Genomic DNA, 44,490 nt, shown 5'->3' with positions numbered 1-44,490 from the left:
CGCCACCTCGTTGGCTTCAGGTGACAGCAGCATCCACCCAGCGCGGCGCAGATCCTGCGACAGGCGGCTGATGGTCAGGGCTAATCAGGAAAGAAAAAGAGAAATCGAAGAAATCGAAGAAGGTCGTGTAAATAGGCTTTGGAACGAAATTGAAGAAATGGAGATCGGCGCTATTCATGCTCTTGTGAGCTTGCGAAATTCTAAAAAAAATTCGATTAACTGAATTTTGAATTAAATCAAAAGTTTCAGGTGGGCGTTGACGTGGCTAATCCTGGCCGCAGTTATCTTTTCCGCCCTCTGGGAAGTCCTGCGCGGTTACGGTCACGCCACTCGATCACCTCGCCGGCCACCCAGCTGGCCGGCCTCATCGTCAATCTGACCGGAAAGTCCGGCCTGCACGCCACGGTCTCTAGCACAGTGCGCGGCGCGAGTCCGAGCAGTTGGCCGACCGCCTCCGCATTGATGGCCCGTAGTTCCCAGGGCACTGGTGCTGTTGAGTCGTCCATCTGGGCGTCCGCTTTTTGAATTGCCTTGAACGTGCGTCAGAGGAATCTCAAGGGGCGCGACGTTTCTTGTCTCCTGACCCTGGGATATCCAGCTTGTTGGACCTCCACGACGGAGATGCTGGAGCTGGCGCTGCGGTTGGCTCAACTGCAGATCGCAGCACTACCGGCCAGCCATAGGCGTCCAGATAGTGCCGGATCCCGTTCTGGCGCAGGAAGAGCGCCTGCCGTGCCCGCTGGGGACTTCGGCAGAGCGCTCTTACCTCATCTCGTGACAGGCACAGTTCCGACATGACATGTCGCCTCTATCCAGTTGAGGCCGATTACAGCACAGAACGCAGTTTGCATCTGCTTTGCTGGCAGGCGAATCGAGCCCGTGCAGCCATCCCGCAATCGCACCTTCTGCGACAGTGCACCTTACTCTTGAGGTATGAGTGACCACCGCCGAAGAAGCGTCCCCAGCCCGCCCGGCTCCTCGCATGAGCAGTTCGCTGGGTTGATCGATCTGATCGCTGAAGCCGTGGCGGCGAAAGTGGTGGCCCAGCTTGGGCAAAGCCTGTCGGCTGCCCCGCCGGCTATCGAGCGTCCAGTGCATGTGCTGCCTGCATCTGATGGCCGGCCCCGCCTTTTGCGCATCGCACAGGTAAAGGACCGGGTTGGGATGTCTCAGACAACCATTTACGATCGGATCAAGAAGGGCACGTTTCCCAGGCCGGTGCCGCTTGGAACGCTGGTAGCTTGGCTGGAGCCGGAGATTGATGCATGGATCGCTCTGCCTGCGTAGCCAATCGTTCAGGCGTCCAGCCAGGTCACGAGCGCTGAGGTTGCGCCGGCTGATGGCTCACCAGATCGCCAAGTTGCGGGCCGCGACTTAGCAGAAATCCCCCGGGTTGCCCGGAAACCCTTGCGGGACAAGGGGGCTTGCATCCAGGTGCCGGCACCATCTTGCAGACTGTCGCTGATTATTTCCGATCCGCTGCGTTTTTTCGCGACGTGCGGCGTGCGGCGTTTGTCTTGCTTGCCGTGAGCGTTCTGCGCGCGGCAGCACCATGCGCTTCGTCCAGGCGGTGACGTCGCCAGGTCCAGGCTGCGCGCCACCACATTCGAGAGGCGGTGGCGCCGCGTTGCGTTGCTCAGGCCGGCCGGCCCCCCGAGAGCAACTGCAGCGCGGCAGTCCTGGCGTCGGCGTGCGCATCGCTGCGCAGGCGTTCGGCAGCGGCAGCGACGACAAGTGCCAGTGCCTGGCGCAGCACGCTGTCGGCGTCGGCGCTGGCGTCCACCACGTGTTTGCCCGGCAACTGCAGGCCGTTGAAGATCGCGCGGCAGCGTTCCAGGTTGTCCTGGGTTTCGAAATGGTTGGGTGCATCGCCGCGGGCGCGGATACGCGACAGGCCGGTCGGCGGCGGCAGATCGAGCAGCAGCAGGACGTCCGGGCGCGGCGCGAAGGCGTTGCGCTCCAGCAGCGCGTCCAGCGGCAACCCGGCGGCGCCCTGGTAGGCGACCATGGAAGGAAAGTAGCGGTCCAGGATCACGATGTCGCCGCGGGCCAGCGCGGGCGCGATCAGGGTCTCCACGTGTTCGTGGCGATCGCGGATCAGCAGGTCGGCTTCTTCGTCGGCGCTCAGGCGGCCGGTCGCGGCGGATTGGCGCAGCTGCGTGCCCCAGGGGCCGTTGGTCGGTTCCTTGCTCAGCATCACGCGCGCGCCGGCCGTCTGCAAGGTGGTTGCCAGGCTGCGCGCCAGCGTGGTCTTGCCGGCGCCGTCGATGCCTTCGATCGCGATCAATAGCCCGCCGGGCTTCAGTTCGATTGTCATCGCGCTACTTTATCTGATCGGGGCGACAGACCAGTAGCCAGCAGCGCGTCGGCGCCCATGCCGCGATGGCTAGCGGCGGTAGCCATGCCGTGGTCGAGTGCGATGGACTGGGCTTGCCGGCTGTGCGCACCGCAACGGCGAGGTGCGGACACCTGTGCCAGAGCGTCTTGCACCGCGTGCTGCGGGGACCGCGCGCCGGCGCACCGCGGCGCCTGCGCCAGGCACGGGCCAGATGGCAATCAAGTGCAGACCAGGCAGAGGCCGACACCGGCGACACGTAACGTCGTTATTGCCTGACTGATATCACGGGTATGTCTTGTGTGCTGTCGGGATTGTCCCGATGCCGGTGTTTCTGTGCACTGGTCATACTGAATAAGTCAGACGCAGCGCTCATTCGTGTCACGACTGAGTCGCGTTTCTGGCTTCAAGGAAGATGGACGCGTCGCCGCCACCCTAGAGGCGGCATCCCCCGCGTGACGCCCTCTCAGGCCCGTCGTGACCGGATTCCTTGTTTATCGTTCTGCATCAACCGCATCAACCGCATCAACCGCGCAGCCCATGCGGCCGATCAGGTCGCCGAGGTATAGCGGTAGGACAGCAGCGACTTCACCAGGAACGTGATCTGGGTGGCCGAGCGCGCATCCACACGCATCACCGGAATACGGAAACCTTCGGCGACCAGGCCATCGCGAAACGGCGGCAACGGAAAGTCTGCGACCTCGTCGGTCATGGTGATGCCCACCGCCAGGCTGGCGTCGGGTGCGATCTGCGCAAACTCGCGTAGCAGCGCCAGGGTGGTTTCGGGCATCTGCGGATCGCGCGCATTGGCCAGCACGACCACTCCCAGCGCGCCGTCGCAGACCAGCGGCCACATGAAATCCAGGTACTTCTGCCCCGGCACGCCGTAGACGTGCAGCAGCTCGCCGTCTTCCAGTTCGATCGAGCTGTAGTCCAGCGCGACCGTGGTGTAGGTCTTGTCGCCGTAGGCATCCTGGCTGAGCGGCATTTCGGTGCTGACCGGTTCCACATCGGAGATGGCGCGCACGGCGGTGGTCTTGCCGGCGCCCATGCCGCCCACGAACACCAGTTTGTTGGCTGGAAGACTCATGACTGCGCCTGGAAAAGAGTGAGGCCGAACCGGCGTGCGATCCAGGAAAAAAACCGGGAATTGCTGCTGCTGCCCGGACGAGGCGGCAGTGACGGCACGGGAATCTCCGCAGTCTGGGCAAGGCCGCTGGCGAGTGCGGCGGCGAACAGGCATTCCACCGTCTGCAGCGGGAGCTTGCACGCCGTGGCCAGCGCCTGCGGGCGCCATGGGCGGGCATGCAGGTGGGCGATGGCGAGCAACCGCGCCGGCGAACTGGTCTGCGCGCTCAATTCTGGCCACTGCCGCAGCTGCAGCGCGTTACCGGGTTCCACCGCCGGCAGGGCGGGGCGTAGATGCTCGGGCAGGGCGAAATACAGCGCTTCGAAGGAAACGCGCTGCGGCAATGGGGTGCGGGCATCGTCGGCCGTGCGCTGCCAGCCGGAGCGGTCCAGCGCAGCGATCAGCTCATCCAACGCGACGCCGGCCGGCAGATGCAGGCAGTGTTCGACAGGATCCACGCGCACCTGCAGCCCCGCGTTGCGCACCACCACCACGCCGGCACCGAATTCGCCGCGGCAATGCCGCAGCAGCAGCGCCGGCTCGGCCACCGGAGTGGCGTGTGGCGAGGACAGCAGCAGGCGCATCTGCTCGTTGAGCTCGCGCACGGTGGCGCCATGCTTGAGCCAGGCGCCGGCCATCGGCGTACGCGAGACCATCAGCACGCGCACCGGCTGGCCCTGCAGCGCCTGCCATGCGGCCAGGCCATCGGCGGCTTCCAGGCCCAGCACCACCACATCGGCCGCATGTTGCGGCCATTCGCCCAGTTGCACGTCGATGCGCTCGGCGAGCAGCAGCGAGCACGCCAGTTTCAGGCGCGTGGTGTGCAGCAGGTCCAGGCCGGCCGTGGCGACCCGCATGGCGTGGATGGGTGTGGTCATGAGAGGGCGCCGTCTGGGCGCAGTGACGCGACAACGCCTGCCGGCTTGCACCGGCAGGCAGGGCCGGCGACGCGGGTGCGCCGCCGGACAGGCATCAAGCGAAATCCAGGGTCTTTTCGAACGCCTTGAGTTCGTGGCGGGCCATCGCCAGATTGGCCTTGGCGCGGTCCAGCACCACGTACAGGAACAGCGTGCCGTTGCTTTCCAGCGGACGCAGCAGGTGGTACTGGCGCGACAGCGTGATCAGGATATCTTCGATGGTGTCGTGCAGGCCGAGCTGCTCGGCGATGCGGCGCTTGGCACGCACCACTTCGGTATTGCCGGCTGCGGCCAGTTCCAGGTTGAGTTCGGTGCCACCGGTCATGCCCAGCGCCATGCCGCTGTCGCTGTCGACCAGCGCGGCGCCGACAAAACCGGCGAGCGAATGCAGTTGTTCCAGATTGAGCTTTGACATCGGTGGTCCCCTTCCAAACGGTTAGAAAAATCGGTGCGCTCGTGCAAGCACGAACACTGCCAATGGCATCAGCCAGCCGGTGGTGCCAGCGCAGTGGCCAGGCGGCCGGCGCAGTCGCGCGCGTTGAACAGCAGCGCGGCGGCATTGAGGTCGGCGCTGCCCACGGCGGTCAGTGTCAGTGGCTTGTCGGCGCGGATGCGGATCAGCACCAGTTGCCCGCCGCGGGTGCTGATGGTGGCGTAGCCGGCTTCGCTGAGGCCCGATTCGCGCGCCAGGGTCTCGCCCAGGGTCAGGAACGAATTGGCCATTGCCGCAAGGCGACGCCCGTCCACATCCAGGCTGGATTGCTCGGTGATGGCGCGGCCGTCGGCGGTGGACAGCATCAGCAGGGCAATGCCCGGCTCGCGCTCGATGGTCTGCGCGAACTCGCGCCCGATACGCTGCACATCGTAGAGATGCGCCGCCCGCGCGACTTCGCCCACGGCAGCCTTGACGACCTGGTTGACGGCGTTATGCGGCATGAAACTTCCCCTGTTGCTGATGGCCCGAGCGCGTACGTGATGCGTGTCCTGCGCTGGCCGGCGCACCATACCACCCTGGTATTAGTGCTAAGTCATATCAGCCTCAGGTGTTTCACTGGGCGGTCAGACAAGCAGAATCTGCAAAGTCCAGCGCGCCACGAACTGCCGTGGCACGTCACAGTAGCGGCGCGGTAAGGCAGATCTAAACCCGTCCGTTGTACGGCCAGGCGCAATGCGAGCCCCATGCCATGCTGCGCTGCCGCGCGTCACTGCGCGGGCGCACCACTAGACTGCACGGCTTTATCGATGCTGGAGCAACGCATGGCAACGCAGTACGTGCCGGTTTCCCTGATTGGCGTTCCCACCGACATCGGTGCCGGCCACCGCGGCGCACGGATGGGCCCGGAGGCGCTGCGCATCGCCGGGTTGCAGGAAGCGCTGGCCGGGCGCGGGGTGGAGGTGCGGGATCTGGGCAATCTGGATGGTCCGCGCAATCCGTGGCAGCAGCCGCAGGCCGGCTACCGGCACCTGGACGAGGTGGTGGCCTGGAACCAGGCCCTGATGGATGCCAGCTACGCCGAGCTGCAGGCCGGCCGCATGCCGGTCATGCTGGGCGGCGACCACTGTCTGGGGATCGGATCGATCACCGCAGTGGCCAAGTACTGCCGCGAGCAGGGCCGCCCGCTGCGGGTGCTGTGGCTGGATGCGCATTCGGATTTCAATACCAGCGAGGTGACCCCCTCGGGCAACGTGCACGGCATGCCGGTGGCCTGCCTGTGCGGGCTGGGCCCCCAGGCGCTGACCCACCTGGGTGGCAGCGCGCCGGCGTTGTTGCCCGAGCAGGTGCGCCAGATCGGCATCCGCTCGGTAGACCCGGAGGAGAAGCGGCTGATCAAGCAGCACCGCATCGACGTCTACGACATGCGCTACATCGACGAGGCCGGCATGAAGCGCACCATGGAGGCGGCGCTGCAGGGCATGAGCGCCGACACCCATCTGCATGTGAGCTTCGATGTGGATTTTCTCGATCCCAGTATCGCGCCAGGGGTGGGTACCACGGTGCCGGGCGGCCCGAACTACCGCGAGGCGCAACTGGTGATGGAGATGATTGCCGACACCGGCCGTATGGGGTCGCTGGATATCGTCGAGCTCAATCCGGTGCTGGACAACCGCAATGCCACCGCCGAGTTGGCGGTGGATCTGGTAGAAAGCCTGTTCGGCAAGTCGACCCTGATGCGAGATTGATCCAGCGCTGAACGCGGCACGCTGCCGTTCACATCAAATCCACGGCCGCGCAGTCAGATTTGGCACCAAGCGAGGTGCGATCGCACCAGGCGCAGACCGAGGAAGACCTATGAAGCGACTGCTGACACTGATGGTGCTGGGCCTGTTTTCGGCCGGCGTGATGACTGGCTGCAACACCGTGGCCGGTGCCGGCAAGGACATGCAGGGCGCCGGCGGCAAGGTCGAGAAGACCGCCGAAAAATGCAGCGACGGTAAGTGCTGATTCGCCACCGTTGCGTGGTGCTTGTTCAATTTGATTGATCTGCGGCAACGCGCCGCTTACCCATGAAGGAGTCTGCTATGAAGCGTGCAATTGTGCTGTTGGTGCTGTCGGTGTTCTCGGTCGGTATGCTGTCGGGCTGCAATACCGTCGCAGGTGCCGGCAAGGACGTGCAGGGCGCTGGCGAGAAGGTGGAAGACGCCGCGCGCAAGTGATCCACTTGCTGCAACGGTGAACAAAAACGGGCCGAAAGGCCCGTTTTTTCTGGCGTTTATACGGGCGCTGCCGCAAATGGCGGGGCTTTCCCGGCAAGGGCGTTGCGGCCTAACCGTTCATGGCGGTGAGCATGTGCTAGACATCTTTTGACCTGTGCAGAACGTGCCCGAAACCAAGCTGGACGCACGGTCAATCGCGACCGCATGCAGCGGAGAACCGCAATGAACAAAGACATCATTTCCGGCAAGTGGACCCAGCTCAAGGGCCAGATGCAGGCCAAGTGGGGCGATCTCACTGACGATGACTTCAAGGTTGCAGAAGGTAACGCCGAATATCTGCAGGGCAAGTTGCAGGAGCGTTATGGCTGGGACCGCGACCGCGCCCAGACCGAGGTGCGCGCCTTCGAGAAGTCGCTGCACGACGACCGCTGAGGCTACTCGCCCGCTCGCCTCCGGGTTGAGCATGTCGTCTGGAAGGCGGGCCACATGCGGCCGCCTTTTTTGTGGGACAACGGCAGCGCCGGGGAGGCGGATGGGGCGGCGCGGAACCGTTAAACTTGCCGGCTGATTCCCTGGCCTTTGCAGATGACCACTCGCGTTCTTACCGGCATCACCACCTCCGGCACACCGCACCTGGGCAACTATGTCGGTGCGATCCGCCCCGCCATCCAGGCCAGCACTGCCGCCGATGCAGAGAGCTTCTATTTCCTGGCCGACCTGCACAGCCTGATCAAGGCGCAGGATCCGGCGCGCACGCAGCGCTCCACCCTGGAAATCGCCGCCAGCTGGCTGGCCTGCGGGCTGGACCCGGACAAGGTGTGGTTCTATCGCCAGTCCGATGTGCCGCAGACCAACGAGTTGATGTGGCTGCTGACCTGCGTGGCCGGCAAGGGCATTCTCAACCGCGCGCATGCCTACAAGGCGGCGGTGGACAAGAACCGCGCCGACGGCGAGGACGACGATGTTGGCGTGACCGCCGGCTTGTTCATGTATCCGGTGCTGATGGCGGCCGATATCCTGATCTTCAACGCGCACAAGGTTCCGGTGGGCCGCGACCAGATCCAGCACATCGAAATGGCGCGCGACTTCGCGCAGCGCTTCAACCATGTGTACGGCCGCGACTTCTTTACGCTGCCCGATGCGGTGATCGACGAGCAGGTGTCCACCTTGCCGGGCCTGGATGGCCGCAAGATGAGCAAGAGCTACGGCAACACCATCCCGCTGTTCGCCCCGCGCGAGGAGCTGCGCAAGCTGGTGTTCTCCATCCTGACCGATTCGCGCGCGCCGGGTGAGCCCAAGGACACCCAGGGTTCGGCGCTGTTTCAGTTGTACCAGGCCTTCGCCACGCCGGCGGAGACCACGGCCTTCGCGCAGGCGTTTGCCGAGGGGATCAGCTGGGGCGACGCCAAGCAGCGGCTGTTCGAGCGCATCGATCGCGAGATTGCGCCGCTGCGCACGCGCTACGAGGCACTGATGGCCGAACCGGCCAAGATCGAAGCGATTCTGCGTGCCGGCGGTGCACGCCTGCGCGCGCGCTACGCCACCCCGCTGCTGGCCCAGCTGCGCGACGCGGTGGGCCTGCGCGACCTGTCCGATCAGGCGGGCCCGGCGGCAGTGCAGGCCGGCGAAAAAATCGCCTTGCCGGTGTTCAAGCAATACCGCGAAAGCGACGGGCAGTTCTATTTCAAGTTGAACGATGGTGCCGGCGCGTTGCTGCTGCAGAGCGATGGCTTTGCTTGGCCACGCGATGCCGGGCAGTTGATCGCGTGCCTGAAGCAGGCCGTGCAGGCCAGCGATCTGCAGTTGCCGGGTGTGCATGCCCAGGCCGATGCCGATGTGATTCTTGCCGCGGTGCAGGCGCTGCGCGAGGCCTGATCGCAACGGCAAGGCGGGGCTTGGCCGGATGCGTATGGCCAGTGCATCGTGCGTCGTGCAGGAGGCTGGCGGTGTGTGTGTCCGGCGCTCGACCGTGCCAGATACCTCATGCTCATGCTTGGAATCGTCGGCGCCGCGTGCGCGGTGACTGGATCTGCAGCGCAGCTGCGAAGTCATTGATTGCGCTGCTGCGGTGCTCGACTGGAGCCCATGACCCCGGACCGCCACCGCAGTCCAGGGAATCCATCGGTATGCCGCTGTCGCGGCGCACGTTCCGGTGGGTGCGGCGCAGTCCGGAGAACGCCACTGCCGGTGCGCCAATGGCGATACGGCACGGCACGGCGCGCCGATGATGGTACGGTCGTGGCGTCACTCGTCGTGCAGCTACGGAGTCGCAATGACAGCACCGGTTGATTCCAGCATTCATACTATCGATACCGGCTTTGGCGGGGCGCAGTTCGATGCGGCATACCTGATCGTGGAGGCCCAGCGCGGCGCCTTCATCGATTGCGGAACATCGTTGTCGGTGCCGCGCCTGCTTGCTGCCGTGCAGGCGGCCGGGCTGACGCCTGCGCAGGTGGACTGGTTGATCCTGACCCATGTGCATCTGGATCACGCTGGCGGTGCCGGCGCCTTGCTGCAGCACCTGCCCAATGCGCGCGTGCTGGTGCATCCGCGCGGTGCGCCGCACATGATCGACCCCACCCGCCTGATCGCCGGTGCCACTGCGGTGTATGGGCAGGAAGAAATGGCGCGCAGCTATGGCCAGATCGTGCCGGTGCCAGCCGAACGGGTGGTGGAGGCTGTCGACGGGCAGGCGGTGCTGCTCGGCGAACGCGCGCTGTGCACGGTCGATACTCCCGGACATGCGCGGCACCACCTGTGCGTGTGGGATGCGCGCTGCCGCAGCTGGTTCACCGGCGATACCTTCGGCCTGTCGTATCGCCAGCTCGATAGTGCGCAAGGTGCCTTCATCCTGCCAACGTCCTCGCCGGTGCAGTTCGAACCGGAGGCGATGCTGCACTCGATCGCGCGGCTGATGGAAGCCGCGCCGCAGGCGATGTATCTCACCCACTATGGCCGGGTCGAATCGCCCGGCCCGTTGGCGCAGACGCTGGTGCAGCAGATCCACGCGATGACCGCGATTGCGCTGGGCTGCGCGGCACACGCGGATCGCCACCGCTGCATGGTGGCGGCGCTGACCGCGCTGTACCTGGAGCGTGCCCGCCAGCACGGTTGCCGGCTGGACGATGCGGCCGTGGCGCAGCTGCTGGCCACCGATATCGAACTCAACGCGCAGGGCTTGGGCTGCTGGCTGGATCGTGCGGCGCGTTGAGACGAGGTTGGTGCTGCGCCGATGCCAATAGCCTTGTGTGTAGAAGGGAGATGCCGGTGTGCCAGCGGCTGCTTCGTTGTTTCAACAACCGCTTCCTGGCCCGCGCTTGTAAACTGTCTGTCATCCATCCGTTGCAAGGCCTCACCGTGAATCCGATGCGCATCCTGTTGTTGTCCGCCTGCTTGTTCGTGGGAGGCGTGGCGCAGGCCGCCAACGATCTGCCCGGTGGCGGCATCGATGCCGACGCGTTGTCGCGGCACGTGCGTCTGTTGGCATCGGACGCATTCGAGGGCCGTGCGCCGGCCAGTGCCGGCGAGCAGCGCACCGTCGATTACCTGGTTGAACGATTCAAGGCGGCGGGTCTGCAGCCCGGTGGCGAGCAGGGCCGCTGGACGCAGGCGGTGCCGCTGGTGCGCGCGCAGGTGGAGGGACCGGTGCAGGCGACCCTGCGCGTGGGCGGCAAGCCCCAGACCCTGGTCAATGGCACCGATGTGACCTTGCAGAGTCTGCGTCCGCAGGCCGCAGTGGCGCTGAAGAATGCGCCGCTGGTGTTCGTGGGCTACGGCATCAGCGCGCCGGAGCGGCAGTGGGACGATTACAAGGGCGTGGATCTGCGCGGCAAGATCGCGGTGGTGCTGATCAACGATGCCGACTTCGAGAGCGCGCAGCCGGGCGCATTCGATGGCAAGGCGGTGACCTATTACGGCCGCTGGACCTACAAGTACGAAGAAGCCGCGCGGCGTGGCGCGGCCGGCGTGCTGATCGTGCACGAGCCCGCGCCGGCCGCGTACGGCTGGGCCACGGTGCAGAGCTCGGGCCTGTCGCCGCTGTTCGATATCGAACGCAGCGATGCCGATGCCCGCGCGCAGCATGTGCAGGTGCGTGGCTGGATGCAGCACGCACTGGCACAGTCGCTGTTCAAGCAGGCCGGGCTGGACTTCGAGCAGGCCAAGGCGCGCGCGCAGCAGCGCGACTTCGCGCCGGTGGCGCTGGGCGATGCGCGCCTGTCGGTGGACTTCAAGCTCAAGCGCGAACGCGTGGTCACCCATAACGTGGTGGCCAAGCTCACCGGCAGCCAACACCCGGACGAGACGGTGATCTTCTCCGCGCACTGGGATGCGTTCGGAATCGGCAAGGCCGACGCCTCCGGCGATACGGTGCGCCGTGGCGCGGTGGACAACGCCACCGGCGTGGCCAGCGTGCTGGAACTGGCGCGCGTGTTCGCTGCCGGCCCCAGGCCGCAGCGCACGCTGTACTTCATCGCGTTGACTGCCGAAGAGAAGGGTCTGCTCGGTGCCAACTACTATGCCGCGCATCCGCTGGCGCCGTTGGACAAGACCGTGGCGGTGCTCAATATGGAGATGTTCAGCCCCGATGGCCCCACCCGCGACATCGCTTCATGGGGGCGTGGACGGGTGTCGCTGGAAGGGGATCTGGAGCAGGCCGCCAAGGCGCGCGGGCGCACGTATTCGCCGGATCCGAATCTGGAAGCGGGCTTCTTCTACCGCGCCGACCATTTCGCTTTCGCGCGCATGGGCGTGCCGGCCATTACCGCCGGTCCCGGCCTGGACATGCGCGAGGGCGGCGTCACCAAGGGCAAGGCGCTGCGCGAGAAGTATTTCGCCGACTGCTATCACCAGCCCTGCGACCGCTGGAGCCCGCAGTGGGATGCCAGCGGACATGCCGCCGATACCGCGCTGGTCTACGACGTGGGCGTTGCGCTGGCCAATGGCCGGCAGTGGCCGAGCTGGCAGGATGGCTCGGAATTCAAGGCCATCCGTGCGCGCAGCGACGCGGCGCGCAAGTAAGCACGGCCAACGAACCTGCTGCGTAGCCGCCAGGCGGGCGCAGCCGGTGCCCGGGATCCTTACCTAGCCCGCGTACACGCCGGTTGCTGCGCGCCGTCCAGATTCACCTGACGATTGCTCGCGACGTTTTTCAGCGAAGGCGTGATGGCCTCGCTGTCCGGGGCGGCTTTGGATACCCGGGCCACAATGCATGCCTCGCCCCGGCGGCGATGCAGCGGCACCAGTAAATCCCGTCCTAGCGCGACCAGGGCCAGCCAGGGAGTGCGACGCTGCATGGGCATTCCATCGTGACGATAGCGCGCGGGCGTGCGCTGCCTGTGCGGCGTGGGCGCGTGCAGGTGATCTAGAATCGAAGCTCCCGCTGCAGTTGGCAGGTCCGATGTCTTCCTCTCACGATGCTGCCGCGCCCGCGCCCGCGCCCGCGCGCAGCGGGTTGGTCGTTATTGCGTTGTTGCTGGTCTACGTGGTCTGGGGCTCGACCTATCTGGCGATCCGGTTCGCGTTGGAAGGTGGGGCGCAGCCACTGACGATGGTGTCCGGTGCGCGCTTCATCATCGCCGGCAGCGTGCTCTATGGCGTGCTGCGCTGGCGCGGCGTGGCGGCGCCCACGCGCGCGCAATGGAAGAACGTGGCCTTGATGGGTGCGGCGCTGTTGCTGCTGGGCAACGGCATGGTGGTGCTGGCCGAGCGCAGCGTGTCCTCGGGCCTGGCCGCCACCGCGGTGGCCTCGGTGCCGTTGTGGATGGCCTTGTTCGGCGCCTTGCGCGGGCAGCATGCCAGTGGCGGCGAATGGCTGGGCATCGTGATCGGATTTTTGGGCGTGGTGTGGCTCAATGCCGGCAGCAGCCTCACCGCCACGCCGGGTGGGCTGGTGCTGTTGCTGATCGCACCGATCGGCTGGGCATTCGGCTCGGTGTGGTCGCGTGGCCGCGATCTGCCATCGCCCTTCATGACCGCCGCCGGGCAGATGCTGTGCGGTGGCGTATTGCTGGTGAGTACCGGCCTGCTGATCGGCGAGCGCCCGCATGCGTGGCCAACGCCGCACGGGCTGATGGCGGTGGCGTACCTGTGCGTATTCGGTTCGATCGTGGCATTCACCGCCTATGTGTGGCTGCTGCACCACGTGCGCCCGGCGCTGGCCGGCAGCTACGCCTACGTCAACCCGGTGATTGCGGTGGCGCTGGGCGCGTGGCTGGGGCATGAGCGGTTCACTGCGCACGACTTCGGCGCAATGGCGGTGATCCTGGCGGGCGTCCTGGTGGTCACCCTGGCCAAGGCGCGGCGATGAGCGCGCCGGTGCCGGTGTCGGCAGTGGAAGCGCGGCGCGGTCTGTTGATGACCGCCGCGAGCTTTGTGATCTGGGGCCTGGTGCCGTTGTATTGGCATCTGCTCAAGGTGGTGCCGTCGCTGCAGATCATTGCGCACCGCATCGTGTGGAGCGCAGTGCTGGTCGTTGCGTGGCTGGTGGCGAGCTCGGGCCTGCGGTGGTGGCGCACGATTGCTGCACAGCCGCGCGCGCTGTGGATGCTGGCGGCCAGCAGCGTGGCGATCGCCTTCGATTGGGGCCTGTATATCTGGGCCATCAACGCCGGGCATGTGATCGAGGCCAGCCTGGGCTACTTCATCAATCCATTACTGAGCGTGTTGCTGGGCGTGCTGGTGCTGAAAGAGCGCCTGCGCGGCATCCAATGGCTGGCGGTGGCGTGCGCGGCAGTCGGCGTGTTGTGGCTGACCCTCGATGCCGGGGCGCCGCCGTGGATTGCGCTGGGGCTGGCAGTCTCGTTCGGCCTTTACGGGTTGCTGCGCAAGCTGGTGGCGGTAGACCCGGTGGCCGGCCTGGGTGTGGAAAGCGTGTACCTGTTCGTACCGGCATTGCTGGTTGCCGCATGGGGCGAGCAGGGCGATGGCGGCGCGTTCTTCAGCGGCTGGGATCTGCGCACCGATCTGTTGCTGATCTTCGGTGGCGTGGTGACGGCGGTGCCGCTGATCGGATTTGCGTACGGCGTGCGGCGGATCCCGCTGTCGCTGGTGGGCATCCTGCAGTACATCGGGCCGAGCCTGCAGCTGCTGCTGGGCGTGTGGTTCTTCCATGAGCCGTTCGACCAGGCGCGCGCGATTGGCTTTGCTGCGATCTGGGTCGGGCTGCTGCTGTTCGTCGGCGATAGCGTGCTGCGTGCGCGGCCGCCGAGCGTGGCGCGCTGACCGGTAGCCGCGCCAGTTGCACAGCGCGGCAAGCGGTGGTGGGTGATCACGCGCGCAGGGCGAGGTTCAGCCTCTGACGCAGTCACCAGACGGGCGCGTCCGGTGCTCGAAACCACCGCGTGCGCTCCGGTTCTGAGGACGTCTTCCACACCTAGCTGACGATGGCTCGCCAACGCGTGTACGCCGCTGCTAGCTACGCGGCACCGTCATCGGCGTTGCGACCGCCAGCGTGGAGGCTGGCAAGGGTTGCGGCGCAGGGCAGTGGGCCGGATCCTGCCCGGTCTGGGCCAGCCACTGATCGATCGGGCCACCGAGCAGGTCCAGCCGCAGCGGCAGGCTCAGATGCGTTTCGCCGGGCAGTTCCAGGTAATGCGCACGCGGACTGGCCAATGCCAGTGCGCGGCCATGCGTCACCGGAATGTGCTGGTCGGCATCGCCGTGCAGGAGCAGCACGCAGCTGCGCGTGTGTGCCAGCGCCTGGACCACATCGACATGGTCCAGATCCAGCTTGAGCTGGGCATCGGCGGCGGCGATCACCGCATCGATGTTCTGGTCGGCGTAGCGCCAGCGCGCATAGGCCGCCACCGCCTTCCCCCGCCAGCCGCTGGGCTGGCTGGCCAGCAGGTGCGGCACCATGTCGCGGATGCCGCGGCCGGCATTGGCAAAGGATTCCATTGCCACCACGCCGGCGACGCGCGGGCCAAGCTTGTCGGCGGTAAACAGCGCCGTGGCCGCACCATAGGAAATGCCGAACAGGTACAGCGGCCCCTGGATTTCGCCACGCGGCTGCAATGCGTTGAGCACATCGATCACGTCATCGGACTCGCGCGTGCCGTAGCCCGACGGGCCGCCACCGGAATGGCCGTGGTTGCGCAGATCGATGGTGATCACCCGGTAGCCGGCCTGCGCCAGCTGCAGCGACCAGGGCAGCAGCGAATCGCCATCCATCATCCAGCCGTGCAGCAGCACGATGGTGCCGCGTGGTGCGGGCGACGTGGCGGTGGGCACGGAGAAGGTGAAGTCCACATCCAGCGCGTGCGCCGGGTCGTGGCGCTGGCCCAGGTAGCGATAATGCATGGCGTACTGGCCGGGATCGATCGCACGCCAGAAGATCGGCACCTGATCGCGCGTCACCACATGGCCGCTGCGGTTGGGCACCGTGGCGATGGTAGCGGCGATGCGCTCTTCGTCCAGCAAGGGCGACACGCTGCCGGGCGCGACCAGGCGCTCGCTGAGCGAGGTGGAAGACGAAGAACAGCCGGCCAGCCACAGGCAGGCGCAGGCCAGCAGAAGCAGGCGCGTCATGGCAGTACATCAATGGAGCAAACGGCCGAGCAGGCTACGGCCTGCCGGCCCGCGCATCTACCGCACTGCGGTGACAAAACCATGACAGCCTGCAATATGTTCAGCCGCAGCAGCGCATTTGCTCTGCTTTGGCTGTCACGATTCCCCGCTCCCGATTCCCCATTCCCGGCGGGCCACCGCCCGCCTACACCTCACGCAAGGCAGTGGTGATTGGCAACCGCGCCGCCCGCAGGGCCGGAAACAGCCCACCCACCAAGCCGATGCCCAGCGCCCATTTCAGCCCGCTCCACAGCAGCTCCGGCGAGACCTTGAACTGGAACACCACTTGGCTGAAGTTGTTGCCCAGCGTGGAGACCGTGTAGCCATTGAACACCGCCCAGGCGATCAACCCGCCCAGCAGCCCGCCCAGCAGCGCCAGCAACATGGTTTCCAGCATCAGCGCCATGATCACCGGCGTGCCGCGAAAGCCGATCGCGCGCATCGTGGCGATCTCGCGCGCACGCGTGGCGACCGCCGCATACATGGTGTTGAGCGCACCAAATACCGCGCCCACTGCCATGATCGCGCCAATCACCGTGCCCAGGATGCTGATCAACCTGTTCAAGCCGCCGCCCTGCTTGCCGTAGTACGCGCGGGTGGTTTCCACATCCAGCTTGAGCCGCGGGTCGGCGGCCATGGCGGCCTTGAACTGCGTAAAGCCAGCCTTGCCGGTGGTGCGCACATTGATCGACTGGTAGGCGCTGCGGTTGTAGGTGGTGGCCAGCGTCTGCGCATCGGTCCACAACTCCGAATCGTGCGCATCGCCGGAGGCGAACACGCCGACCACGGTCCACTGCTGGCTGCCGAGCGTGAGCGTCTTGCCCAGCTCCAGCCCGCGGAACTGGTTCAACGCGCCCTTGCCGACCACCAGTTCGCGCAGGCCGGGGGTGAAGCGGCGCCCCTGTGCGATCTTGATCTTCTGGTGCACCGCCCAGGCCTGCTCGCCCACGCCACGCAATTGCGCGTTGACGTCGGTGCCATCGACGCGCGAGGCGATGTTGACCACCTGCGACAACTCCGGCGACACCTGCGGGCGCCCGTTGGCATCGCTGGCGATGCCGGGCAGGCTGCCGATCAGTGGCACCAGGTCGCGGGTGATTACCGAATTGGTCTCCGCCTGCGAGCCGCCGCGCAACACGATCGCGGTGGCGTCGCCGCCGGTGCTGTTGAGCGTGGCCTGGAAGCCCTCGCCCATTGCCAGCATCGCCACCAGCACGCCAACCACGCCGGCGATGCCGACCACGATCACCGAGGTGGACCCCCAGCGCTGCGGCAGGCTGGCGATGCCGATGCGCGCGGCCGCCAGCGATAGGCGACCGCTGCGCGTGGCCACCAGCCACAGCGCCAGGGCCACCGCGATCGCCAGCATGCCGATCCACGGCAACGCAATCCAGATTCCCAGCCCCACCGCCAGCACCACCACCGACAGCAGGTTTGCACCACGGTTCTTCCATTTGCTTTGCATCTGCGCGCTCCTGTCAGCGGCCGGCGAGGGCATCGACGATCTTCAAGCGCTGCGCGCGTAACGCCGGCAGCACACCCACCACGAAGCCGATCCCGACCATCAGGGCCAGCGCAACCAGCCAGGTCTGCAGCGGCACGCTCTGCGTGGGCATCAGGCCGCCGCTGCGCGCGGACACCGCCGGGATCACCAGCGCGGCCAGGCCCATGCCGATCAAACCGCCCAGGCCGATCAGCAACACCGATTCGATCATCACCAGGTCAACACCGTGCGGTCCTGGAAGCCCAGCGTCTTGAGCGTGGCCAGCTCCGGAATGCGCTCGCGCACCGCTTGCGCCATGGTGTTGCCGGTCAGCAGCAACAAGGTGAAGAACACCGCGGCCATGATCGAGGTGACGATCAGGCCGATATCGGCGAACTGCTTGACGAAGGCCTGCTGGAACGCCGATTCGGTCTGCGACTTGGTTTCGTGATCGGAGTTGGCCGAGAGCGCATCGATGGCCTGCGCCACGCGCGAGGCCTGGTCGGGATTGCTCAGGGTCACCGTCATCCAGCTCACCTGGTTCTTGATGTAGTCGTTGGATTCATCGAAATATTTCCAGTTCATCATCAACCGGCGTTCCTGGTTGGCCGCCACCGTGCGGTCCTTCATGCGGAAGATGCCGACCAGCTGCAACGGCCAGTCGTTGCTGCCGCTGCGCGGGAAGATGGTGGCCTGCAGCGGAATCGTATCGCCGATCTTCCAGCCGAACTCCTTGGCCAGGGTTTCGCCCACCACCGCGCCGGTGCGCGTGGTCTGAAAGGCCTTGAGCTGGTCCTTGGGCAATTGGCACTCGCTGTAGACGTCGAAGAAGTTCGGCGCCACCGAGAAATTGGGGAAGAAATTCTTCGGGTCGCGGTAGATGCCGCCGAACCACATGGCCGAGGTCACATCGCGCACGCCCGGCACGCTGCGCACCTGCGCTTCCAGGCGGATCGGCAGCGACTGGGTGATCGACAGCCGCGAGGCCACCACCAACCGGTCCACCCCACTGACGCTGCCGCCGGAGGTGAACGCCACGCGCACCGAATCGAGCATGCCGAATAACAGGAATGCCGCCACCACCGACAACAACGTCAACAAGGTGCGCGTCTTGCTGCGGAACAGCTGCGCCCACACCAGCGAGAGATACTTCATGGCAGCGCTCCTTCAGAGCACGAGTGGCGCGTCGGCCAGCTCGCCCTTGTCCAGATGGATGGTGTGGGTGGCGTACTCGGCGGCCTTGGGGTCGTGGGTCACCATCACGATGGTCTTGCCGTGTTCGCGGTTGAGTTCCTGCAGCAGGCGCAGGATTTCCTCGGCGTTCTGGCGGTCCAGATCGCCGGTGGGTTCGTCGCAGATCAGGAAGGTCGGGTCGGACACGATGGCGCGCGCGATCGCCACGCGCTGCTGCTGGCCGCCAGACAATTCGCTGGGCTTGTGGCTGCGACGTTCCTGCAGACCGACCAGGGTCAATGCGATCTCGGCATTGCGCTTGCGCTGCGCGGCATTGAGCGAGGTCAGCAGCAGCGGCAGTTCCACGTTCTTCTGCGCGGTGAGCATCGGCATCAGGTTGTAGAACTGGAAGACGAAGCCGACGTGATGGCTGCGCCAGGTGGCGAGCTGTCCGCCGCTCATGCGGTCGATGCGCTCGCCCTCGATCTCGATCTCGCCGCCGCTGGGGCTGTCCAGGCCGCCGATCAGATTGAGCAAGGTGGTCTTGCCGGAGCCGGACGGCCCCATCAGCGCCACGAAATCGCCGCTGGTAATCTCCAGATCGATGCCGTGCAGCACCTGCACCTGCTCGGGGCCGCGTTGGTAGGTCTTGGTGATGTTGCGCAAGCTGACAAGAGCGGTCATGGCGAGTCCTGGCGATGCAAGGGAAGAGGGAACGAAGGGCGGCACGGCAACGGCGACTGCACAAGCGGCGGGGCGGATGGCGCTGCTGTGGCAGCGATGCAACAGGGCACTGAACACATCTGGTGTGCGTGTGATCGGGATAACCGGCTTCAACAACTGGTGGCATCAACAAGCGACTGCGCAGCACCCGTGGCGGATGCGGGCATTGCACCAGGTGGGCTTGCCCGGAGCGATAGCAGCGCTGCTCCCATACAACGCTGCGATCACCGGCTCCAGCCCACTGCGGTGTTGGTGCCACATTGCGGCATCCCTGCACAGCAGCAACGACAACACGGACTGCGCCGCGGCCGCAGCGTCTGCGCGCTGCGACCACGAATGGTCATTCGGTCGCGTCAGGCTCCGCTGCGGCCACCGTGTCGCCATCCTTCAAGGTCTGCGGAGGGTTGAGCACCACGCTGTCGCCCGCATTCAAACCGGTGACCACCTGCCGGTCCTGGCCCATCACCATGCCGGTGGTGACGGCCCTGGCGGCCACGGTGTTGCGTTCACCGACCACGAATGCCAGCGTGGCGCCATCGCGTTCGACCAGGGCAGCGGCCGGCACGCGCACGCCCTGCGGCCTGGACGCCTGCTGCGGTTTGGCCTGCTCCAGGAAGCTCACCCGCACGCCCATTTCCGGCACGATGCGCGCGTCCTTGACCTTGAAGGCTACCCGCACTTTCACCGTGGCCTTGCCGCGGTCGGCAGTGGGAATGATGGCGATCACCTCACCGGGAATCTTCCAGTCCGGGTAGGCGTTGAGCACCGCTTCCACCGGCATCTTCGGTTGCACGCGGCCGATGTAGGACTCGCCGACTTCCACTTCGATCTCCAGCGAGTCCATGTCCACGACGGTGCCGATCCCGGTGCGGGTGAAGCCACCGCCGGCCGACAACGGCGAGACGATTTCGCCCGGCTGCGCGGCCTTGGCGGTGACCACGCCGGCGAACGGCGCACGCACCACGTTGAAGTCCGAACGGATACCGGCAATGGCCAGTTGGTCCGATGCCACCTGCACGTTGCGTTGTGCATTCTGCAACTGCGCACGCAAGGCATCGCGTTGCGCGGTGGCCTGTTCGTACTGCGAGTGCGAGACCAGCTGCGCGCCGACCAGCGACTGCAGACGCGTGGCATCGGCATTGGCCACCGCCAGCTGCGCCTGCATGTTGTCGACCTGGCTGCGCGCGGCCGACAGCTGCGAGGCCGACAGCGTGCGCTGTGCATCGGCATCCAGCGGGTCGAGCGTGGCCATCACCTGGCCTTGTTCGACGCGCATGCCTTCTTCGATCATCACCTCGCGCACCTTGCCGGTGACCTGGGCCGATACCGTGGCCATGCGCCGGGCAACCACGTAACCGGACGCATCCAGCACCGATGCGCTGCTGCTGCCGGCACCGATCGCCACCACCGGTGCGGTCTGCACCTTGAGCACCGGAGTGCGGGTGAACCACCACGCCGCCGCTGCCAATACCAGCACAAGGACGATGGCGGCGATGATCCAGCCGCTGCGGCGTGCAGGCGGCGGCGCGGCAGGGCGCTGGCGGTCGATGCGAAGTTGCTTGAGCAGATCGGCGGATGTGTTCATCGAGAACCAGGACAGAAGGCTGCGCAAAATGTGACCGCCTGCAGGGCGCGCCGCAAGCTGCCGGAAGTCACCAACCCCAACGCGGCGACAAACGGTAGGGCGATCGGTGCAGTGGCAATGCCGCGCAGCATGCGGCCCGAGCGCAAGACCCACCAGTGACAGCTGTCACCTTCAGGCCATGACAGGCGCGACTGTGTGTCGGCGGCGCAGACGCGCAGGCTGGTGCTACCGAACAACCGTCGGATCTCGCATGCGCCAGCACCCCCTCAATGGAATGCAGTCTTGCAGGCAGCGCTGCAGCGCGCTGCGCGAGGGCTTTGCGTGAGCAGGCGCACGTATGAGGCCGCTGATCGGGGTCACTCTGCGATGCCGCGTGCCCAGGCGGACCCGGCAGTGGCAGAATCCGCTGAACGACAAGGTTCATTCCGATGCATGCAAGGCTCCCGGCCTGGCTTCGTCCGGCCGCAAATTCGCAAGTGGCCGCGCGCCTGGCGCAAGGTCAGTCGCCATGGATGGACTGCGTGCACCTGCTGTGGTCGGCCTGGGTGTTCGTGGTGCCGGTGTTCTCCCCGCGTGGCTATGACAGCACCTGGTTGTTGTGCACGATGGTGTCGTATCCGCTGTTCCTGCTGCTGTATGCGCGCATGTTGCTGGCGCCGCGCTGCTGCCGATGTATGCCTCGGGCATCAGCTACTTCGTGTTTGCCTGCCTGAGCCTGCGCCCTTCCACGCGGCATGCGCTGTGGCGGCATTTCGCCACCGTGCTGCTGATGAACGCGCTGTACCTGGCCTGGGCGCGCTGGCTTGGGCTGGGTTGGCAGGGGTTGGTGTGGTTGCCGGTGTCGGTGCTGGGCATGGCCGCGGTCGGCGCGGTGTACAGCATCAACGAACGCAAGGACGCGTTGCTGCGCCTGTCGCAGGACGAAGTGCGTCGGCTGGCGGCCACCGCCGAGCGCGAGCGCATCGGCCGCGATCTGCACGACCTGCTCGGCCACACCTTGTCGCTGGTCGCGCTCAAGTCCGATCTGGCCGCGCGCCTGATCGAGCGCGACCCGCAAGCGGCGCGTGGCGAGATCGATGCGGTGGCGCAGATCTCGCGCGATGCCCTGGCGCAGGTGCGCCGCGCCGTCACCGGCATTCGCGCCGCCGGCCTGGTGGCCGAGCTGGCGTCGGCAAAGGTGCTGCTGGACATGGACGGCATCGTGCTGGAACACACGCTGGACGCGCTGGCTCTGCCGCCCGAGCACGAGACCGCTCTGGCGTTGGTGGTGCGCGAGGCAGCCACCAACGTGCAACGCCACGCCCGGGCCAGACGGGTCCGGGTGAGCCTGCGCGCGCAGGACGGCCGGGCGGTGCTGGAGATCACCGATGATGGCCGCGGCGGGGTGATCGTGCCCGGCAATGGCCTGGATGGCATGCGTGCGCGTCTGCAGGCCCTGGGTGGCGGGTTGGAGGTGGACGCGTTGCCACGCGGCACGCGCCTGCGCGCCAGCGTGCCGTTGCCGCACCCCATGCCGGGGCCGGCCCATCCACCAGTGCCGCTGCCCCTGGTGCCGCAACCGCGCTGAGCGCTCACCGGATCGCTGCACGTCGTCGGCCTGCGCTGTTATCGTGCGCAACCGTTGCACAACTGCGAGCGCGAGCGATGATCCGGGTGTTGTTGGCCGAAGACCAGGCCTTGCTGCGTGGCGCGCTGGTGGCCCTGCTCGGGCTGGAAGACGATATCGACGTGGTCGGCAGCGCCGGCGACGGCGAGAGCGCCTGGCGCGAGCTGCAACGGCTGCAGCCGGACGTGCTGGTCACTGATATCGAAATGCCTGGGCTGAGCGGCCTGGAGCTGGCCCAGCGCATCCAGCGCCAGGCGCTGCCGGTGCGGGGCATGATCGTCACCACCTTTGCGCGCCCCGGGTTTTTGCGGCGCGCGCTGGATGCCGGTGTGGCCGGCTATCTGCTCAAGGACGCGCCGGCCGAACAGCTGGTCGGCGCCTTACGCCAGGTGCATCGCGGCGGCCGGGTCATCGACCCGCAGCTGGCGCTGGATGCGTGGGTGGAAGCGGACCCGTTGAGCGAGCGCGAACGGACGGTGTTGCGCCTGGCCGGCGAAGGCCGCTCGGCCAGCGAGATCGCCCAGCAGCTGCAGTTGTCGCACGGCACCGTGCGCAACTATCTGTCCGAATGCATCGGCAAGCTGGGCGTGGCCAATCGCATCGAAGCGTATCGGCTGGCGCGGCAGAAGGGCTGGTTGTAAGGGCCGGCAGGTGTTGCGCCTGGCGATCGCTACTGACGCATTGCAGCTTGCGCCAGTCGAGCATTGTTGAACGCACGGCGGAGGCGGCCAGGGCGTTCAAGCGTCACAGCGCATGCCGGTGATTGGTCGCTGTACTGCAGCCATGTCCATCGTGCGCGCGCGTGCGGCATCTTGCAGGCAAGCGCACTGCGACGTTGCGCATTGCGCGCCCGCCTGGCAATCGCTTCCACACGCGGCAGCTTGCCTCGGCGATCGGTTGCGCAGCGATCAACAGCTATTCCAAATGCGTGCGAAGGCATGCCATCGCTGCGCAGGTACACTGCGCAGCGATCGTCGTCACCGCGAGTCACCGCATGAAATCCATGTGCCTGTTGGGCCTGCTGCTGGCCTGCGCATTCAATGCGTCCGCCGAGCAATTCAAGATCCTGGTGGCAGCCATTCCCAACCAGTATCACCACGACTATATCCCTGTTGCCAAGCCGCAATTCGAAGCGATGGCGCGCAAGCATTATGTCGAGATGGTGTGGGCATGGAATGCCAAGGCCTTCGATGGCGATCTTTCGCAGTACGCGGCCATCGTGCTGCTCAATACACCGGCCACCGACCTGGATCCGGCCCAGCGCGCCAACTTCCAGGCTTACGTGCGCAATGGCGGCGGCGTGGTCGCCGTGCACAAGGCATTTGCGATCAAGCGCGGCGACTGGGAGTGGTACGACCATTTGATCGGCCGCTCGTTCCGCACCCACCCCTACCTGCAGACCGCAATGGTCGACGTGGTGGACGCCAATTTCCCGGCCACCGCCGGCCTGCCCAGGCGCTGGGTGTGGAGCGACGAATGGTACGAGTACGGCCCGCCCTACAGCGATGATCTGGTCACGCTGCTGACGGTGGACGAAACCAGCTACGACCCCACGCTGATCTGGCCGGGCCAGGTCGCCAAGGGCATGGGCAAGCACCATCCGGTGGCGTGGTACCACCGTTTCGAGGGCGGCCGCGTGTTCGCCACTGCGCTGGGCCACCAGGCCGAGGCCTACAACGACCCGCGCTATCTGGAACATCTGTATGGCGGGATTTACTGGGCCGCCACCGGCAAGGGCATCGAAGTGCCTGCACCAGCGATTAAATGAAAACACCAGCATTAAGCCGCCTTCCTCGCGTAGAAAGAGGAACGATGCCTCCCTCCACGGGAGCGGGGTTGGGGTAAGGGTGCGGGGCGCAGCCACCTGAGAATGGGAATTGCGAGGCTTCGCCCGTACCCTCATCCGCCCCTGCGGGGCACCTTCTCCCCCATGAAGGAGGACAATGTCCCGACCGGAGAAGGGACATCAAGCCACTCTCCCTCCGGGCGAGAAGGCACGGGTTGCGCGCCACGGGCGCGCGTGCCTTGGAGCGCCTGCGCCGCAAGCGCAGGCCGCGACGCGGAGCGGGGGGTAAGGGTACGGCCGCGCAGCGAACTCACTTCGTGCACGTCGTCTTCCCCCCCATCCAATCTATCGACGCGCCGACCGCTCCCCACGCGCCATGCTGGAAAACACCCCGTCGCGGCGCACCCAGGCATGGAACAGTGCTGCGCTCAGATGCCCCAGCACGGTGGCGAACAACAGATACGCCAACCAGCCATGCGCCGTGCGTAGCCACGCGTACAGTGCCGGGTCGTGCGGAGCGATCGGCGGCAGGTGGGCGCCTGGCCACAGCACGATCGGGTAGCCACCGGCCGACAGCATCGCCCAGCCGATCAGCGGCATGCCCAGCATCAACGCATACAACAGCCAATGCGAGGCGATCGCCGCGGCCTTCTGCCAGGCCGGCAACTCCGCAGGCAGTGCCGGCGGCCGATGGCGCAGGCGGTTGATCAGGCGCAGCACGGCCAGGACCAGGATCGCGATACCCAGCGGGCGATGCAGGTCGATCAACCACGGCCGTTGCGTCACCGAGGCGACCATACCGACGCCGACGAACAGCATGGTCAGGATCATCGCGGCCATCAGCCAATGCAGCACGCGCGCGGGAAGATTGAAATGCGTCGGACGGCTCATTGATGTGCTCCCTGGCCGGTGGCGGCACTGCCCTTGCCGCTGGCGATCTCGCGCTCGCGACGGTTGAACGATTGCGAATACACCGACGAGCGCGCGGCCAGGATCGGGTCGTTGGAGGCGGCAAGGCCCTTGGGCAGAATCAGCGGATCGTAGTTCAGATCGCGGCACGGCCCGCTGGCCTGCGGTTGCGCATGATCCAGGGTCAGCGTGCCGGCCACGATCTGCTTGCGGCTCTCCGGCCACGGCTGCGAGGGATCATCCACCGCATCGCCCGGTTCGGCCACGGTCAGCACCATGTCCCAGCGCAATGGCCCCTGCGCCAGCCGCGCATCCAGATCGGCGGCGAGAAAATCGCCATCGGCCTGCTTGCGTTGCTCGGCGCTCAATTCCTTGAACGGCGTATGCGGGCGCATCGACCAGCGGATGTAGCGCTCGCGCCCGTCGGCCGCAATCGCGCGGAAGGCATTGACGCCGTTGTACTGCGTATTGGCCCAGCTATCGGACCAGGGCGCGGTCTTGGCCCACTGCTGGAACTTGGCCGCCTCCGGATACTGTTTGCCGAACGCCGCAAGTTTCTCCGGATCCGGTTTGCCGGTGGCCGGGTCGGGTCTGGAGGCCACGTTCAAGGCCTGGAAACCGGCCGGCGTGGACACCACGAAGAACGGAAAGCTGTTCATGGCCGTGCGCCACTCCTGCCCGTCGTCGCTGCGCAACAGCAGCGCCATGCTGCGCACGCGCGCCTGCCCATCGGCGCCATGCGGGTCGCCACCGCCGATCGACATGCGTCCCAGCACCGGCGTGCTGGTCTGGCCGAACACCCGCGCCGACGACAGCCAGCTCGCCTTGCCACTGGACTGGAATTGCCCGCTCACGCACACGCCTTTTGTATGCGCGCGCCGGAAGCCCGGATGCGGCGGGCCGCTGGATTCGATGGTATCGGTCATGCGTGCGGCGGTGAGCCGGTCGCCGCCGATCCAGCCGGCGGTCCAGGCAAAGGCGATGGCGATCCCACCGGCGATGGCAGCAATGCCCAGCAACGGCAGCACCGGGCGGCGCGTGTGTCTGGGGGAGGGAGGTGGCAACGTCATGGCTGGCTCCGAGTGGATGGATGGAGTGAGACGGCGCGTAGACCCATCTATTCCACGACCGTGCATGCGTTGCGAGACGTTCGCTGCAGGCAGGGAATCATCCTCCTCCCGGCGCGTCCATATCGTGATGCCACTGCCACCACTGCCCATGCATGAGCTCGACGACACCCAACTGCAGGCGGTGCTGCCCCCGTTGCGGCGTTTTGCGCGTTCGCTCGCCGGCGACCCGGCCGCGGCCGACGATCTCGTGCAGGCCACCCTGGAGCGCGCACTGCGCCGCTGGCGCACCCGCCATACCACCGATGCCCTGCAGCCCTGGCTGTTCGCCATCCTGTACCGGCAGTTCCTGGACGGAAAGCGGCGTGCCGCGCGCTGGCAGCGCGTGCTTGGCCTGTTCTCGGCGCAACAGGAGAGCCAGTCCGCCTCCGCCGAACGGGTGCATGCCGGCAGGACATTGCTCACCAGCCTTGGTCAGTTGCCACCGGAGCAACGCGCACTGCTGTTGCTGGTCAGCGTGGAAGGTTTCAGTTACCGCGAGGTGGCCGATACCTTCGGCATCCCGATCGGCACGGTGATGTCGCGCCTGTCGCGGGCCCGCGACCGCCTGCGGCTGCTCAATGCAGGTGCTACGGCGCCGAAGACCGTCTCGCCGGAAGCGGCGTTGAGGATCATGAAATGACGCGCCCCACGCCTACCGAGCACGATCTGCACGCCTACGTCGATGGTCGCCTGGACGCCGATGCGCGCGCCTGGGTGTCGGCCTGGTTGCAGGCGCATCCCGACACCGCCGTACGCGTGGCCGGCTGGAAGCGCGACGCCGAGGCATTGCGCGCGGCCTGTGCGGGTCCGCAGCCGGTTGAGTCCACGGCCTTGGTCACACCGGCAGCCGTGCGTCGCCGCCTGCGACAGCGACGCCGCACCATCGCCGGTGTGGCGGCCAGCTGCGTCCTGGCGCTGGGCCTGGGCACCGCGCTGGGCTGGCAGCTGCGTGAGCGCCAATTGGCCAGCCAGCGTGTTCCGATGGCCGATGCCGTAGCCGCGTATCGCCTGTTTGCCGATGCCGATGCCGATGCCGGCGCGGATCAGGGCATGGCATTGGACGTGCGGCGGCGCAGCGAGCTGGAGCCCTGGTTACGCGCGCATTTCGGCCGCGCCGGCGTCGTGCCGGATCTGCGCGCGCAGGGCTATACGCTGCGTGGTGGGCAGTTGCTTTCCACACCGGAAGGCGCGGCTGCGATGCTGGTGTATAGCGATGCCGACGGCGCGCGCATTGGCCTGTATCTGCGTCCACGCAGCGGGCCGATGCCGACCGGCGAACGTCGCGATGGCCGGTTGTTGGCGCAGTACTGGGCTGAAGGCCAAACCGCATTTGCCTTGGTCGGCCCGGCCACGCAGACGCGCATGCGCACGATTGCGCCGTTGTTGCGCGCTCCGGGGTAAGGACGGTTTAGCGCCGCATGCAATGCAGGTCCCGGCCTGTGGCGCTCAGCCGCCGTAGCGTTGCTGCAGCATCGCAAACGCCGAGCGCAGCGCCAGCGCCTCGCCGCCGGCCGGGCGGCCGGGGCGGTCGCTGTCGTTCCAGGCGTAGACGTCCAGATGCGCCCATGGCTGGCCTGGCGCCACGAAGCGCTCCAGATACAGCGCCGCGGTCACCGCGCCGGCCATGCGCGAGCCGGCATTGGCCATGTCGGCCACGTGGCTGTTGAGATAGCGCAGGTAAGGCCGCCACAACGGCATGCGCCAGACCGGGTCACGGGTTTGCTCGCCGGCGCTGATCCAGGCCTGTGCCAGCGCATCGTCGTTGGCGAACAACGCCGGCAGATCCGGGCCCAGCGCGATGCGGGCGGCGCCGGTGAGCGTGGCGAAATCCAGGATCAGATCGGGCTTTTGCTCGGTGGCGTAGCTCAGTGCATCGCACAGCACCAGACGGCCTTCGGCATCGGTGTTGTCCACTTCCACGGTGACGCCGGCGCGGGTGGTGAGCACCTCGCCGGGGCGGAAGGCATTCGGGCCCACGGCGTTTTCCACTGCGGCAATCAGCAGGGTGAGCCGAACCGGCAGTTGCTGCGCCATCGCCAGCCCGGCCAGCGCCAGCGCATGAGCGGCGCCGCCCATGTCCTTTTTCATGTTGCGCATGCCTTCGGCGGGCTTGAGATCCAGCCCGCCGGTGTCGAAGCACACGCCCTTGCCGACCAGCACCAGGTGCGGATGCGCGGCATCGCCCCACTGCAGCTGGATCAACCGCGGCGCACGATGCGAGGCGCGACCCACGGCGTGGATGGTGGGGAAGTTCTGCGCCAGCAGCGCATCGCCAACGATCGCCTCCACCTGCGCGCCGTGTGCCTGCGCCACTGCACGGGTAGCCGCTTCCAGCTGCTCCGGGCCCATGTCTTCGGTGGGCGTGTTGACCCAGTCGCGCACGCGGATGCAGGCCTCGATCAGCGCACGCGTCGGCGCGGACGGCGTGGCCGCCAGTTCGGCCGGTGCGCGCGGCATCTTGCGGTAGCGCGCAAAGCGGTAGGCGCCCAGCCCCCAGCCCAGGTGCAGCAGCGCCTGCTCGGCATCATCCAGCGAGGTCGCCACGGTCCAGCGGCTGGCCGGCGGCAACGCCATCGGCGCATGCGCATAGGCGTAGGCATCGGCGCGGTCGCCGATCCCGATGACCGCCCCTGCCAGACCCTGGTCGTCCGGCAGCAACAAGACACTACCCGGTGCGGCATCGAAACGCTGTGCCTGCGCCCACGCCAGCACGCGCGTGGGCTGCCCGGCGCACCAGTGCGCGAAGCCTTCGCGGTCGAGCACGTGCAGCGGCAGCGCCGCGGCGGAGGGATCGGTGAAACCGGTGAGGTGCGACATGGATATCCTTCAATGGCGCCGTGCGCCAGATGGGGGCGGCTCAGGCGGGAAGGCAGATGCCATCGTGCGCGGCGCCGGGGTGCGGTTGCTGGGCATCCAGCCAATCGGCCAACCCGGTGAGGCTGTCGAATTCCAGGTCCGGCTGCTGGGTCGGGTGGGACCACTGCGCGCCGTCGCGGTTGATCCAGCACGCGCGCAGCCCGGCATCCAGCGCGCCGAGCACATCCATGCGCTCGTGGTCGCCCACATGCAGCACCTGTGCAGGCGGTACCTCCAGGCGTGCGCAGGCGGCCAGGAAGATGCTGGCCTCCGGCTTGGCGCTGCCATGTTCGCGCGAACCCAGCTGGAAGGCGAAGTGGTGCATCAGCCCGATACGCTGCAGGTCGGCATTGCCGTTGCTGAGCGCGGCGACCGGCACGTGCCGGGCCATGCGTGCCAGCGCATCGAGCGCATCCGGGTAGCACTCCACCTGGTTGCGTGCGGCATAGAACACCTCGTAGGCCGGCTCCACCAGCGCCAGATCGCCGCCGCTTTCGCGCAAGGCCATCTCCAGCGTCAACCGGCGCAGCGCGCTCAGGTCGTGATGCAACTGCGGGTTGTCGGCGAAGCTGCGTTCGCGCAACGCGCGCATGGCCTCAACCGGGAAGCGCTCGGCGGTCACCGGACTGTGCTCGCGCATCCAGTCGTACACCACCTGGTCGATGCGCGCACCGATCGGCGCAAAAGGCCACAACGTATCGTCGAGGTCGAGGGTGATGGCGCGGACGAGAAAGCTCATTGCGCGATTTTACGGGCTTGCGTTGGGATTGGGGAATCGGGATTGGGGATTGGCAACGGCAACAGCGCGGTTGCTTCTACCAATCCCGAATGCCCAATCCCGAATCCCGGCTACTCAAGCAGCCTCGCCCAGCGCTGCATGCCCTCGACCCGGCTCAGCACCATCTTGATGCAGACCAGCAGGGGTACCGCCAGTAGCAGGCCGACCATGCCCCACAGCCAGCCGAACAGCATCAGCGCCAGGATCAGCATCAGCGGCGAGATCGCCATGCGGCGGCCCAGCACGATGGGCGTGACGACCTGGCCTTCGATGGTGTGCAGCGCCAGGTACACGATGGCCGGCAGCAGCGAGGACAGCGTGGTACGGAATTCCACAAAGCCCATCAGCAGCATCAGCAGCACGCCGATCAGCGGGCCGACGTAGGGGGCGAAGTTCAGTAGCGCCACCACCGTGCCCCACAGCAAGGCCTCGGGCAGCGGAATCTGCAGGACATACAAGATGCCTGCAAAGATCAGACCGACCAGGGTGTTGATCACGCTGATGGTGAGCACATAGCGCGACACCTCGCGTTCGATGTCCAGCATGATCTCGGTCGTGAAGCGTTGCTGTTGCCGGTTGGGCAACAGGGCGATCGCATGCCGTTGCAGGCTTTCGCCGTAGACCATGAAGAAGAAGGTCAGCAGCACCACCGCAAGCACCGAAGCAGCCAGCTTGGGCGTGCGCACCAGGGCCTTGTACGGGTCGTCCATCTGTGTGCGCACGATCTGCACGCTGCGCTGGCCTTCGCCACCGGCGGCGCGTGCGAAATTCTCTGCCGCCTGGTTGGCCTGCATCATCGGTTTGGTGAAATCGCGCACGTCACGGGCAATCTGACGCATCTGTCGCGGCGCCTGCTGCGCCCATTCGGCCGCCGGACCGGCCAGCTGCGCGGCCAGCGCGACCGTGCCCGCCAGGCCCAGGCACAGTACCAGCAACGCGCCCAGAAACCGTGGAATGTAGAGCTTGCGCAGTCCGCGCAGGATGGGGTTGCCGATCAGCGCGAAGAACGCTGCCAGCATGATCGGCAGGATGATGGTCTGCGCCGCCCACAGCGTGTAGCCCACCGCCAGCGTGGCCAGTACGACCAATGAGGCCGGCGCGCGCGGACGCGGTGCCGGAGGCGGCGGGAGCGACTCTGCCGGTGCGGCAGGATCCAGTGATTGGACGGAGAGAGACATGCGCGCTCTGGCAGCAGACTGGCGTGCTGCCAGCGGTGGGCCATTATCGGCATACCGCGTCAACGGCGCGCACAGAGCCTGTGCGCGTGATGTCGCCGGAAGAATGGAAACGTGGCGGCCTCGGCCGCAGTAGCAGGGCCAGGCCGGTGTGGGATCGAATTACGTATCGAAGGGCACACCGAAGAATCGAAAGTCAGGCTGCGTGGGCTGCCGAGAGAAAAGCCAGCAGCGTCAGGCTGCCCGGTCCACTGGCACCTGCACCACCGTCACCGGCGGATCGGCAGCAACTTCCTCGGCATTGTCGGCAGCGCGTTCGGCCTGTTCGGAGGCTTCCTGCGCGCGGTGCGCGGTCAATAGCGCAGAGATCGTGCTGATCATCTGCAGGATCTTGGGAATGCCGCCGAGTTTGCCGGCGATGCTGCCCAACGCTGCCTGTGGCTCGTTGCGGCCGGTGACAAGGCCCAGCCCGAAACCAACAAGTACGATCCGCACCGGCGACCAGCCGGCACGCCAAGTCGTGCGCAATTGCCTCCAGTGCAGGCGCGTTTCCTGTGCACGGCCTTCCACCAGAACTTCGGCGCGTTCAACGCGTTGACGCAAGGTGCCGAACGTCATGACTGTCCTCCACTGGCAGGTGCTGTGGCCGACTCGTCGTCGCTGCTGTCATCGAAGATGCCCAGCTTGACCAGCTGCCGCCGCGTTGCGTTCATGCCGGTGTGCTCGAAATAGAAGAACACCCGCCATGCCGCGATGGCCGTGACCAGCAGACTCGCCAGCGCGGTAAAGAACATCGCCTGGAACCACGACAGGCCGGCACGCTGCAGCAGAGCGATGATGGCACCGGCCAGTAGCAACCAGGACGAGGCACCGAAGACCACGGCAACGCAGGCCCAGGCCAGGCCACGCCCAAACGCGCTGCGTGCCAGCTGCAGATCGGCCGATACCAGCCGGCGCAATGCGCGGCTGGTGTCCTTGACCGAGCCCAGCGTGGCGCGACCGGCAGCACCGACCGCACGCACACTCTCATCTAGTCCCGGAGTATCCGGGCGCGCGCGTGGCGTGCCGGAATCGCCTGCCGTAGAGGCCTGATCGCTCACCACTTAGTTGTCGTTGCCGCGTGCCAGCTTGGCGATGACCCAGCCAGCGGCGAAAGCCACGCCGAAGGCAGCCAGCGGGCGCTCGCGGATCAGATCGGTGGCGCTGTCGAGCAGGTCATTGCCCTTGGCAACCAGCACATCCATCTGTTCTTTGGCGGCGGCACCGCCGAATTCGGCAGCGGCCATGCCGGCCAGTGCGGAGTCGGAGAGTTCGGCCTTGACGTTGGCACGACCGAGCTTGAGCTCATCGCCGGCCGCACTGGTCGCCCCCTTGACGGCTTCGCCTGCAGCGCTGGCGGCCGACTTCAGGTGAGTGCCGGCTTCGCTCAGGTTGTCCTTCAGCTGTTCGGTATTGGTGGGGCTCATACGATATCTCCTTCAGTCATTAATGGCAGCCGCCACTCACGTGCGGTCGTGCGGTAGCAATAGCATCGGGGGGGTGTAGGAGGCGTTAGTGGAGGCGGGGTAGCGTGCACACTGCGTCAACGCAAGAGCGCGTCGTATTGCGCGTTGCCACGCAGGATGCGCACCACCAGTTGTTGCGGCTTGCGTTGGAAATTGGCGCGCCAACTGGCCAGGTCGGCGAACTCGCCCACACTGCTGGCCACGATGACATCGCCGGCGACCAGGCCGTTGGCTGCGGCGCGTCCGCCGCGTCTGACCTCGCTGACCATCACCCCGGTAATGCCGGACTGACGCAGCGATTCGGGCAGATCCACGAAGGTGGCCCCGCTCAGGCGCGGGTCCAGCATGTCGCCGGTGACCGCGCGATCCTGTTCCTTCAACGTGGTCTTGAGCGTGAGCGGCTTGCCGTCGCGACGGATATCCAGCGTCACCGCACTGCCCACCGCCTGCAGACCTTCGTAGTTGTGCAAGGCTTCGGCGCTGTCCACGCGCTGGTCGTTGGCGCCCACCACCACATCGCCTGGCTGCACGCCGGCAGCGGCAGCGGCGGAGCCCGGCAACACGCGCGTTACCAGCGCGCCGCGCAGCGAATCCACGCCCAGACCCTGCAGCATCTGTTGGGTGAGGTTCTGGGTTTCCAGGCCCAGGGTGCCGCGCACCACCACGCCCTTGGTCACCAATTGCTCGACCACGTTACGCGCCAGGTTGGACGGAATCGCCAGGCCCAGGCCGATATTGCCGGCCATGCTGCCCTGCGGATTGAAGCTGGCGGTATTGATGCCGACCAGCTGTCCCTGCAGGTTCACCAGCGCACCGCCGGAATTGCCCGGGTTGATCGAAGCGTCGGTCTGGATGAAATTCTGGTAGCCCAGCCCACGAATCCCGCTGCGCCCCACGGCCGAGACGATGCCGGAGGTGACGGTCTGGGTGAACCCGAACGGGTTGCCGATCGCCACCACGAAGTCGCCCACGCGCAGCTGATTGCTGTCGGCCAGCTTGATGTCGGTGAGGTTGTCGGCCTTGATGCGGATCAACGCGATATCGGTGTCGGCATCGGAGCCGATGAAGTCGGCCTTGACGGTACGGCCGTCGCCCAGCGTCACCTGCACATCGTCGGCGTTTTCGATCACGTGGTGGTTGGTCAGCACGTAGCCCTTCTGCGCATCGATGATCACGCCCGACCCCAGCGACTCATTGATGCGGTCCTGCGGTACCTGCGGAAACAGCCGGCGCAGGATCGGGTCGTTGAAGAACGGGTTGCGGACCCGCACGACCTGCTTGGTGTTGACGCTGACCACCGCCGGCATCGCCTGTTGCAGCATCGGCGCCAGCGAGGGCACTGGCTGGCCGGCGACCGCTGCGGGCAAGGCGGCGGCCGTCGGCAGGGTAAAGGTCGCAGTGCCGGCTGGCGTGGCCTCGGCGCGGTTGTCCAGCCAGGCATTGATGCCGGTCGCAGCGAAGCCGCCAAAGGCGGCGGCCAGGGAAAGCGTCAGCAAGGTGGGAAGCGGTCGCATGGAACGGATTCCGGGTTACGCGGTGGGAAAGGAATAGGGCGTGGGACTACGTAAATCAAGCTGAACGAGAGTGCCAGCGCGCAATTTAACTGCTGGTGAAAGCACTCTGCATCGCTGGCTGCCCTCGCGTTGACAGCCCGTGTGGGCCGGCGTAGCGTCCGCTTCATCCGATGCCTGTTCAGCATTCGCATGCTCGCGCATCGCCCGCGTCTCCCGCATTGATGCCATTAAGGAGGGTCTATGAGCAACGGCAATGGTGTGACGGCAGCCCTGTCCGACGCCGTCGAGAGCGTAAAGAGCAGCGCAACCGAACCGACCGACATCCTCGTCAGCACCACCAGCGACGCGGTCAGCAATGTGCAGGAAGTGGCCGGTGCAGCGGTGGAAGAGGTCAAGACGCGGGTTGCCAGGGCACGCAAGGCGGTGGTCACGGCCGAGCAGCGCGTGGCCGAGAAGGCCGGCCAAGCGGCAGGTGCCGTCAAGCGCCGCGTGGCCAAGACCAAGCGCTCGTTGAGCGCGACCAAGGACGCTGCCAAGGACAAGCTGGTGGCCACCAAGGACGCGGCCAAGCAGAAGCTTGTTTCGACCAAGGACGCCGCCAAGCAGAAGCTGAGCAGCACCAGCGCCGCGGCCAAGAAGAAGATCGCCACCACCAAGGCCACTACCAGGCAGAAGCTGGAGACCGCAAAGGCCAATGCCAAGGCCGAAGCCGCTGTACTGACGGCCAAGACCGCAGCCAAGAAAGCTGCGCGCAAGACTGCCGTGGCGACGGTGGGTGCGCGCTCGGCGGCCAAGAAGGCGGCTGCCACATCGGCAGCGGTCAAGACTTCGGTTACCAAGAGCCTTGCCAAGAAGGCGCCAGTGGCCAAGCAGACCGCCACCAAGCAGGCAGCGGTCAAGAAGGCACCGCTGAAGAAGACGGCGACCAAGACAGCCTTGAAGAAGGCCGCCAAGGTGACCAAGACCCCGGCGACGCGTGCGGTGGCCAAAACCACCGCCGCCCGCAAGGCCGTGGGCAAGAAGGCCGCCAAGCGGGTCGCCCGCTGAGGCATTCCGCCATCAGGCGTCTACCAAGCGGTATGACAGAAGGACCGGCGCTGTTCGCACAGCGCCGGTTTTTTGCGGGTGAGAATGAAGGCAGGCTGCCAGCGGCGGACAGGCACCTGCGTAACTCGCGTTGGTCAGGCGAACACCAGCCATCGCGTCGTTACCGACATACTCTTTTCAGCGAAAAACAATTGAAGTGACGGCAACGCCCGGAGCTTGCCGTTGTACCGCTAATGCAGAGTGCAGCGCGTACCCTCATCCGCCCCTGCGGGGCACCTTCTCCCGAGGGGAGAAGGGAAAGCGGTGTCCGGCAGCCTGACCCGCAATCCGCAATCAACGAGCCACAAGCAACAAACACGAAGCAGCAGCAAGCGCGAAGCAAAAGATTAAAGAATCAACAGCGGAACGCACCGGCAGCAGAGGGAATGAAAAACGAGGATTCGGGCTATCGACCCAGTGCAGCCGCTACACCCCAATTCCCAATTCCCAGCTACTCCAATCCCTCGACCAACTGCTCGGCACCCTTGCGAATGCCCGCCTTCGCCGCATCGTAGGTACCGAAGCTGGCCTTGATGTTCATCGCACCTGGATACTGCTTTTCGACGTAGGCAGCGAGCAGGCGATCGGTCTGTGCGTCGAAGATCTCCACCGCATAGCTAACCGAGCCGGAGAATGCGCCCTCCTTGCCGCGTGCGGCCTGCACCGCGTTGTAGGCGCCGCCACCGAGATCCACCTTCATCAGGATTCCCAGGACGCGCTTGCTGGGCTTTGCGCCGGTCAGGGTCATGCGTATCCGCAAGGTGTCGCGACCGGCCGCGGAGGTGGGGCGCCAGCGCCGCGCAAAGGCATCGCCGAAGTGCTGCTGCATCTCGTCGGCGAGCATGCGCTTGTCCTGCCCGGGCACGTTTTCGAACTGCGCATCCGGGCCGCGATAGATGGCGACCGGCTCGATGATGGCGGCGCGATAGTGCGACCAATCCACCTCGCTGCGATACGCATACGGCATGCGATTGCCACGGCTGCCGTTGTGCGGGCGCAGATAGCTGGATGACGGCAATTGGCTGTAGGGCATCGGGCCAGTGCTGGCGCAGCCGAACAGGGTCAGGCTGATCAGGGCGAGCGAGCAGCAACGAATGAGGCGCTGGAAACATGATGAGGAGCCTGTGGGAGAACTCGAACGGGGGCCGTGCCGGGGTGGGCAGTGCGCGTGCCGGCGTCAATGCAGCAGCGCGCTGGTCAAGGCCAGCGCAAAGGCGAGGCCGGAGGCGGCAACACCACGCCACGCGTGGCCCCGCGCTGCACACGGCGCAGCTTGCGCGCGCTGCAGATATCCGGCAGCGCGCACCAGATGTCGCGGTTGCGGATGCCGGTGCGGCCGCAGCGAAAATCCAGTGGCAGCGCATCACCGTTAGTGGCGATCAGGTTGTCGTTGGCCGCTGTTGGTGCACGGTTTGCGCGGCATCAGAGCGTGCCCCGTGCGAGCCCTGACCAGGCCGCGCGCCCGGCAAGGACCGCGGCGCCAGCGGCTCAGTGTTGCAGGATGGCACGCAGGGCGGCGTCCAGCTGCGTGTACTGGAAGCGAAACCCGGCATCGAGCGCGCGCTGCGGCAGCACCCGCTGGCTGACCAGCAGCAGATCGGCCATTTCGCCGAAGCCCAGCCGCAGCATCCCGGCCGGCAGCGCCAGCAGGGCCGGGCGATGCAGTACCGTGGCCAGCGTGCGGGCGAACAGTGCATTGGTGACCGGGTTGGGCGCGGTGGCGTTGTAGGCGCCAGCCTGCCCGTGCTGCAGCAACCAGACCAGCAGCGCGACCATGTCGGCGCGGTGGATCCAGCTCATCCAGTGCCGGCCATCACCGAACGGCCCGCCACCGCCGAAACGAAATGCCGGCAGCATGCGCGCCAGCGCGCCGCCGTCGTGCTCCAGCACGATGCCGGTACGTACCCAGCTCACCCGTGGACCGAGCGCGCCGATGCGGGCGGCTTCGGCTTCCCAGTCGCGGCACAGGATCGCTGAAAAATCAGCGCCGGCATTGTCGGTCTCGGTCAGTGCCGTGTCGCCACGGTCGCCGTAATAGCCCACCGCCGAGCCAGAGATTAGGACCGAAGGACGCTGCTCGGGCGATTGCCGTGCGATCCAGTCGTGCAGCTGGCGGGTGATGCCAAGCCGCGAGTCGCGGAAGCGCTGCTTGCGTGAGGCGGTCCAGCGCCCGGCGGCCAGCGGCTCGCCCGCCAGGTTGATGACCGCCTCGGCCTGCATCCCGTCCAGCGTCTCCACCACGGTGACGCCGGGCAGGACGCGCCCGGCACGAGGCGTATCGCGGGTCAGCACACTGACCTGGTGGCCGGCATGCAGCAGCGCCGGGCACAGGGCCTGGCCGATGAAGCCGGTGCCGCCGGTGATGAGCACATGCATGGGAGGCTCCTCGGCCGGGGTCGAACGGGCACCATAGGCTAGCGCCGGCCGCAGCGGAGTGAAGCTGCGTGGCCGACAGGCCTACGCTGCAGTGGGCCCTGGTCGATGCAGGGCCATGCCGGTGCGCATCGCCGGGCACATGGGTGTGCCAGAACGCAAACGCGCCGGACTGGCCGGCGCGCTGCAAGCCGCCTGGGTGCGTCGCTTAGCGCGACGACGACACGGCGTGGGCGCGTTCGAAGTGGGCCGACACCACACGGCGGGTCTCTTCCAGGTGCTGCTTGACCGCTGCGCTCTCGGCGGCGGGCAGAAGCTCCGCATCGAGGATCTTGATGGTGTCGCCATGGTCGCTGACCATGGTGCGCATGAAGGCGTTACGGTAGGCATCCTTGCCGTCGGGCAGGGTCAGCGTCTTGGACAGGGCGTCCACGGCTGCCTTGCCCTTGGCACGCATCGCCTCGGCACGCGGACTGTCTTTGGCACCCAGCGCCTTGGTCTTTTCGAGGTTGGACTCATGGTCGTGCAGCATCTGTTCGGCGAACTGGGCAGTCGCGCCGCCCAGGTCCTGCCCGATGGCCTGCTTGGCCAGCGCAATCTCGTTGTCGTCGATTGCGGCCAGCACGCCCAGCGCCCCGCCGTCGCCCTTTGCCAGTTCGGTCGCGCTACTGCCACTGACCGGCGCGGCGGTCGGTTCCGGCGACACTGCCGGTGCGGTGCGCGAGGTGTCGCCACCGGGACGATCGCAGGCGGTAAGGGCCAGCATGGCCAGCAACGAAGCAGCAACGAGAGTGGATTTCATGGATGTCCTGGGCTAAGTCGGCGCTGCCGATGGTGAAATGCAAAGGAGCCGCGATGCGGCTCCGGTGATGCGTCGATCAGGCCCACTGCGGCTGGGCGACCGGAGTGATGCCCATGGGTCTGATCGGTGTGCACACTGCATCCTGCGCGGTGCGGCACAGGCGCGCCATACGCGCGGTTCGTTCGCGGATGGTGATGTGCTCGCTGGCAGGCGCACTGCCCAGCAGGCTGGCGACATGGAAGCCAAGGATCTCCTCCGCGCGGTCGCCCTGGTCGCTGATGATGTGCGGCACCAGCCGCTCCAATCGTTCCAGCTCCTGCTGCACTTGATACGGGGTTTTCATGACGATCTCCAATGAATGACAGGTCTTGCGTGCTACATGCATACTCAACTATTGCGTGCGCCCAGGCGCTGCCAGCAGTCGGTCGCCAACTGTTCGTAGTTGGATTGGGTGCTGGACGAAATGAAATGGTGTTCGAGGCGGTCGCGGAACAGGCGTAGCCGTTCCTGATCGCTCGAGCGCGGCGCCTGCAGATAGATATCGCAGGCCATCTTCACCACCGGGGACAATTCGCTGAACTTGCCTGCACCCAGGTTGCCCTGCGCGTGTCGCGCCTGCCAATGCGCGATTTCGGCCTGTACATCGATGACGGATGGGTCTCTGCTCATAACTGCGTGCTTTCCGGCGTAAACAAACTTGACCTGCAGGGTAACGGCGCGTATGTCAACGAATGATCATCGAACGCAACTGCTGCAGGGATGCACGCTTAATTGGTCAGTTTGCTCTTGTGCGTCTACACGCGATGCATGCACGTGCCAACCACGGCGCAACGCATTACCACCACGGCCAGGAAGTGCACCGCGATCGCAGAGGCTGCGGACCCGGGGTGTGTTTCAGTCGCGCTCACGCAGGCCACTGCGCCGACACGAATTCACGTCAACACCTGTGCAGCGCCGCATTTTACGGAAGATTCTGAACCGCTCCACACCTGTGTAACGTCTGATCCTTAAGGTGGGCAGCGACGTTGTTATGGAGAGAGTACACAGGATGCAGGACAGCGAAAGCAGTCGTCGGAAGCCTCATCACGCCAGCGGGACACCCGAAGCACGCATGTGGTGGCATGCGTTATTGGAGCTTCGCGGGGGGCGGATCGCCATCAGCCTGATCGTCGTGGCGTTGATCGTGATCGGCCTCTATCTGGCCTTGAACTAGCGATTCAGACCGTTTGACCATCGCTGGTGCATTCGCGTCGCACTGTTGCCAACGCCGCCACGCGGCTTTGCCGCCGGGGGAGAGGTAATGGCAGATCAGCGCTACGGGCAGGTACTGGGGCACACCACGCGCGCTGTGGATGCGCAGGGTCACGAACGTACCACGCATGCCTGGGTGTGCAGCGAGATCGCGCGCCTGCTGGGCATACACAACGCGGGACTGGCAGATGAGGCGCCGCTGGAACAGCGCAGCGGGCATCGCACGCTGCATGTGCCCGACGACACCCTGACCACCGAGCAGGCGCGCGTGCTGGGCGTGCTTGAGACCGACGGACTGCTGGGCGGCATCGTGCCGCATGCGTTCGTGGCCACCAAGGTGATTGGCCACCCGTTGGTCAACACAGCAGCCGCACGCATTGTTGGTTGGGACCAGGCATTGGCTAATGCGCTGGTTCCGGCCACCCTGACTGGCTACACGGTGTTTTCGCAGGCCGACGCGGTGCAGGCGCTGGCACGACTGCTGCCAGATGGCGGTGTCCGCCTGAAGCTGCCTACCGGCGTGGGCGGCAGCGGGCAATGGCGTATCGCCGACACTGCGCAGTTGCTGCAAGTGCTGGGTACCTTGCCCAGTGCGTATCTGCAGACCCACGGTGCAGCACTGGAGCGCAATATCCTGCAGCCGCGGACGCACAGCGTGGGCGAGCTCTGCGTGGCCGGCATCCAGATCGCCTACCACGGCACGCAATGCAGCGTACGTAACGCCGAGGGCGATGAGGTGTATGGTGGATCGTCGCTGCATGTGCATCGCGGATCGCTGGAGGCACTGTTGTCCACGCCGCTGGCACCCCTGCACCGGCGCGTGGTCGAGCAGGCATGCCGCTACGACCGCCTGGTTGCCGCCGCGTATCCTGGGCTGTATATCTCACGCCGCAACTACGATGTGGTGAGTGGTGCAGATGCGCAAGCCGGGCAGGTTTGCGGTGTGCTTGAGCAATCCTGGCGGATTGGCGGTGCGACGCCGGCCGAGCTGGCGGCGATTGCAAGGTTTCAGCAGCATCCCGAGCTGCAATGGGTTCACGTGTCCACGCACGAAATCTATGAGGGCCAACCTCCGGCCGACGCGCAAGTGTATTACCGTGCAATGCAGCCCGGCCCCGGGCCGCGCTTCAAATATCGGAGGATAGTCGCCGACTGATGGAAGCCAAACTTTCCAGCATCGACATTGCTGTCGATCAAGACGCATTGAGTGGCACCTTGCTGACGCCGACCGGGATTCCGGCGGTGTTGTTCGTGCACGGGTGGGGCGGCAGCCAGCACCACAACCTGGTGCGCGCACGTGAGGCGGTCGGCCTGGGGTGTATCTGCCTCACCTTCGATCTGCGCGGCCACGAAGGCCATGCGTCGATGCGGCAGACGGTGACGCGCGCGCAGAACCTGCGGGACATTCTTGCGGCCTACGATCAGTTGGCAGGCCTGCCGTACGTGGATCCGCAGTCGATTGCGGTGGTCGGCCTGAGCTATGGCGGCTATCTCTCCGCTTTGTTGACACGCGAACGACCGGTGGAATGGCTGGCGTTGCGCTCGCCTGCGCTCTACAAGGATGCGCAATGGGACCAGTCCAAGGTGAGCCTCAATGCCGACCCGGAGTTGATGGCCTACCGACAGCGTGTGCTGACGCCTGGCGATAACATCGCCCTGGCGGCCTGCGCGGCGTACACGGGCGACGTGTTGCTGGTGGAAGCGCAGGACGATGTCATCGTGCCGCACCCGGTGCTGCACAACTATGCCAACGCGTTTACCAATGCGCGCTCGCTGACATCGCGGGTGATCGATGGTGCCGACCATGCACTCAGCGCCAAGGAACATCAGCAGCAGTACACCCGCGTGTTGATCGACTGGTTGACCGAGATGGTGGTAGGGCGCCGGATTGCGCTGGCCAAGGAAATGGTGGCCGCACGCAAGCAGATGCTGCAGCAGCAGGACAGGAGCGCAGCCTTGTCGGGGCCGGATGCGCTCGCATTTCGAGGCGATATCCGCGCAGTGGACACATCGCCCGACTGAGTGTGTAAGTGTGCACTGCAGCCTGGCTGATCTGTCGCGCAAGCCAAGGGGGCCGACGACGACTCTGGGGCGATCGACCCCGCACACCGGCTACGCATCTGATTGCGTTGGAGGTGGCTGCATCCACCTAATTTTGAGTGGCGCATCGTGCTGCCGGGACGAGGTGGTGGTCGCCGTTGCGCGTGCGGTGGTTTCGATCAAGTGCATCGAGGCAACGATGATGGCAGCTGCTGCCTTCATCCTTGCGCCTGCGCGTTGTACGCAGGGATATAAAACAGCACTCGTTGTACGCAGAGGCACAAAAGAACAACGGGCCCACCGGGCCCGTTGTTCTTGCGGCACTGGCGTGATGCCAGCGATACGTGACGCTGTCTTACATGTGCGGGGCAGTCGAATTGCGGCGCGCTGCATCGTCGTGGCGGTCCGAATCGAACGCCTCGCGTACTGCATGCTTGGCCTTCTCCCAGCTCAGGCGCGAAGTGGACTTGAAGCGGTCCCAGCCATCGCCCAGGTCGCGTTCCAGATGATCGTCCCACTGGCGGCCGGCGTGCTGCTGGCGCGCCTGCATGCCGTAACGATACGCAGGACGGTAATCATCGTACGAATACTCGGTGTCGCGATAGCTGGCGCTATCAAAACGGCCCTCATAGTGGGTGTCGCCATCGCGGTACACACTGTGGGTGCGATCGGCGCGATCCCAGGCATCGCGTGCGGCCAGGCGGGCCTCGTCCCATTCCAGGCGCGAGTCGCCACGGTTGCGCGGCCACTCGCCTGCCAGCGTGGCCTCGGTTTCTTCCCAGGTGCTGGTGGGGCGGGTTTCGCGCGCCTGTAGCCCGAACCCGTAGACGGTCGCGTAATCGCTGTCGTAGTCGGTGCCTTCCTTGTAGTACGGACGGTTCTGATATTCCTGACGCCAGTATTCGGTTTCTACGGTAGGGTCAAGCCGTTCGGCCACGCCCTTGCCAGCTGCAGCACCTGCCACGACGCCGGCTGCCGCGCCGATCAAGGTGCCGAGCGGGCCGAACACCGTGCCTGCGAGCGCACCTGCTGCTGCGCCACCGGCGATGCCGCCGACGCCAACACCTACCGGGTGCGAACCGGGTGTACCGGAGATCGGGTCGCGGTTCAAATCCTTGGCTTCTTCCTTGCGTTCTTGCTTGTCGAGATTGCTCATACCGCCTCCGGTTGCCTGATGGGTGCGTCCTGTGGAATCAGGTCGCGAACGAGGCGCAACGATGGCCGCGCGAGAGTGAAACGTGCGTGCTTTGATGTGAGTGCGGTCGCGACATGACTGAACTGTGCATGCACCGTGCGGATGAGGTTGCTGTGTTATGCAAGTAGCGTCCGCGTTACGAAAAAAGGGCCGCTGCTGCGGCCTTTTGCCTATCTCTTGACGCATACCACCTGGCGCAAGGTGTGCAGCACTTCGACCAGATCCTGTTGCGCCGCCATCACTGCATCGATCGACTTGTAGGCTGCGGGCGATTCGTCGATCACGGCCGCATCCTTGCGGCATTCCACGTGCGCGGTGGCCTCGCAATGCTGTGCCAGCGCGATCTGCGCACGCGCAGCGGTTCTGCTCATGACGCGCCCAGCTCCGTGGCTGCAGCTGTGGAACCTGTCGGCGTTGCCCAGCCCGCGCACGATGTGACTGCGTGTGCCCATGCTGCCCGGAATGATGCCCGGCTCACCGGCACGTGCGCTCACCGCGCCCTTACGGGTGATCAACGGTTCCTCGCCACCATGCGTTTCCTTTTGCACGTAGTTGTGATGGCAATCGACTGCGAGCTTTTCCAGTTGAAACTTGGGCAGGCGGTGATGCATTTCGGCCAGCACGCGTGCCATCATCGCCTCACGATTTTCGCGGGCGTAATCCTGCGCCCACGACAGAGCTTCGACGTATTCGTCGAACAATGGCTCGCCTTGCAGGAGAACGCCAGGTCCTTGTCGGGCAGATGAAAGCCCAGCACGCGATGCGCCAGCTGCTCACGCGCACGTTCGACGGAGTAGGTGCCGAGCAGGTTGCCGGTACCACGCGAACCGCTATGCAGCATCACCCACACCGCGTCGGTCTCGTCCAGACAGATCTCGATGAAGTGGTTGCCGCCGCCCAGCGTGCCGATCTGGCATTCCAGCTTGTCGGTGCGGATGCGCCGGTGCTGGAGCGCAGCTGCGCCAGGTTGTCGGGCAGGTCGCTGGCACGCAGCGTGGTGCGCACCGCGGCCATGCCGCAGCCGATGTCCACGCCGACCGCGGCCGGGATGATGGCGCCGCGGGTCGGGATCACCGAGCCGACGGTTGCGCCCTTGCCCAGGTGCACATCGGGCATCACCGCCACCCACGGCCCGACGAACGGCACCGCGGCGATACTGCGCAACTGCGCATGTGCTTGTTCTTCCAGCGGCACGCCGCGCACCCAGCCCTTGATCGGGGTGGTGCTGCCCTCGGCATGCAGCCATTCGAAGTGGTGTGAGGTACCCATGGTGTTCATTCCTTTGCGCGGGTGTGCGGTCAGTCCTTTCGCCGCACAGCTGCATGACTATCTGAGCGTCACCCGCTGCTTCAGCACGCCATCCAGGCCGCTGAATATCTTTCGCAGTGTTTCTGATCACCGTTTTATTCAAACGACAATTCTGGTCTGTGCATGACCACGCGCTACCCGTGCCCGACGCCTGGGCACAGCGCTCTCGCGCCTGACCGCGTGCAACGTCCATGTCGTCGGGCAATCCATGCCCGGGTGCCTGGAAAGTCATCCACAAGATACGATGCGAACGCACAACGAAAAACGCCCCCAGATACAGCATGCGAGGGCGTTCGCGTGCTTCGGAGATCGGGTGACCGATCTCCTTGTCAGGACATCAGTCGAATAGGCAGATGCGCACGGCTGCGTTCTTCGTGCGCACAAACGATGCCGCGCGGTGTGCGCTGGGCAGCCGATTGAATGTGGCGGAATCGAGCAGGCGCATGAGGTCGCTTCGGTGAAAGTGCAGGCGTTCCTGCTGAGGGCGCGAACATTACCTGCGTCTTTTCATCGCGCAAGCACTTTATGCAATTATTTTCCTGATTAGCCCCATCGCTCAGCCGGCAGTTGCAGGATTTGCGACGAGTCGGTTGGACAATGGTCCCACGTGAATACAACGCAGGTGGGAGATG

The 44,490-nt window shown here is 66.0% G+C and carries 45 protein-coding genes and 3 pseudogenes; 20 read left to right on the top strand and 28 right to left on the bottom strand.

Annotated features, from left to right (window positions below):
* Window positions 1–223, top strand: a 223-nt coding sequence (locus tag XCSCFBP4642_RS30245; RefSeq protein ID WP_235048244.1) for a hypothetical protein, incomplete at its 5' end; no start/stop codon positions are given.
* Between the two features lie 330 nt (window positions 224–553).
* Here the strand turns inward: XCSCFBP4642_RS30245 and XCSCFBP4642_RS27770 are convergent.
* Window positions 554–796, bottom strand: coding sequence for a DUF4224 domain-containing protein (locus XCSCFBP4642_RS27770; protein ID WP_084624619.1), 243 nt, complete (start codon window positions 794–796; stop codon window positions 554–556).
* Between the two features lie 203 nt (window positions 797–999).
* Here XCSCFBP4642_RS27770 and XCSCFBP4642_RS26015 point away from each other — a divergent pair, with 203 nt between their 5' ends.
* A complete protein-coding gene (locus XCSCFBP4642_RS26015) occupies window positions 1,000–1,287 on the top strand; it encodes a helix-turn-helix transcriptional regulator (RefSeq protein ID WP_200859721.1) in 288 nt (95 codons plus the stop codon).
* A gap of 349 nt (window positions 1,288–1,636) precedes the next feature.
* Here XCSCFBP4642_RS26015 and tmk read toward each other — a convergent pair whose 3' ends face one another.
* From tmk to XCSCFBP4642_RS0121215, 5 genes are all read right to left on the bottom strand, one after another.
* Window positions 1,637–2,317 (bottom strand): dTMP kinase, encoded by a 681-nt coding sequence (gene tmk / locus XCSCFBP4642_RS0121235; protein ID WP_029221533.1) that lies wholly within the window; start codon window positions 2,315–2,317, stop codon window positions 1,637–1,639.
* A 568-nt stretch (window positions 2,318–2,885) separates the two neighbouring features.
* Window positions 2,886–3,425 carry a GTP-binding protein gene (locus XCSCFBP4642_RS0121230; RefSeq protein ID WP_029221532.1) on the bottom strand — a complete coding sequence of 180 codons (540 nt, stop codon included), beginning with the start codon at window positions 3,423–3,425 and terminating at the stop codon, window positions 2,886–2,888.
* Window positions 3,422–4,342 (bottom strand): hypothetical protein, encoded by a 921-nt coding sequence (locus XCSCFBP4642_RS0121225; protein ID WP_029221531.1) that lies wholly within the window; start codon window positions 4,340–4,342, stop codon window positions 3,422–3,424. The genes XCSCFBP4642_RS0121230 and XCSCFBP4642_RS0121225 overlap by 4 nt, the downstream gene beginning before the upstream one ends.
* Window positions 4,343–4,436: 94 nt before the next feature.
* Window positions 4,437–4,796 (bottom strand): roadblock/LC7 domain-containing protein, encoded by a 360-nt coding sequence (locus XCSCFBP4642_RS0121220; RefSeq protein WP_029221530.1) that lies wholly within the window; start codon window positions 4,794–4,796, stop codon window positions 4,437–4,439.
* A gap of 68 nt (window positions 4,797–4,864) precedes the next feature.
* Window positions 4,865–5,317: a roadblock/LC7 domain-containing protein gene (locus XCSCFBP4642_RS0121215; RefSeq protein WP_029221529.1), complete on the bottom strand. Its 453-nt coding sequence runs from the start codon at window positions 5,315–5,317 to the stop codon at window positions 4,865–4,867.
* A gap of 321 nt (window positions 5,318–5,638) precedes the next feature.
* Here XCSCFBP4642_RS0121215 and rocF point away from each other — a divergent pair, with 321 nt between their 5' ends.
* From rocF to XCSCFBP4642_RS0121180, 7 genes are all read left to right on the top strand, one after another.
* Window positions 5,639–6,562 (top strand): arginase, encoded by a 924-nt coding sequence (rocF, locus tag XCSCFBP4642_RS0121210; protein WP_029221528.1) that lies wholly within the window; start codon window positions 5,639–5,641, stop codon window positions 6,560–6,562.
* A 109-nt stretch (window positions 6,563–6,671) separates the two neighbouring features.
* Window positions 6,672–6,824 carry an entericidin A/B family lipoprotein gene (locus tag XCSCFBP4642_RS0121205; RefSeq protein WP_010374875.1) on the top strand — a complete coding sequence of 51 codons (153 nt, stop codon included), beginning with the start codon at window positions 6,672–6,674 and terminating at the stop codon, window positions 6,822–6,824.
* Window positions 6,825–6,901: 77 nt separating this feature from the next.
* Window positions 6,902–7,036, top strand: coding sequence for an entericidin A/B family lipoprotein (locus tag XCSCFBP4642_RS0121200; RefSeq protein WP_029221527.1), 135 nt, complete (start codon window positions 6,902–6,904; stop codon window positions 7,034–7,036).
* A gap of 222 nt (window positions 7,037–7,258) precedes the next feature.
* On the top strand, window positions 7,259–7,468 hold the full coding sequence (locus tag XCSCFBP4642_RS0121195; protein WP_029221526.1) for a CsbD family protein: 210 nt from the start codon (window positions 7,259–7,261) through the stop codon (window positions 7,466–7,468).
* A 153-nt stretch (window positions 7,469–7,621) separates the two neighbouring features.
* Window positions 7,622–8,911 carry a tryptophan--tRNA ligase gene (locus tag XCSCFBP4642_RS0121190; RefSeq protein WP_029221525.1) on the top strand — a complete coding sequence of 430 codons (1,290 nt, stop codon included), beginning with the start codon at window positions 7,622–7,624 and terminating at the stop codon, window positions 8,909–8,911.
* A 397-nt stretch (window positions 8,912–9,308) separates the two neighbouring features.
* Complete coding sequence (locus XCSCFBP4642_RS0121185; RefSeq protein ID WP_029221524.1) at window positions 9,309–10,247, top strand: MBL fold metallo-hydrolase; 939 nt, start codon at window positions 9,309–9,311, stop codon at window positions 10,245–10,247.
* Window positions 10,248–10,402: 155 nt separating this feature from the next.
* A complete protein-coding gene (locus XCSCFBP4642_RS0121180; RefSeq protein WP_053329648.1) occupies window positions 10,403–12,055 on the top strand; it encodes a M28 family metallopeptidase in 1,653 nt (550 codons plus the stop codon).
* A gap of 59 nt (window positions 12,056–12,114) precedes the next feature.
* Here the strand turns inward: XCSCFBP4642_RS0121180 and XCSCFBP4642_RS30240 are convergent, their stop codons facing one another.
* Window positions 12,115–12,330 carry a hypothetical protein gene (locus XCSCFBP4642_RS30240; protein ID WP_228325736.1) on the bottom strand — a complete coding sequence of 72 codons (216 nt, stop codon included), beginning with the start codon at window positions 12,328–12,330 and terminating at the stop codon, window positions 12,115–12,117.
* Window positions 12,331–12,434: 104 nt separating this feature from the next.
* Here XCSCFBP4642_RS30240 and yedA point away from each other — a divergent pair, with 104 nt between their 5' ends.
* Together yedA and rarD are read left to right on the top strand one after the other, a co-directional pair.
* Window positions 12,435–13,343, top strand: a complete 909-nt coding sequence (gene yedA, locus XCSCFBP4642_RS0121175) for a drug/metabolite exporter YedA (RefSeq protein WP_029221522.1) — start codon at window positions 12,435–12,437, stop codon at window positions 13,341–13,343.
* Window positions 13,340–14,257 carry an EamA family transporter RarD gene (gene rarD / locus XCSCFBP4642_RS0121170; RefSeq protein WP_029221521.1) on the top strand — a complete coding sequence of 306 codons (918 nt, stop codon included), beginning with the start codon at window positions 13,340–13,342 and terminating at the stop codon, window positions 14,255–14,257. The genes yedA and rarD overlap by 4 nt, the downstream gene beginning before the upstream one ends.
* Before the next feature lie 189 nt (window positions 14,258–14,446).
* On the opposite strand, the gene XCSCFBP4642_RS0121165 is transcribed toward rarD, so the two are convergent.
* The 5 genes and pseudogenes from XCSCFBP4642_RS0121165 to XCSCFBP4642_RS0121145 form a co-directional block, all read right to left on the bottom strand.
* Window positions 14,447–15,562 carry an alpha/beta hydrolase family protein gene (locus XCSCFBP4642_RS0121165; RefSeq protein WP_029221520.1) on the bottom strand — a complete coding sequence of 372 codons (1,116 nt, stop codon included), beginning with the start codon at window positions 15,560–15,562 and terminating at the stop codon, window positions 14,447–14,449.
* A 184-nt stretch (window positions 15,563–15,746) separates the two neighbouring features.
* The gene (locus XCSCFBP4642_RS0121160) at window positions 15,747–17,066 is read right to left on the bottom strand and encodes an ABC transporter permease (RefSeq protein WP_029221519.1); all 1,320 of its coding nucleotides are present in this window, start codon (window positions 17,064–17,066) and stop codon (window positions 15,747–15,749) included.
* Between the two features lie 13 nt (window positions 17,067–17,079).
* Window positions 17,080–18,239, bottom strand: a pseudogene (locus XCSCFBP4642_RS25540) (ABC transporter permease).
* A 12-nt stretch (window positions 18,240–18,251) separates the two neighbouring features.
* Window positions 18,252–18,941 (bottom strand): ABC transporter ATP-binding protein, encoded by a 690-nt coding sequence (locus XCSCFBP4642_RS0121150; protein ID WP_029221518.1) that lies wholly within the window; start codon window positions 18,939–18,941, stop codon window positions 18,252–18,254.
* A 379-nt stretch (window positions 18,942–19,320) separates the two neighbouring features.
* A complete protein-coding gene (locus XCSCFBP4642_RS0121145; protein WP_029221517.1) occupies window positions 19,321–20,565 on the bottom strand; it encodes an efflux RND transporter periplasmic adaptor subunit in 1,245 nt (414 codons plus the stop codon).
* 428 nt (window positions 20,566–20,993) lie between these two features.
* Here XCSCFBP4642_RS0121145 and XCSCFBP4642_RS25535 point away from each other — a divergent pair.
* From XCSCFBP4642_RS25535 to XCSCFBP4642_RS25530, 3 genes and pseudogenes are all read left to right on the top strand, one after another.
* Window positions 20,994–22,132, top strand: a pseudogene (locus tag XCSCFBP4642_RS25535) (sensor histidine kinase).
* A gap of 77 nt (window positions 22,133–22,209) precedes the next feature.
* Window positions 22,210–22,812: a response regulator transcription factor gene (locus XCSCFBP4642_RS0121135; protein WP_029221516.1), complete on the top strand. Its 603-nt coding sequence runs from the start codon at window positions 22,210–22,212 to the stop codon at window positions 22,810–22,812.
* A gap of 353 nt (window positions 22,813–23,165) precedes the next feature.
* A complete protein-coding gene (locus tag XCSCFBP4642_RS25530) occupies window positions 23,166–23,939 on the top strand; it encodes a ThuA domain-containing protein (RefSeq protein ID WP_033899496.1) in 774 nt (257 codons plus the stop codon).
* 363 nt (window positions 23,940–24,302) lie between these two features.
* Here XCSCFBP4642_RS25530 and XCSCFBP4642_RS0121125 read toward each other — a convergent pair whose 3' ends face one another.
* Window positions 24,303–24,848, bottom strand: a complete 546-nt coding sequence (locus XCSCFBP4642_RS0121125) for a cytochrome b (protein WP_029221515.1) — start codon at window positions 24,846–24,848, stop codon at window positions 24,303–24,305.
* A complete protein-coding gene (locus XCSCFBP4642_RS0121120) occupies window positions 24,845–25,936 on the bottom strand; it encodes a catalase family peroxidase (protein ID WP_029221514.1) in 1,092 nt (363 codons plus the stop codon). The genes XCSCFBP4642_RS0121125 and XCSCFBP4642_RS0121120 overlap by 4 nt, the downstream gene beginning before the upstream one ends.
* Window positions 25,937–26,084: 148 nt before the next feature.
* On the opposite strand from XCSCFBP4642_RS0121120, the gene XCSCFBP4642_RS0121115 reads away from it, so the two are divergent.
* Together XCSCFBP4642_RS0121115 and XCSCFBP4642_RS0121110 are read left to right on the top strand one after the other, a co-directional pair.
* The gene (locus tag XCSCFBP4642_RS0121115) at window positions 26,085–26,615 is read left to right on the top strand and encodes an RNA polymerase sigma factor (protein WP_029221513.1); all 531 of its coding nucleotides are present in this window, start codon (window positions 26,085–26,087) and stop codon (window positions 26,613–26,615) included.
* Window positions 26,612–27,376: an anti-sigma factor family protein gene (locus tag XCSCFBP4642_RS0121110; protein ID WP_029221512.1), complete on the top strand. Its 765-nt coding sequence runs from the start codon at window positions 26,612–26,614 to the stop codon at window positions 27,374–27,376. Before XCSCFBP4642_RS0121115 ends, XCSCFBP4642_RS0121110 begins: the two co-directional genes overlap by 4 nt.
* 45 nt (window positions 27,377–27,421) lie before the next feature.
* Here XCSCFBP4642_RS0121110 and XCSCFBP4642_RS0121105 read toward each other — a convergent pair whose 3' ends face one another.
* From XCSCFBP4642_RS0121105 to XCSCFBP4642_RS0121075, 7 genes are all read right to left on the bottom strand, one after another.
* Window positions 27,422–28,792 carry a leucyl aminopeptidase family protein gene (locus XCSCFBP4642_RS0121105; RefSeq protein ID WP_029221511.1) on the bottom strand — a complete coding sequence of 457 codons (1,371 nt, stop codon included), beginning with the start codon at window positions 28,790–28,792 and terminating at the stop codon, window positions 27,422–27,424.
* Between the two features lie 40 nt (window positions 28,793–28,832).
* A complete protein-coding gene (locus tag XCSCFBP4642_RS0121100; protein ID WP_029221510.1) occupies window positions 28,833–29,570 on the bottom strand; it encodes an HAD family hydrolase in 738 nt (245 codons plus the stop codon).
* Window positions 29,571–29,680: 110 nt separating this feature from the next.
* The gene (locus XCSCFBP4642_RS0121095) at window positions 29,681–30,787 is read right to left on the bottom strand and encodes an AI-2E family transporter (RefSeq protein WP_029221509.1); all 1,107 of its coding nucleotides are present in this window, start codon (window positions 30,785–30,787) and stop codon (window positions 29,681–29,683) included.
* Window positions 30,788–31,018: 231 nt separating this feature from the next.
* A complete protein-coding gene (locus XCSCFBP4642_RS0121090; protein ID WP_029221508.1) occupies window positions 31,019–31,402 on the bottom strand; it encodes a hypothetical protein in 384 nt (127 codons plus the stop codon).
* Window positions 31,399–31,884, bottom strand: a complete 486-nt coding sequence (locus XCSCFBP4642_RS0121085; protein ID WP_029221507.1) for a phage holin family protein — start codon at window positions 31,882–31,884, stop codon at window positions 31,399–31,401. The genes XCSCFBP4642_RS0121090 and XCSCFBP4642_RS0121085 overlap by 4 nt, the downstream gene beginning before the upstream one ends.
* Before the next feature lie 3 nt (window positions 31,885–31,887).
* Window positions 31,888–32,250 (bottom strand): hypothetical protein, encoded by a 363-nt coding sequence (locus XCSCFBP4642_RS0121080; RefSeq protein ID WP_029221506.1) that lies wholly within the window; start codon window positions 32,248–32,250, stop codon window positions 31,888–31,890.
* A 116-nt stretch (window positions 32,251–32,366) separates the two neighbouring features.
* Window positions 32,367–33,803, bottom strand: coding sequence for a Do family serine endopeptidase (locus tag XCSCFBP4642_RS0121075; protein ID WP_029221505.1), 1,437 nt, complete (start codon window positions 33,801–33,803; stop codon window positions 32,367–32,369).
* Between the two features lie 240 nt (window positions 33,804–34,043).
* Here XCSCFBP4642_RS0121075 and XCSCFBP4642_RS0121070 point away from each other — a divergent pair, with 240 nt between their 5' ends.
* On the top strand, window positions 34,044–34,850 hold the full coding sequence (locus XCSCFBP4642_RS0121070; RefSeq protein ID WP_029221504.1) for a histidine biosynthesis protein HisIE: 807 nt from the start codon (window positions 34,044–34,046) through the stop codon (window positions 34,848–34,850).
* A gap of 490 nt (window positions 34,851–35,340) precedes the next feature.
* On the opposite strand, the gene XCSCFBP4642_RS0121065 is transcribed toward XCSCFBP4642_RS0121070, so the two are convergent.
* The 5 genes from XCSCFBP4642_RS0121065 to XCSCFBP4642_RS0121040 all read right to left on the bottom strand — a co-directional run bounded on the left by XCSCFBP4642_RS0121065 (window position 35,341) and on the right by XCSCFBP4642_RS0121040 (window position 38,733).
* Complete coding sequence (locus XCSCFBP4642_RS0121065) at window positions 35,341–35,922, bottom strand: DUF3313 domain-containing protein (protein WP_029221503.1); 582 nt, start codon at window positions 35,920–35,922, stop codon at window positions 35,341–35,343.
* A gap of 455 nt (window positions 35,923–36,377) precedes the next feature.
* A complete protein-coding gene (locus tag XCSCFBP4642_RS0121055) occupies window positions 36,378–37,265 on the bottom strand; it encodes a TIGR01777 family oxidoreductase (RefSeq protein WP_029221502.1) in 888 nt (295 codons plus the stop codon).
* A gap of 205 nt (window positions 37,266–37,470) precedes the next feature.
* Complete coding sequence (locus XCSCFBP4642_RS0121050; protein WP_029221501.1) at window positions 37,471–38,064, bottom strand: DUF4142 domain-containing protein; 594 nt, start codon at window positions 38,062–38,064, stop codon at window positions 37,471–37,473.
* Between the two features lie 76 nt (window positions 38,065–38,140).
* A complete protein-coding gene (locus XCSCFBP4642_RS0121045; protein ID WP_029221500.1) occupies window positions 38,141–38,407 on the bottom strand; it encodes a hypothetical protein in 267 nt (88 codons plus the stop codon).
* Between the two features lie 44 nt (window positions 38,408–38,451).
* The gene (locus tag XCSCFBP4642_RS0121040) at window positions 38,452–38,733 is read right to left on the bottom strand and encodes a hypothetical protein (protein ID WP_003486531.1); all 282 of its coding nucleotides are present in this window, start codon (window positions 38,731–38,733) and stop codon (window positions 38,452–38,454) included.
* Window positions 38,734–39,112: 379 nt separating this feature from the next.
* Between XCSCFBP4642_RS0121040 and XCSCFBP4642_RS29530 the strand changes: the two genes are divergently transcribed.
* The 3 genes from XCSCFBP4642_RS29530 (at window position 39,113) to XCSCFBP4642_RS0121025 (ending at window position 41,337) form a co-directional block, all read left to right on the top strand.
* Window positions 39,113–39,277, top strand: coding sequence for a hypothetical protein (locus XCSCFBP4642_RS29530; protein ID WP_029221499.1), 165 nt, complete (start codon window positions 39,113–39,115; stop codon window positions 39,275–39,277).
* Window positions 39,278–39,364: 87 nt separating this feature from the next.
* Window positions 39,365–40,471, top strand: coding sequence for a DUF3182 family protein (locus tag XCSCFBP4642_RS0121030; RefSeq protein ID WP_029221498.1), 1,107 nt, complete (start codon window positions 39,365–39,367; stop codon window positions 40,469–40,471).
* The gene (locus tag XCSCFBP4642_RS0121025; protein WP_029221497.1) at window positions 40,471–41,337 is read left to right on the top strand and encodes an alpha/beta hydrolase family protein; all 867 of its coding nucleotides are present in this window, start codon (window positions 40,471–40,473) and stop codon (window positions 41,335–41,337) included. The genes XCSCFBP4642_RS0121030 and XCSCFBP4642_RS0121025 overlap by 1 nt, the downstream gene beginning before the upstream one ends.
* 373 nt (window positions 41,338–41,710) lie before the next feature.
* Here XCSCFBP4642_RS0121025 and XCSCFBP4642_RS0121020 read toward each other — a convergent pair whose 3' ends face one another.
* Both XCSCFBP4642_RS0121020 and XCSCFBP4642_RS25525 read right to left on the bottom strand, forming a co-directional pair.
* Window positions 41,711–42,511: a hypothetical protein gene (locus XCSCFBP4642_RS0121020; RefSeq protein ID WP_029221496.1), complete on the bottom strand. Its 801-nt coding sequence runs from the start codon at window positions 42,509–42,511 to the stop codon at window positions 41,711–41,713.
* Between the two features lie 209 nt (window positions 42,512–42,720).
* Window positions 42,721–43,819 (bottom strand): annotated as a pseudogene (locus tag XCSCFBP4642_RS25525) (RtcB family protein).
* Window positions 43,820–44,490 lie beyond the last annotated feature (671 nt).

The organism is Xanthomonas cassavae CFBP 4642, from assembly GCF_000454545.1.
GTDB lineage: Bacteria > Pseudomonadota > Gammaproteobacteria > Xanthomonadales > Xanthomonadaceae > Xanthomonas > Xanthomonas cassavae.
Note: the sequence above shows the minus strand (reverse complement) of the source record. Positions and strands in the feature narration are given on the sequence as shown.

What these genes read in the sequence shown, in the direction of transcription:
- XCSCFBP4642_RS27770 (WP_084624619.1), bottom strand. Translation starts at nt 796, where the DNA reads ATGTCGGAACTGTGCCTGTCACGAGATGAGGTAAGAGCGCTCTGCCGA.
- tmk (WP_029221533.1), bottom strand. Translation starts at nt 2,317, where the DNA reads ATGACAATCGAACTGAAGCCCGGCGGGCTATTGATCGCGATCGAAGGC.
- XCSCFBP4642_RS0121230 (WP_029221532.1), bottom strand. Translation starts at nt 3,425, where the DNA reads ATGAGTCTTCCAGCCAACAAACTGGTGTTCGTGGGCGGCATGGGCGCC.
- XCSCFBP4642_RS0121225 (WP_029221531.1), bottom strand. Translation starts at nt 4,342, where the DNA reads ATGACCACACCCATCCACGCCATGCGGGTCGCCACGGCCGGCCTGGAC.
- XCSCFBP4642_RS0121220 (WP_029221530.1), bottom strand. Translation starts at nt 4,796, where the DNA reads ATGTCAAAGCTCAATCTGGAACAACTGCATTCGCTCGCCGGTTTTGTC.
- XCSCFBP4642_RS0121215 (WP_029221529.1), bottom strand. Translation starts at nt 5,317, where the DNA reads ATGCCGCATAACGCCGTCAACCAGGTCGTCAAGGCTGCCGTGGGCGAA.
- rocF (WP_029221528.1), top strand. Translation starts at nt 5,639, where the DNA reads ATGGCAACGCAGTACGTGCCGGTTTCCCTGATTGGCGTTCCCACCGAC.
- XCSCFBP4642_RS0121205 (WP_010374875.1), top strand. Translation starts at nt 6,672, where the DNA reads ATGAAGCGACTGCTGACACTGATGGTGCTGGGCCTGTTTTCGGCCGGC.
- XCSCFBP4642_RS0121200 (WP_029221527.1), top strand. Translation starts at nt 6,902, where the DNA reads ATGAAGCGTGCAATTGTGCTGTTGGTGCTGTCGGTGTTCTCGGTCGGT.
- XCSCFBP4642_RS0121195 (WP_029221526.1), top strand. Translation starts at nt 7,259, where the DNA reads ATGAACAAAGACATCATTTCCGGCAAGTGGACCCAGCTCAAGGGCCAG.
- XCSCFBP4642_RS0121190 (WP_029221525.1), top strand. Translation starts at nt 7,622, where the DNA reads ATGACCACTCGCGTTCTTACCGGCATCACCACCTCCGGCACACCGCAC.
- XCSCFBP4642_RS0121185 (WP_029221524.1), top strand. Translation starts at nt 9,309, where the DNA reads ATGACAGCACCGGTTGATTCCAGCATTCATACTATCGATACCGGCTTT.
- XCSCFBP4642_RS0121180 (WP_053329648.1), top strand. Translation starts at nt 10,403, where the DNA reads ATGCGCATCCTGTTGTTGTCCGCCTGCTTGTTCGTGGGAGGCGTGGCG.
- XCSCFBP4642_RS30240 (WP_228325736.1), bottom strand. Translation starts at nt 12,330, where the DNA reads ATGCAGCGTCGCACTCCCTGGCTGGCCCTGGTCGCGCTAGGACGGGAT.
- yedA (WP_029221522.1), top strand. Translation starts at nt 12,435, where the DNA reads ATGTCTTCCTCTCACGATGCTGCCGCGCCCGCGCCCGCGCCCGCGCGC.
- rarD (WP_029221521.1), top strand. Translation starts at nt 13,340, where the DNA reads ATGAGCGCGCCGGTGCCGGTGTCGGCAGTGGAAGCGCGGCGCGGTCTG.
- XCSCFBP4642_RS0121165 (WP_029221520.1), bottom strand. Translation starts at nt 15,562, where the DNA reads ATGACGCGCCTGCTTCTGCTGGCCTGCGCCTGCCTGTGGCTGGCCGGC.
- XCSCFBP4642_RS0121160 (WP_029221519.1), bottom strand. Translation starts at nt 17,066, where the DNA reads ATGCAAAGCAAATGGAAGAACCGTGGTGCAAACCTGCTGTCGGTGGTG.
- XCSCFBP4642_RS0121150 (WP_029221518.1), bottom strand. Translation starts at nt 18,941, where the DNA reads ATGACCGCTCTTGTCAGCTTGCGCAACATCACCAAGACCTACCAACGC.
- XCSCFBP4642_RS0121145 (WP_029221517.1), bottom strand. Translation starts at nt 20,565, where the DNA reads ATGAACACATCCGCCGATCTGCTCAAGCAACTTCGCATCGACCGCCAG.
- XCSCFBP4642_RS0121135 (WP_029221516.1), top strand. Translation starts at nt 22,210, where the DNA reads ATGATCCGGGTGTTGTTGGCCGAAGACCAGGCCTTGCTGCGTGGCGCG.
- XCSCFBP4642_RS25530 (WP_033899496.1), top strand. Translation starts at nt 23,166, where the DNA reads ATGAAATCCATGTGCCTGTTGGGCCTGCTGCTGGCCTGCGCATTCAAT.
- XCSCFBP4642_RS0121125 (WP_029221515.1), bottom strand. Translation starts at nt 24,848, where the DNA reads ATGAGCCGTCCGACGCATTTCAATCTTCCCGCGCGCGTGCTGCATTGG.
- XCSCFBP4642_RS0121120 (WP_029221514.1), bottom strand. Translation starts at nt 25,936, where the DNA reads ATGACGTTGCCACCTCCCTCCCCCAGACACACGCGCCGCCCGGTGCTG.
- XCSCFBP4642_RS0121115 (WP_029221513.1), top strand. Translation starts at nt 26,085, where the DNA reads ATGCATGAGCTCGACGACACCCAACTGCAGGCGGTGCTGCCCCCGTTG.
- XCSCFBP4642_RS0121110 (WP_029221512.1), top strand. Translation starts at nt 26,612, where the DNA reads ATGACGCGCCCCACGCCTACCGAGCACGATCTGCACGCCTACGTCGAT.
- XCSCFBP4642_RS0121105 (WP_029221511.1), bottom strand. Translation starts at nt 28,792, where the DNA reads ATGTCGCACCTCACCGGTTTCACCGATCCCTCCGCCGCGGCGCTGCCG.
- XCSCFBP4642_RS0121100 (WP_029221510.1), bottom strand. Translation starts at nt 29,570, where the DNA reads ATGAGCTTTCTCGTCCGCGCCATCACCCTCGACCTCGACGATACGTTG.
- XCSCFBP4642_RS0121095 (WP_029221509.1), bottom strand. Translation starts at nt 30,787, where the DNA reads ATGTCTCTCTCCGTCCAATCACTGGATCCTGCCGCACCGGCAGAGTCG.
- XCSCFBP4642_RS0121090 (WP_029221508.1), bottom strand. Translation starts at nt 31,402, where the DNA reads ATGACGTTCGGCACCTTGCGTCAACGCGTTGAACGCGCCGAAGTTCTG.
- XCSCFBP4642_RS0121080 (WP_029221506.1), bottom strand. Translation starts at nt 32,250, where the DNA reads ATGAGCCCCACCAATACCGAACAGCTGAAGGACAACCTGAGCGAAGCC.
- XCSCFBP4642_RS0121075 (WP_029221505.1), bottom strand. Translation starts at nt 33,803, where the DNA reads ATGCGACCGCTTCCCACCTTGCTGACGCTTTCCCTGGCCGCCGCCTTT.
- XCSCFBP4642_RS0121070 (WP_029221504.1), top strand. Translation starts at nt 34,044, where the DNA reads ATGAGCAACGGCAATGGTGTGACGGCAGCCCTGTCCGACGCCGTCGAG.
- XCSCFBP4642_RS0121065 (WP_029221503.1), bottom strand. Translation starts at nt 35,922, where the DNA reads ATGCCCTACAGCCAATTGCCGTCATCCAGCTATCTGCGCCCGCACAAC.
- XCSCFBP4642_RS0121055 (WP_029221502.1), bottom strand. Translation starts at nt 37,265, where the DNA reads ATGCATGTGCTCATCACCGGCGGCACCGGCTTCATCGGCCAGGCCCTG.
- XCSCFBP4642_RS0121050 (WP_029221501.1), bottom strand. Translation starts at nt 38,064, where the DNA reads ATGAAATCCACTCTCGTTGCTGCTTCGTTGCTGGCCATGCTGGCCCTT.
- XCSCFBP4642_RS0121045 (WP_029221500.1), bottom strand. Translation starts at nt 38,407, where the DNA reads ATGAAAACCCCGTATCAAGTGCAGCAGGAGCTGGAACGATTGGAGCGG.
- XCSCFBP4642_RS0121040 (WP_003486531.1), bottom strand. Translation starts at nt 38,733, where the DNA reads ATGAGCAGAGACCCATCCGTCATCGATGTACAGGCCGAAATCGCGCAT.
- XCSCFBP4642_RS29530 (WP_029221499.1), top strand. Translation starts at nt 39,113, where the DNA reads ATGCAGGACAGCGAAAGCAGTCGTCGGAAGCCTCATCACGCCAGCGGG.
- XCSCFBP4642_RS0121030 (WP_029221498.1), top strand. Translation starts at nt 39,365, where the DNA reads ATGGCAGATCAGCGCTACGGGCAGGTACTGGGGCACACCACGCGCGCT.
- XCSCFBP4642_RS0121025 (WP_029221497.1), top strand. Translation starts at nt 40,471, where the DNA reads ATGGAAGCCAAACTTTCCAGCATCGACATTGCTGTCGATCAAGACGCA.
- XCSCFBP4642_RS0121020 (WP_029221496.1), bottom strand. Translation starts at nt 42,511, where the DNA reads ATGAGCAATCTCGACAAGCAAGAACGCAAGGAAGAAGCCAAGGATTTG.